This window comes from Staphylococcus taiwanensis (genome assembly GCA_020544305.1).
Taxonomy (GTDB): Bacteria; Bacillota; Bacilli; order Staphylococcales; family Staphylococcaceae; genus Staphylococcus; species Staphylococcus taiwanensis.
This window is the reverse complement of record CP058667.1, coordinates 2,435,172-2,492,842: the sequence shown is the minus strand read 5'-3', so window position 1 is coordinate 2,492,842 and position 57,671 is coordinate 2,435,172. Positions and strand designations below refer to the sequence as shown.

58 protein-coding genes, 3 pseudogenes, 1 riboswitch and 1 other annotated feature (1 of these 63 only partly in view) are annotated in these 57,671 nt (G+C 33.8%); of the genes and pseudogenes, 32 read left to right on the top strand and 29 right to left on the bottom strand.

The features are described from left to right. Positions 1-171 precede the first annotated feature (171 nt). Both HYI43_11965 and HYI43_11960 read right to left on the bottom strand, forming a co-directional pair. Complete coding sequence (locus HYI43_11965; GenBank protein ID UDI79214.1) at positions 172-1,653, bottom strand: amino acid permease; 1,482 nt, start codon at positions 1,651-1,653, stop codon at positions 172-174. A gap of 16 nt (positions 1,654-1,669) precedes the next feature. Beyond that, positions 1,670-2,602, bottom strand: a complete 933-nt coding sequence (locus HYI43_11960) for a histidine decarboxylase, pyruvoyl type (protein ID UDI79213.1) — start codon at positions 2,600-2,602, stop codon at positions 1,670-1,672. A gap of 507 nt (positions 2,603-3,109) precedes the next feature. On the opposite strand from HYI43_11960, the gene HYI43_11955 reads away from it, so the two are divergent. Then, a complete protein-coding gene (locus HYI43_11955) occupies positions 3,110-3,880 on the top strand; it encodes an inositol monophosphatase family protein (protein UDI79314.1) in 771 nt (256 codons plus the stop codon). 119 nt (positions 3,881-3,999) lie between these two features. Here the strand turns inward: HYI43_11955 and HYI43_11950 are convergent, their stop codons facing one another. The 5 genes from HYI43_11950 to HYI43_11930 form a co-directional block, all read right to left on the bottom strand. After that, positions 4,000-4,743, bottom strand: coding sequence for a cyclase family protein (locus HYI43_11950; protein UDI79212.1), 744 nt, complete (start codon positions 4,741-4,743; stop codon positions 4,000-4,002). A 375-nt stretch (positions 4,744-5,118) separates the two neighbouring features. Continuing rightward, complete coding sequence (gene metE, locus HYI43_11945) at positions 5,119-7,368, bottom strand: 5-methyltetrahydropteroyltriglutamate--homocysteine S-methyltransferase (GenBank protein ID UDI79211.1); 2,250 nt, start codon at positions 7,366-7,368, stop codon at positions 5,119-5,121. Beyond that, complete coding sequence (locus tag HYI43_11940) at positions 7,365-9,203, bottom strand: bifunctional homocysteine S-methyltransferase/methylenetetrahydrofolate reductase (GenBank protein ID UDI79210.1); 1,839 nt, start codon at positions 9,201-9,203, stop codon at positions 7,365-7,367. Before HYI43_11940 ends, metE begins: the two co-directional genes overlap by 4 nt. Then, on the bottom strand, positions 9,157-10,332 hold the full coding sequence (locus tag HYI43_11935) for a PLP-dependent transferase (GenBank protein ID UDI79209.1): 1,176 nt from the start codon (positions 10,330-10,332) through the stop codon (positions 9,157-9,159). The genes HYI43_11940 and HYI43_11935 overlap by 47 nt, the downstream gene beginning before the upstream one ends. After that, complete coding sequence (locus HYI43_11930) at positions 10,329-11,432, bottom strand: PLP-dependent transferase (GenBank protein UDI79208.1); 1,104 nt, start codon at positions 11,430-11,432, stop codon at positions 10,329-10,331. The genes HYI43_11935 and HYI43_11930 overlap by 4 nt, the downstream gene beginning before the upstream one ends. A gap of 74 nt (positions 11,433-11,506) precedes the next feature. Then, positions 11,507-11,917, bottom strand: a binding site (T-box leader). A gap of 286 nt (positions 11,918-12,203) precedes the next feature. On the opposite strand from HYI43_11930, the gene HYI43_11925 reads away from it, so the two are divergent. From HYI43_11925 to ychF, 4 genes are all read left to right on the top strand, one after another. Then, a complete protein-coding gene (locus tag HYI43_11925) occupies positions 12,204-13,025 on the top strand; it encodes a ParB/RepB/Spo0J family partition protein (protein ID UDI79207.1) in 822 nt (273 codons plus the stop codon). A gap of 203 nt (positions 13,026-13,228) precedes the next feature. Beyond that, complete coding sequence (locus HYI43_11920) at positions 13,229-14,110, top strand: mechanosensitive ion channel family protein (protein UDI79206.1); 882 nt, start codon at positions 13,229-13,231, stop codon at positions 14,108-14,110. Between the two features lie 21 nt (positions 14,111-14,131). After that, positions 14,132-14,335, top strand: coding sequence for a DUF951 domain-containing protein (locus HYI43_11915; protein UDI79205.1), 204 nt, complete (start codon positions 14,132-14,134; stop codon positions 14,333-14,335). A gap of 11 nt (positions 14,336-14,346) precedes the next feature. After that, on the top strand, positions 14,347-15,444 hold the full coding sequence (gene ychF, locus HYI43_11910) for a redox-regulated ATPase YchF (GenBank protein UDI79204.1): 1,098 nt from the start codon (positions 14,347-14,349) through the stop codon (positions 15,442-15,444). A 120-nt stretch (positions 15,445-15,564) separates the two neighbouring features. On the opposite strand, the gene HYI43_11905 is transcribed toward ychF, so the two are convergent. Both HYI43_11905 and HYI43_11900 read right to left on the bottom strand, forming a co-directional pair. Next, entirely contained in the window at positions 15,565-15,756 is a 192-nt protein-coding gene (locus HYI43_11905; GenBank protein UDI79203.1) for a hypothetical protein, read from the bottom strand. A 65-nt stretch (positions 15,757-15,821) separates the two neighbouring features. After that, positions 15,822-16,628 carry a lysozyme gene (locus tag HYI43_11900; GenBank protein ID UDI79202.1) on the bottom strand — a complete coding sequence of 269 codons (807 nt, stop codon included), beginning with the start codon at positions 16,626-16,628 and terminating at the stop codon, positions 15,822-15,824. Between the two features lie 294 nt (positions 16,629-16,922). On the opposite strand from HYI43_11900, the gene HYI43_11895 reads away from it, so the two are divergent. Genes HYI43_11895 through rpsR form a run of 3 tightly spaced genes read left to right on the top strand, consistent with a single transcriptional unit; the run spans position 16,923 to position 18,046 of the window. Next, entirely contained in the window at positions 16,923-17,219 is a 297-nt protein-coding gene (locus HYI43_11895) for a 30S ribosomal protein S6 (GenBank protein ID UDI79201.1), read from the top strand. A 21-nt stretch (positions 17,220-17,240) separates the two neighbouring features. Beyond that, positions 17,241-17,756 (top strand): single-stranded DNA-binding protein, encoded by a 516-nt coding sequence (gene ssb / locus HYI43_11890; protein UDI79200.1) that lies wholly within the window; start codon positions 17,241-17,243, stop codon positions 17,754-17,756. 47 nt (positions 17,757-17,803) lie between these two features. Continuing rightward, a complete protein-coding gene (rpsR, locus tag HYI43_11885) occupies positions 17,804-18,046 on the top strand; it encodes a 30S ribosomal protein S18 (protein UDI79199.1) in 243 nt (80 codons plus the stop codon). Positions 18,047-18,210: 164 nt separating this feature from the next. Here rpsR and HYI43_11880 read toward each other — a convergent pair whose 3' ends face one another. Together HYI43_11880 and HYI43_11875 are read right to left on the bottom strand one after the other, a co-directional pair. Beyond that, positions 18,211-18,864: an Ltp family lipoprotein gene (locus tag HYI43_11880; GenBank protein ID UDI79198.1), complete on the bottom strand. Its 654-nt coding sequence runs from the start codon at positions 18,862-18,864 to the stop codon at positions 18,211-18,213. A 215-nt stretch (positions 18,865-19,079) separates the two neighbouring features. Then, on the bottom strand, positions 19,080-19,337 hold the full coding sequence (locus tag HYI43_11875) for an XRE family transcriptional regulator (GenBank protein UDI79197.1): 258 nt from the start codon (positions 19,335-19,337) through the stop codon (positions 19,080-19,082). A gap of 217 nt (positions 19,338-19,554) precedes the next feature. On the opposite strand from HYI43_11875, the gene HYI43_11870 reads away from it, so the two are divergent. Beyond that, a complete protein-coding gene (locus HYI43_11870) occupies positions 19,555-20,304 on the top strand; it encodes an amidohydrolase family protein (protein ID UDI79196.1) in 750 nt (249 codons plus the stop codon). 183 nt (positions 20,305-20,487) lie between these two features. Continuing rightward, on the top strand, positions 20,488-20,736 hold the full coding sequence (locus HYI43_11865; protein ID UDI79195.1) for a GlsB/YeaQ/YmgE family stress response membrane protein: 249 nt from the start codon (positions 20,488-20,490) through the stop codon (positions 20,734-20,736). A 67-nt stretch (positions 20,737-20,803) separates the two neighbouring features. Here the strand turns inward: HYI43_11865 and HYI43_11860 are convergent, their stop codons facing one another. Continuing rightward, positions 20,804-21,037, bottom strand: coding sequence for a hypothetical protein (locus tag HYI43_11860; GenBank protein ID UDI79194.1), 234 nt, complete (start codon positions 21,035-21,037; stop codon positions 20,804-20,806). Positions 21,038-21,511: 474 nt separating this feature from the next. Here HYI43_11860 and HYI43_11855 point away from each other — a divergent pair, with 474 nt between their 5' ends. Together HYI43_11855 and HYI43_11850 are read left to right on the top strand one after the other, a co-directional pair. Next, complete coding sequence (locus HYI43_11855) at positions 21,512-22,144, top strand: LysE family translocator (protein ID UDI79193.1); 633 nt, start codon at positions 21,512-21,514, stop codon at positions 22,142-22,144. 28 nt (positions 22,145-22,172) lie between these two features. Continuing rightward, positions 22,173-22,751 (top strand): histidine phosphatase family protein, encoded by a 579-nt coding sequence (locus HYI43_11850; GenBank protein ID UDI79192.1) that lies wholly within the window; start codon positions 22,173-22,175, stop codon positions 22,749-22,751. Between the two features lie 44 nt (positions 22,752-22,795). Here the strand turns inward: HYI43_11850 and HYI43_11845 are convergent, their stop codons facing one another. The 4 genes from HYI43_11845 to HYI43_11830 form a co-directional block, all read right to left on the bottom strand. After that, positions 22,796-23,422 (bottom strand): NDxxF motif lipoprotein, encoded by a 627-nt coding sequence (locus tag HYI43_11845; GenBank protein UDI79191.1) that lies wholly within the window; start codon positions 23,420-23,422, stop codon positions 22,796-22,798. Positions 23,423-23,824: 402 nt separating this feature from the next. Beyond that, entirely contained in the window at positions 23,825-25,348 is a 1,524-nt protein-coding gene (gene ahpF / locus HYI43_11840; GenBank protein ID UDI79190.1) for an alkyl hydroperoxide reductase subunit F, read from the bottom strand. A 14-nt stretch (positions 25,349-25,362) separates the two neighbouring features. After that, the gene (ahpC, locus tag HYI43_11835; protein ID UDI79189.1) at positions 25,363-25,932 is read right to left on the bottom strand and encodes a peroxiredoxin; all 570 of its coding nucleotides are present in this window, start codon (positions 25,930-25,932) and stop codon (positions 25,363-25,365) included. Positions 25,933-26,367: 435 nt separating this feature from the next. Next, a complete protein-coding gene (locus tag HYI43_11830; protein UDI79188.1) occupies positions 26,368-27,147 on the bottom strand; it encodes a 2-keto-4-pentenoate hydratase in 780 nt (259 codons plus the stop codon). A 162-nt stretch (positions 27,148-27,309) separates the two neighbouring features. Between HYI43_11830 and nfsA the strand changes: the two genes are divergently transcribed. Next, positions 27,310-28,065: an oxygen-insensitive NADPH nitroreductase gene (nfsA, locus tag HYI43_11825; GenBank protein UDI79187.1), complete on the top strand. Its 756-nt coding sequence runs from the start codon at positions 27,310-27,312 to the stop codon at positions 28,063-28,065. 83 nt (positions 28,066-28,148) lie between these two features. On the opposite strand, the gene HYI43_11820 is transcribed toward nfsA, so the two are convergent. The 4 genes and pseudogenes from HYI43_11820 to HYI43_11805 all read right to left on the bottom strand — a co-directional run bounded on the left by HYI43_11820 (position 28,149) and on the right by HYI43_11805 (position 31,964). Next, positions 28,149-29,537: an L-cystine transporter gene (locus HYI43_11820; GenBank protein UDI79186.1), complete on the bottom strand. Its 1,389-nt coding sequence runs from the start codon at positions 29,535-29,537 to the stop codon at positions 28,149-28,151. 475 nt (positions 29,538-30,012) lie between these two features. Continuing rightward, positions 30,013-30,653: pseudogene (locus HYI43_11815) on the bottom strand (DNA-binding protein). An 85-nt stretch (positions 30,654-30,738) separates the two neighbouring features. Continuing rightward, complete coding sequence (locus tag HYI43_11810) at positions 30,739-31,407, bottom strand: hypothetical protein (GenBank protein UDI79185.1); 669 nt, start codon at positions 31,405-31,407, stop codon at positions 30,739-30,741. 149 nt (positions 31,408-31,556) lie between these two features. Then, positions 31,557-31,964, bottom strand: coding sequence for a general stress protein (locus tag HYI43_11805; GenBank protein ID UDI79184.1), 408 nt, complete (start codon positions 31,962-31,964; stop codon positions 31,557-31,559). Positions 31,965-32,180: 216 nt separating this feature from the next. Next, a riboswitch (purine riboswitch) is annotated at positions 32,181-32,283 on the top strand. A gap of 256 nt (positions 32,284-32,539) precedes the next feature. Here HYI43_11805 and xpt point away from each other — a divergent pair. The 5 genes and pseudogenes from xpt to HYI43_11780 all read left to right on the top strand — a co-directional run bounded on the left by xpt (position 32,540) and on the right by HYI43_11780 (position 38,116). Continuing rightward, the gene (gene xpt / locus HYI43_11800; protein ID UDI79183.1) at positions 32,540-33,121 is read left to right on the top strand and encodes a xanthine phosphoribosyltransferase; all 582 of its coding nucleotides are present in this window, start codon (positions 32,540-32,542) and stop codon (positions 33,119-33,121) included. Further along, positions 33,118-34,386: a purine permease gene (locus HYI43_11795; GenBank protein ID UDI79182.1), complete on the top strand. Its 1,269-nt coding sequence runs from the start codon at positions 33,118-33,120 to the stop codon at positions 34,384-34,386. Before xpt ends, HYI43_11795 begins: the two co-directional genes overlap by 4 nt. A 36-nt stretch (positions 34,387-34,422) precedes the next feature. Continuing rightward, positions 34,423-35,889, top strand: a complete 1,467-nt coding sequence (guaB, locus tag HYI43_11790; protein ID UDI79181.1) for an IMP dehydrogenase — start codon at positions 34,423-34,425, stop codon at positions 35,887-35,889. 175 nt (positions 35,890-36,064) lie between these two features. Then, positions 36,065-37,607, top strand: a pseudogene (gene guaA / locus HYI43_11785) (glutamine-hydrolyzing GMP synthase). Positions 37,608-37,684: 77 nt separating this feature from the next. Further along, positions 37,685-38,116 carry a GNAT family N-acetyltransferase gene (locus tag HYI43_11780; GenBank protein ID UDI79180.1) on the top strand — a complete coding sequence of 144 codons (432 nt, stop codon included), beginning with the start codon at positions 37,685-37,687 and terminating at the stop codon, positions 38,114-38,116. Positions 38,117-38,122: 6 nt separating this feature from the next. Here HYI43_11780 and HYI43_11775 read toward each other — a convergent pair whose 3' ends face one another. From HYI43_11775 to HYI43_11765, 3 genes and pseudogenes are all read right to left on the bottom strand, one after another. Continuing rightward, a complete protein-coding gene (locus HYI43_11775) occupies positions 38,123-38,551 on the bottom strand; it encodes a GNAT family N-acetyltransferase (GenBank protein ID UDI79179.1) in 429 nt (142 codons plus the stop codon). Positions 38,552-38,578: 27 nt separating this feature from the next. Next, a pseudogene (locus HYI43_11770) lies at positions 38,579-38,942 on the bottom strand (DUF1304 family protein). Positions 38,943-39,345: 403 nt separating this feature from the next. Then, a complete protein-coding gene (locus HYI43_11765) occupies positions 39,346-39,408 on the bottom strand; it encodes an alpha family phenol-soluble modulin (protein UDI79313.1) in 63 nt (20 codons plus the stop codon). A 522-nt stretch (positions 39,409-39,930) separates the two neighbouring features. Between HYI43_11765 and HYI43_11760 the strand changes: the two genes are divergently transcribed. From HYI43_11760 to HYI43_11725, 8 genes are all read left to right on the top strand, one after another. Then, positions 39,931-41,430 (top strand): NADH dehydrogenase subunit 5, encoded by a 1,500-nt coding sequence (locus HYI43_11760; protein ID UDI79178.1) that lies wholly within the window; start codon positions 39,931-39,933, stop codon positions 41,428-41,430. Between the two features lie 15 nt (positions 41,431-41,445). Then, positions 41,446-44,016 carry a DUF2309 family protein gene (locus tag HYI43_11755; GenBank protein ID UDI79177.1) on the top strand — a complete coding sequence of 857 codons (2,571 nt, stop codon included), beginning with the start codon at positions 41,446-41,448 and terminating at the stop codon, positions 44,014-44,016. Between the two features lie 69 nt (positions 44,017-44,085). Beyond that, complete coding sequence (locus HYI43_11750; protein ID UDI79176.1) at positions 44,086-44,454, top strand: DUF2294 domain-containing protein; 369 nt, start codon at positions 44,086-44,088, stop codon at positions 44,452-44,454. A gap of 169 nt (positions 44,455-44,623) precedes the next feature. After that, positions 44,624-45,319: a GNAT family N-acetyltransferase gene (locus HYI43_11745; GenBank protein ID UDI79175.1), complete on the top strand. Its 696-nt coding sequence runs from the start codon at positions 44,624-44,626 to the stop codon at positions 45,317-45,319. Positions 45,320-45,381: 62 nt separating this feature from the next. Next, positions 45,382-46,068 (top strand): phosphatase PAP2 family protein, encoded by a 687-nt coding sequence (locus HYI43_11740; protein ID UDI79312.1) that lies wholly within the window; start codon positions 45,382-45,384, stop codon positions 46,066-46,068. Between the two features lie 25 nt (positions 46,069-46,093). Further along, positions 46,094-46,957: a patatin-like phospholipase family protein gene (locus HYI43_11735; protein UDI79174.1), complete on the top strand. Its 864-nt coding sequence runs from the start codon at positions 46,094-46,096 to the stop codon at positions 46,955-46,957. A gap of 63 nt (positions 46,958-47,020) precedes the next feature. Beyond that, a complete protein-coding gene (locus tag HYI43_11730; protein UDI79173.1) occupies positions 47,021-47,752 on the top strand; it encodes an alpha/beta fold hydrolase in 732 nt (243 codons plus the stop codon). Between the two features lie 14 nt (positions 47,753-47,766). Next, positions 47,767-48,015, top strand: coding sequence for a hypothetical protein (locus HYI43_11725; GenBank protein UDI79172.1), 249 nt, complete (start codon positions 47,767-47,769; stop codon positions 48,013-48,015). 138 nt (positions 48,016-48,153) lie between these two features. On the opposite strand, the gene HYI43_11720 is transcribed toward HYI43_11725, so the two are convergent. Continuing rightward, positions 48,154-48,450 carry a hypothetical protein gene (locus HYI43_11720; protein ID UDI79171.1) on the bottom strand — a complete coding sequence of 99 codons (297 nt, stop codon included), beginning with the start codon at positions 48,448-48,450 and terminating at the stop codon, positions 48,154-48,156. Between the two features lie 151 nt (positions 48,451-48,601). On the opposite strand from HYI43_11720, the gene HYI43_11715 reads away from it, so the two are divergent. Continuing rightward, on the top strand, positions 48,602-49,930 hold the full coding sequence (locus HYI43_11715) for a sodium-dependent transporter (GenBank protein ID UDI79170.1): 1,329 nt from the start codon (positions 48,602-48,604) through the stop codon (positions 49,928-49,930). A 48-nt stretch (positions 49,931-49,978) separates the two neighbouring features. On the opposite strand, the gene HYI43_11710 is transcribed toward HYI43_11715, so the two are convergent. Together HYI43_11710 and HYI43_11705 are read right to left on the bottom strand one after the other, a co-directional pair. Beyond that, a complete protein-coding gene (locus HYI43_11710) occupies positions 49,979-50,518 on the bottom strand; it encodes a hypothetical protein (protein UDI79169.1) in 540 nt (179 codons plus the stop codon). Between the two features lie 152 nt (positions 50,519-50,670). Further along, complete coding sequence (locus HYI43_11705; GenBank protein UDI79168.1) at positions 50,671-51,201, bottom strand: pentapeptide repeat-containing protein; 531 nt, start codon at positions 51,199-51,201, stop codon at positions 50,671-50,673. 287 nt (positions 51,202-51,488) lie between these two features. On the opposite strand from HYI43_11705, the gene HYI43_11700 reads away from it, so the two are divergent. The 3 genes from HYI43_11700 to HYI43_11690 all read left to right on the top strand — a co-directional run bounded on the left by HYI43_11700 (position 51,489) and on the right by HYI43_11690 (position 54,884). Beyond that, positions 51,489-52,385, top strand: coding sequence for a cysteine synthase family protein (locus HYI43_11700; protein ID UDI79311.1), 897 nt, complete (start codon positions 51,489-51,491; stop codon positions 52,383-52,385). Between the two features lie 5 nt (positions 52,386-52,390). After that, entirely contained in the window at positions 52,391-53,536 is a 1,146-nt protein-coding gene (locus HYI43_11695; GenBank protein ID UDI79167.1) for a bifunctional cystathionine gamma-lyase/homocysteine desulfhydrase, read from the top strand. A 361-nt stretch (positions 53,537-53,897) separates the two neighbouring features. Beyond that, the gene (locus tag HYI43_11690) at positions 53,898-54,884 is read left to right on the top strand and encodes a LysM peptidoglycan-binding domain-containing protein (GenBank protein ID UDI79166.1); all 987 of its coding nucleotides are present in this window, start codon (positions 53,898-53,900) and stop codon (positions 54,882-54,884) included. Between the two features lie 115 nt (positions 54,885-54,999). On the opposite strand, the gene HYI43_11685 is transcribed toward HYI43_11690, so the two are convergent. Beyond that, positions 55,000-55,278 (bottom strand): hypothetical protein, encoded by a 279-nt coding sequence (locus tag HYI43_11685; protein UDI79165.1) that lies wholly within the window; start codon positions 55,276-55,278, stop codon positions 55,000-55,002. Between the two features lie 126 nt (positions 55,279-55,404). Between HYI43_11685 and HYI43_11680 the strand changes: the two genes are divergently transcribed. Both HYI43_11680 and HYI43_11675 read left to right on the top strand, forming a co-directional pair. Continuing rightward, complete coding sequence (locus HYI43_11680) at positions 55,405-55,794, top strand: NUDIX domain-containing protein (protein UDI79164.1); 390 nt, start codon at positions 55,405-55,407, stop codon at positions 55,792-55,794. An 8-nt stretch (positions 55,795-55,802) separates the two neighbouring features. Next, a complete protein-coding gene (locus HYI43_11675; GenBank protein ID UDI79310.1) occupies positions 55,803-56,267 on the top strand; it encodes a GNAT family N-acetyltransferase in 465 nt (154 codons plus the stop codon). 115 nt (positions 56,268-56,382) lie between these two features. Here the strand turns inward: HYI43_11675 and HYI43_11670 are convergent, their stop codons facing one another. Further along, the gene (locus tag HYI43_11670) at positions 56,383-57,189 is read right to left on the bottom strand and encodes a YibE/F family protein (GenBank protein UDI79163.1); all 807 of its coding nucleotides are present in this window, start codon (positions 57,187-57,189) and stop codon (positions 56,383-56,385) included. Beyond that, a protein-coding gene (locus HYI43_11665; GenBank protein ID UDI79162.1) for a YibE/F family protein crosses the window boundary here: on the bottom strand, positions 57,186-57,671 show its final stretch. 636 nt of this gene lie beyond the right edge of the window; 486 of the gene's 1,122 nt are visible here — the last part of the coding sequence; its start codon lies beyond the right edge, outside the window; the stop codon is at positions 57,186-57,188. The genes HYI43_11670 and HYI43_11665 overlap by 4 nt, the downstream gene beginning before the upstream one ends.

Here is a 57,671-nt window from a genome sequence, read left to right as displayed (position 1 = left end):
TTTAAAGAATTGACTATTGAAAGTTTACCCGTTAATAAAAGCACTTATTCAAGTTGCAGATTTAAGAATAGGATAAAGAATGCAATATCATAAACTAGTAGACACAAAAAAACGCTCTATAAATTAGATTGAAAAACTAACTTATAGGGCGTTATATATAGATGAATTTAATCATATTAAAATTATAAATACACCTACTATCGCTATTAATATAATGCCGGTTGCGAAAATTGCTTCAATTTTAGTGAATGTTTTTTCATTAGGTTCGAACTGATGTCTTGCGTAAATATAAAATGGAATTCCAATTGCATATATAATGAAAGAAATCACCGTATATTTAATACCAGCAGAAATTCCCATATATAAGATTCCAATCAACGCTATGATGCTAATGATAAGTGTGTTTTTACGTTTATAGTGATGGTGGCCTGGCCAGTTATTTTGCTTATAAGAACTTTTTACTAAAAACAATATTGATAACAAATATGGAGGAACAGTCATTGTTCCGACTATTGTTAACATTGTATTAAACGCTTGTGTAGAAAAATGGGTTAAAATAATTATCAGTTCCATTATTATTGATGATGTAATTAAAGAAACATAAGGAATATCATTTTTATTAGTTCTAGCAAATTGTTTTGGAAAATGTTTAGCTTTAGCTGCGGCATAAGGCATTTCTGATAACATTAAAGTCCAAGTTAACCAAGATGCTAAGATAGCTACAATAACTCCTACAGCTATAATAACCCTACCTGTTGGTCCAATAATTAAGCTGAGTAAAACACCAGATGAAGGGCTCTTCATAGCTGCAATTTCACCATAACTTTTTAGACCTAAAGGTAACAGTGAAGCTAAAGCATATAAAACCAAACAAATTATGAAACCTAAATGAGTTGCTGTTTTGACATCTTTTTGGGATTTGGCTTTTTCTGACAAAACAACAGCACCTTCAACACCGCCAAATACCCATAATGTTGTCATCATTGTTGCAGATATTTGATGTTGTAGTGATCCTAAATCTTTATCATTAAGATGTGGTATAGCGTGATTGGCAAACATATTTGTAGTAAAATTACCCCAATTAAATGAAATAGCCATTACTACTAGAAAGATTGCAGTTGTAATCAACATTCCAATTGTTCCAGCTATTTCAACAGAGGATGCTGCTTTTACGCCGTTCAAAATTAATAAGCTCATTAACCACAAAATGATACTACCACCAATGATGGACCAAATATTATTTCCACCGGTAAACTTGCCAGGGAAAAAGAAATCTAGTGTTGCCATAAGTAAAACTGAATAGGTTACATTTGCAAAACATTCACAAATCCAATAACCCCAACTTGTAAAGAAGCCTGCATAACCACCAAATCCTTTTTCTACATACTGATAAAGTCCAGTTTTATATTCAGGGTATATATCGGTTAAAATCATGAAGCTTTTTACTATGAACCACATAATGATACCCGTAATTATCCATGAAAAGATTTGTCCAATAGCACCAGCATTAACAGCCATATTTTGGGGGAGGTCATATATACCTCCGCCCACCATCGCAGATAAAACAACAGCAGTTAATGCCATAACTCCTAATTTCTTAGAGTTAGTATCTTCTTTTTTATTAGTTTTAATTTTTTCATAATTTTGTGACATGAGCTATCACTCCGAATCAATATTTAATTCCATTTTTAGTAAGAGATCCGTAGTTCATTTTCTCAAGCCATTCATTTAAATTCATATCTTGTAAGCTATAAAAACTTTCTTCAGGTTTATTTATATCTCCATCTGGAATAGCAGTAATAGGGAAAGTAAAATAAGGGCCGACTGTAATTGCATTACCAATTTCACCTGGTTCCATCATAGTATATGCAAAACCTATCCATGAAGATTTGTATCTTACATGGTTATCTTCACCACACTCAGCTATAGAGTTGGCAATAGCATGGCGTTTTTCATTTAAATATTCAATTAATTTTTCTTCACTAGGTTCTTTCCATATACCTGCATCTTCAACGAACATATCAGAGCCAGTAGTATTATCTTCAGCAAAAGAAATGGCTATTGCTGACCATACACCATATCCTTCATCTTCTTTTAAATCGCGATTTTCATCAGGTCTAGAAGCTACTACACCTTTATTAGCACAAATTGACATAGCTCCAGGTGTTAATGGATGTCGTCTTTCTTGTTCTGTGCCAAAGTATTCCACTAAAGCATCTTGTAGAGGTTTAGAATCATATATAGGTAACTCACTGCCATCCCATTGTTTAACTGAGAATAATGGATTAGCCTCATCAACTTCTGGATTACGTAAAATGTCATAACCTAATGTAGAACCTTGTAAACCAGTGAAAGAAGAAGCTGTAATCATGTTAATTTGTCCCATATAAGCATTTTTAGCTTCTGCACGATCATATGACACAATATTATCTAATATATTGTCATCGGTTTTTTTACGTGTTCCAGCATCTACTTTTAACCCTGCTACATAACCTTCACCAATATTCCCATCTTCCATAAAACCTTTGGAATATTTGCTTCCTTTGTTCAAAGCAACTCGATTAATACCAACTTTGTTTAAAATTTTGTCTTCTTGTTTCATTTTAAACCCTTCTTTTTTTAAAATTGATATCGTTATTGGCTAGTTGTTAATTTACACTTAAAGAATAACACTTTGTTTATATAGTTCAATTGCAAATATATATAAAAACAATAATTTAATAATATCGTCACTTTATTATTGGAATTTTGTCATTTTTTATTTTATTTTTTTTAAAATATTTTTATTCGTATTTTTATAACTTTTAAAATAATCATGATTATTTTAATCATAATAGTAATACTTATAATGGGATATCACTTATAAATTGAAATACCTTTGAACCAATGGATTAATTAAAATGCATAAAAAAATTTCTTATTTCATGAGTATTTTAAGATATCGTTAAGATAAGTATTGTAATATATTTAATGAAAGTGCATATATATGGTTTATAAAAGAGATGTAGTAGTTGAATTAACTTATACGTCGAGTGGAATATAGAATTTAATAATAAAATAAACTTATTATTTAAAGGGATGAATATTTTAAGAAGTGAGTGATAAAAAAATGTATGCAATTCAAGAGATTGATTGTCGTATTGAAGCATGGATAGCACATATTGCACGTAAGGTTGATATGATGTTGAATGATGTGGCGGTTGAAACAAAAAAACATGATTTAGATTTAGTGACGAATATCGATAAAGAAGTTCAAGCTGATTTCACTAAGTTTATCGAAGAAAATTATCCAGAACATCAGATTATGGGTGAAGAAAAAAGTAATCATGAGGTTGATATGTACCGTGGCTATGCTTGGGCGATAGATCCAATTGATGGTACAACGAATCTTGTGAAACAACATAAAGATTATTGTTTAATAGTAAGTTTATTTTATGACGGTGAGCCTTTATTAGCTTATACATATGAATTTTATCAACAGAAGTTATATAAAGCGGTTCAAGGTCAAGGTGTGACGATTAATGGCGTGCCACTACATGTAGAAACGTATCATCACCTTAAAGATGCGTTGGTATCTATTGATCCGAAACGTGTACGTTCCGAGTTATTAAAGGCATTGATTTCAAAATCACACGGCTTTCGATTTATTGGTGCTGGTGGCATTGGTGCATTGCGTACGATTACAGGGGATTTCGGAGCAAGTATCGATATGGGCGCAAATCTTTGGGACATGAGTGCGCAATTATTATATGCGAAAGAGTTAGGTTTAATTGTCACTGATATTCAAGGGAACGCTATCGATTTAAATCACGTTAAGGGTGCAATTATTGCGCATCCAGATATTCACGAAGACATTATCAATATCATAAAAACGTATTAATAAAATAATCCTGCCACATACTGGTACTTACGCGTGATGGTTGATGTGACAGGATTTTTATAATATTAGGAAAGTTTTGGCTTTGATTGCTCAATATCAAGCCTAAAAAGTGTCATTGATTAAGGTTTAATCGCAAATGCACGTACTGGGAAACCAGGTGCATCTTTGGGTTTCGGACTAATTGCGTAAATGACCGCACCACGTGTTGGTAATTGGTCTAAATTCGTTAACAATTCAAGTTGGAATGTGTCTTGTCCAAGAATATAACGTTCTCCAACAATATCTCCATTTCTTGCTGTATCCACTGACGCATCTGTGTCGAATGTTTCATGTCCGATTGATTTCACACCACGTTCTTCGATTAAGAACTTCAAGGCATCTAAACCCCAACCTGGTAAATGTTGATTACCTTCAGCATCTTTATTTTCAAATTGTTCGATATCTGGCCAACGTTTTGACCAATCTGTACGTAATGCTGCAAACGTGCCTTCCTCAATACGCCCATGTTTCGTTTCCCATGCCTCTAAATGGTCACGTGTGACGATGAAGTCAGCATTTTCTGCAGCTTCTTTTGAAAAGTCTAAGACAATAAGGGGCAATACTAATTCTTTTAAATCTAAATCTTCTAAGTAACGTTTATTCTCAACAAAGTGAATAGGGGCATCAATGTGTGTGCCATATTGTGTGACAATATTCCAACGTTGCACGTAAAACCCATGTTCTTTAACGGTAAAGAGTGTCGAAACTTCTCCTTTTTCAAATTCACTAAAGCGAGGTATTTCCGGGTCAAAGGTATGTGTTAAATCGACCCATTTAGCTTCTTTTAACTGGTTTAATTGAACCCATAATGGATAGTTTGGCATGTACAACACCTCCAATAGTCATTGTTATTTATATGTTCATTTTTGGCAGTGGCTGACTGAACGGACTCATCGCTTTAGGAAAAGCTCGATTCAGTTCTAGTCAGCTGTGCCGTAACCGACTAAACATTCAAAGTCTTAATAGTTCAATAAAATTCGGCAGTGGCTGACTGAACGGACTCGTCGCTTTAGGAAAAGCTCGATTCAGTTCTAGTCAGCTGTGCCGTTCTCGACTAAACATTCCAAGTCTTAATGGTTCAATAAAAATTGGCAGTGGCTGACTGAACTGACCCATCGCTTTAGAAAAGCTCGCTTCAGTTCTAGTCAGCTGTGCCGGGGCTGTACGACGAAATCACAAGTGATTTCTGTACAGCTCCCCTACGCGGGTTTGTTTTGGTTATTTGATTCACGTTTTTTACGAACGGTATTTACAAGTACGGTTAAAGCGTCTTTGACTTCATCTTCTTTACGTGTTTTCAAGCCGCAGTCAGGGTTAACCCAGAATAAAGAACGGTCAATTTGTTGTAAAGAACGATCAATTGCTGTAGCAATTTCATCTTCGGTAGGGATACGCGGACTGTGAATATCATAAACGCCTAATCCAATACCTAAATCGTAATTAATATCTTCGAAGTCTTTGATTAAATCACCGTGGCTACGTGATGTTTCAATAGAGATAACATCAGCATCTAATTCATGGATAGCATGGATGATTTGACCAAATTGAGAATAGCACATATGCGTATGAATTTGTGTTTCATCTTGGACTGATGATGTTGCAAGTTTGAATGAATTTACAGCGTCAGCAAGATATTGTTCATGATATTCAGAACGTAATGGTAAACCTTCACGTAGTGCGGGTTCATCTACTTGGATTACTTTAATACCCGCTTCTTCCAATGCTAATACTTCTTCATCAATGGCTAAAGCGATTTGATCTTGAACGACTTTACGCGGTACGTCTACACGTTCGAATGACCAGTTTAAGATGGTTACTGGGCCTGTTAGCATACCTTTCACTGGTTTGTCAGTTAAGCTTTGCGCATAAACAGTTTCTTTAACTGTTAATGGCTCAGTCCATTTAACATCTCCGTAAATCACTGGTGGTTTAACGGCACGTGAACCATATGATTGTACCCAGCCGAACTTAGTGACTAAGAAACCTTGTAGTTTTTCACCGAAGAATTCAACCATGTCATTACGTTCGAATTCGCCATGTACTAATACATCTAGACCGATGTCTTCTTGAATTTTGATCCAACGTGCAATTTCGCTTTCTAAGAAGTTATTATACGCTTCGTCAGAGATGCGATTATTTTTCCAATCGGCACGATATTTACGTACTTCTTGTGTTTGAGGGAAAGAACCGATTGTTGTTGTTGGTAAGTCTGGTAAGTTTAAACGTGCATCTTGAACTTTTTTACGTTCTGGGAAAGGTGATTTACGACTTGTTGGTACACTGTCGAAATCATATGCTAAGTTTTTGAATGACTGGCTTTGGAAACGTTCATAGCGTGCTTTTAAGTCGTCATATTTTTTACTATCGTTATCATTGAATAGACGGCGAAGAGCATCTAATTCGTCTAACTTTTCAGTAGCGAAACTTAAGCCTTCTTCAATAGATTCATCTAATGTTTCATCATCTAATGATACTGGAACGTGTAGTAACGAAGATGATGGTTGGATAACGATATGTTTCGCATACCCTTGTAATGTTTCAATCAGTTGTTTCTTAGCTTCAATATCAGCTGCCCAAACGTTACGGCCATCAATAATACCAGCGTATAGTGTTTTAGATGAATCGAAGTCACCGGCTTCAATTTGTTTTAAGTTATAGCCATTATCATGTACGAAGTCTAAACCTAAGCCACCAATGGGTAATGAACTTAAGAATTTAACATGCGCACGTTCGAAGTACGTTTGGATGACTAATTGATCGGCTAAACCAGCTTCAGCTAAGTAATCATAAGCTTCTTTTGTGATATCTTCATACGTTTCACTTTCATCAGTCACTAATACTGGCTCGTCGACTTGAATATAATCTGCACCAGCATCGACTAATGATTGAAGTACGTCTTTATATAAAGGGAGTAAAGTTTGCACTTTCTCTTCAAATGATTGATGGCCACCTTTAGATAATTTCACAAACGTAATTGGTCCAACAATCACAGGATGTGCGTTAACATTTAATGATTTCGCATAATTAAAACGTTCTAATAAAACATTGCGATTTACTTTTGGTTCAGCATGGTCCCATTCTGGAACGATATAGTGATAATTGGTATTGAACCATTTGATTAAGGCACTTGCCACGTGTTCTTTATTACCACGAGCGATATCGAATAATAAGTCATCATCGACTTCGCGACCTTGGAAACGTTCAGGGATGATGTTGAATAACAATGATGTATCAAGAATGTGGTCATATAATGAGAAATCACCTACAGGAACGCTATCTAAATGATAATGTTTTTGGAGTAATAAATTTTCTCTGTGTAAGTTGCTTAACTTTTCATCTAATTCTGCTTTATCAATTTTTTTAGCCCAATAGCTTTCAATTGCCTTTTTCCATTCTCTTTTTCTACCTAATCTTGGGAATCCTAAATTTGAAGTTTTAATTGTTGTCATGATATTGCCTCCTTGTTTTGGGTAATTGTTTTAGAATACGCTGCAAGTTCTAAGGAATAATCGATACGTTGGAAGGGGGTGATAATGTATAATCCGTTGAAATATTCATGTACCGTATCAATCAATTCTTTCGAAAGTTTCAAACTTAATGCTTTTGTTTTCTCTTTATCATCTTTTACTGCTTTAAATTGGCTTAATATGTCTTCAGACATTTTTATACCAGGCACTTCGTTATGTAGGAAAAGTGCGTTGTTGTAGCTCACGATTGGCATGATGCCTATAAATAGCGGTGTATTAAGATGTTTAGTTGCTTCATAAACTTCTATAATTTTCTCCTTACTATAAACAGGTTGTGTTATAAAGTAACTCATGCCAGCGGCTATTTTTTTCTCGAGTCGTTTTACCGCACCGTCGAGTTTTCGAACGTTAGGGTCAAACGCACCAGCGATGTTGAAGTTTGTATGTTTCTTCAGCGCATCACCGTCAGTATTAATACCTTGATTAAAACGTAATGCCAGCTCAGTTAAACCTTTAGAATTCACATCATAGACATTAGATGCTCCGGGCAGATGGCCTACTTTTGAAGGGTCGCCAGTAATTGCCAGTATTTCATTAACGCCTATAAGTGATAATCCGAGTAAATGTGACTGTAGGCCGATGAGATTACGATCTCGACATGTGATATGAACAAGTGGTTCGATATCATAGCGTTGTCGAATCAGACTTGCAGCTGCAATATTACTTACGCGCACAGTGGCAAGTGAATTGTCAGCGAGTGTAACCACGTCGATGTTGGCTTCGTCTAATTTTCCAATATTTTCAAAGAATAAATCCGTATCTAAATGTTTCGGTGTATCGAGTTCTACGATGACGGCCGGACCATTTTTTACTTTCGTTGTTAAATTGTGTTTATACGTATGTGTGACTGTGTGATTCGTCTTCCGACTAATTGGAACAACTTTCTTATCTTTAATAGGTTTCAAGTCTTGTACTGACGACTTAATGTAAGAGATGTGTTCTGGCGTTGTACCACAACATCCGCCAATAAGTCTCACGCCTTCATTAATGAGGTCCTGTGCTACCTCTCCAAAATATTGGGCATTATCACTGTATCTAATCTCACTATTTTCAATATCAAGTAGACTAGCATTTGGGTAACAGGACAGGTATGCATGTTCTGGTAATTCGATATGAGAGAATGAACGTTGCATATGGTGTGGTCCATGATGGCAATTTAAACCAACGACGTTAGCGCCACATGTCACTAATTGTTTTAAAGCAGTATTAATTTCGGTACCATCGACAAGATAATTAGTATTTGAAGCGGTTAACTGAGCGATAATTGGAATATCGTATTTGCGACGTGTGATGGTCACAATATTGGTTAGTTCCTCTAAATCGTAATAGGTTTCGAATAGTAAACCGTCAACGCCTTCTTCCACTAATGTGTCGATTTGGTTCTCGGCGTGATATTGGATGGTTGATAAAGGTAATTCATCTTGTTGTAAACTCCTGAAACCACCGACTGTGCCTAATATGAAAGTATTAGGATTGGCTGCTTTTTTTGCGATTTGTACTGCTGCTTTATGGATATCTTTTACTTTATGCTCTAAGCCAAAGCGTTTTAGCTTTTCGAAATTAGCACCGTACGTATTGGTTTGAATAATATCGGCACCAGCTTCGATATATGAACGATGAATACGTTCTATTTTATCGGGGTGACTGAGGTTATAAGCTTCAGGGTATGTGTCGAGTCCCTCTGAGTAGAGGATTGTTCCCATTGCACCGTCAGCTACTAAAACGTTGTTCTGTAATTGGTTTAATAAACGACTCATTGAAGGCCTCCTTTAATGCGTAGTTGATATCTGCAATCAACTCTTCAGGTTGTTCAAGACCTACGCTTAATCGGAATAAGCCGAATGTAATGCCACGTTCGTTACGAACATCTTCTGGAACCGCTGCGTGTGACATCGTGGCTGGATGGGATAGAATGGTTTCTACGCCACCAAGACTTACTGAAACAAGGGGTAATGTTAAAGCATCCACAAAGTCTTGCGCTTTCGATTCATCTTTCAAACGGAATCCAATCACTGCACCACCACTACTTGCTTGTGATCGATGTAACGGACTGTTTCCCGGATAATATACTTCGGCAATTTCCTCTCTATTGCTTAAAAAGTTAACAAGTTTCTCAGCATTTGATGTTGATTGCTTAAATCTGACTGGTAAGGTTTTTAAATGTTTCGCTAACGTCCAACTATCATGTGCTGATAGTGCTGTACCTGTACCGTTTTGCAATAGGTATAAGGCGTCAGCGACATCTTTGCGATTTGTAATAGCAGCACCAGCGATAAGATCACTATGCCCACCTAAAAATTTAGTTGCTGAGTGAACAACAATATCTGCACCTAGGGCAAGGGGAGATTGTCCTAATGGTGTCATAAACGTGTTATCCACTGCGAGTAGTAGGTGATGTCGTTTAGCGATGTTAGCTACTGCACGAATGTCTGTAATTTTGAAACATGGATTAGATGGTGTTTCGACGTAAATTAATTTCGTATTCGGCTGTATGGCCTTTTCAATCTCTTCTGGATGAGTTGCATTCACTGTTGTAAATTTGATATTAAAACGATTCAGTATCTGTTCCGTTAATCTAAACGTGCCACCGTAGACATCATCGGGGAGAATGACGTGGTCGTCTGATTTTAATGTCAGTAATACAGCTGAAATAGCTGCGATTCCGGAGGCATAGGCAAATGCATATTGCCCGCCTTCAAGTTTCGCTAATTTCTCTTCAAGGAGTTGACGATTGGGATTACCACTTCTGGCATAATCGAATTTCGCATTGCCACCCAGTACTTTTTGGTGAAACGTTGAAGAATCGTAAAGTGGTGGGTTAGCTGAATCGTAATCAACGCCTCTATGTTCATCGAAAATAACCTCTGTTTCTTTAGATAAACTCATGAAATCACTCCTACTTTAGAATGCTCTAGTGCTTGGATAATGTCAGCTTCAATATCGTGATAATCTTCAATTCCTACAGATAATCGAATTAAATGTTCATCGATACCTCTTTTATCTTTCTCGTCGTCTAGCATGTCTACATGTGTTTGAGTGTATGGGAAAGTAATAAACGTTTCGGTACCACCAAGACTCTCGGCAAAGATACAAATTTCTAAATTTTCCAAAAGTTTAGCGACGCTAAAAGCTTTATTCAGACGTAAACTCAACATGCCAGTCTTTCCGCTGTATAGTACTTCGTCAATAGCATCTGATGATTTACAACGCTCAGCTAATTGCTTGGCATTTGATTCTGATCGTTCAATACGTAAATGTAATGTCTTAAGACCACGTTGTAGTAAGTAACTATCTAATGGTGATAAAGTTGCACCAATCATATTGTGGAATTGACCGAGCTGTTCAGCTAAACTTTCGTCTTTAACTGTTACGACACCGGCGAGTACGTCGTTATGACCACCAATATATTTCGTTGCTGAATGAAGTACGATATCTGCACCTTCTTCAAGTGGTGTCGATAAATACGGTGTTAAGAAGGTATTATCTATAATCGTTAATAAATGATGTTTTTTACTTAATACGTAATAAGGCTCAACATCGATTTCAATCATTTGTGGATTAGAAATGGGTTCTATGAAAAGGGCTTTCGTATTTGATGTGATGTTGTTTATAACCTCTTCATAATTTAGAAAATCAACGTATTTGAATTGAATGCCATATTGCTTTTCATAAAAATCAAATAATCTAAACGTGCCGCCATATAAATCAAAAGCGACTAGTATCTCATCACCTGGCTTAAATAAATTACAAATGAGTTGAATGGCTGCCATGCCACTTGATGTAGCAAATGAAGCACAACCGCCTTCTAATTTGGCAAAGGATGCTTCAAATGCTGAACGTGTTGGATTCTTGGTTCTTGTGTAATCATATCCTGTTGACTGACCTAGGTGAGGATGTTGATATGCAGTAGATAAATAGATGGGATTGGCTATGGCGCCAGTTGCATCTTGCGTTAATGAAATCTGTGCTAATTGCGTATCTTTCATGTCAAATCCTCCTATCATTTCATTTATTATCACTAAAAAAAGCTTCCGTCCTTTAAACCCGATATGTATCGGATGTAAAGGACGAAAGCTTGTTTCGCGGTACCACCTTTATTTATTACTTTATTGCTAAAGTAACCTCAAACAGTACGCCAAGTTTGTTAGATAGCGTAACTGAATAGGGTACACGCTTATATCGTTAGTGAACATAAGGATTATTTTTATATCCTATGTGCAATAAAAAACTCATTTAACTTATTGTAAAGTAAATGAGTATTAACGATAAATGCGTGACGTAGTTAATTCCAGTACGCCATTAAACAATAAATGTTAATACTGTATCGCTATAACGGGCGAACCCGTTGACACCTCATATTGGCATCAACACTCAAAGGCCATTTTCAAACTTTCTTTCAATGTCTCTTCTCAGCTAAGGAGACTCTCTGTATTAGCAGTGTAAGTTCTACTTTCCTTATTTCAGTGTGTAATTTGTGTTTTTTTAAGTTAATTCATAGCTTACAGATAGCAAATACTTTTGTCAATAACTTTTCTGAAAATTATGATTATAAAGTTAATTCAGAAAGCGGTTCACGTATTGATATTATTGTATTCTCTAAGCAATAAAAAATTTATTGTGTTGATTGTTTAACTACTTGTGGAAATACATCTATCTTTTTTAAAATAAATAGGTGTATATCAATTAATAGTGTATTTTATACTAGAATAAAAAAGTGTGTGATAAATGCATTTTATGAAGGAAAGGAGTGACAGAAAGTGAATTATGAACAAGATGAACGATTGGTAATAGAACAACATGAGCAAGTGCAAAAAATAGCTATATCAGAAATCAAGCCCAATCCATACCAACCACGTAAAACATTCGATGATCATAGATTAAATGATTTAGCAGATTCAATTAAAGTTCACGGGATTTTGCAGCCTATTGTCTTACGCAATACGGTTCAAGGATACTATATTGTAGTTGGAGAGAGACGTTATAGAGCGTCTCAATTAGCAGGTTTAACAGAAGTTCCGGCAATTATTAAAGAATTGACAGATTCAGACATGATGGAATTAGCAATTATTGAAAACTTGCAACGTGAAGATCTTAATGCAATTGAAGAAGCAGATAGTTATAGACGGTTAATGAATGATTTAGGAATTACGCAGCAAAAAGTGGCGGAAAGATTAGGGAAGTCGCGTCCTTATATTGCTAATATGTTAAGATTGCTCAATTTACCTAAAGAAGTTGCAAAATTAGTACAAGATGGCAAATTATCTGGTGCTCATGGACGTACATTGTTAGGAATAAAAGATGATAAAAAGATGAAAGCAATCAGTAAGCAAGCTGTACGTGAAAACTGGAGTGTTAGATATCTTGAAAACGTGGTTAACGCGTTACAAGACGGTAGGCAGTCTAAAAATGATAAGAAACAGCCAATAAAGCCTAAATTTATTCAGAAGCAAGAACGTCGATTAAAAGAACATTTTGGTACAAACGTTCAAATATCGACTAGTAAAGGTACAGGTAAAATAACCTTTGAATTCACATCAGAAGAAGAATTTAAACGTCTTATTAATAAATTGAGTGAATAACAAGATGCAATAGCTTAGTAACTTAGCGAACAAATAAAAGTTTTTGGGTATGAAATGCTCTTATGTTAATTTTAATAGTTCGAAGTGCAATTTAAGGACAAACTTAAGGGTGAATTTAAAGCTTAAGACGGATACATTGTCGTCAGAAAAGCGTATAATTATTTAATTATGACAATATTAATAAAAAAGGAGGTCATTTTTGAATGAACCAAGTCAAAAATGTATTATCTTCGTTATTCCAACCTTTGACTAAGGTGGAAACTTATGAGAATTTAGCGATTAAAATAGCTTTAATTATTATTTATATTATAGTAGCGCTAATTGTTATTGCGATTTTAAATAAAGTAATTGAACAAGCATTCAAAATTCAAAATCGTAGCAGTAAAGGTAATAAAAAACGTTCTCGTACGTTAATATCACTAGTTCAAAATGTAATGAGCTATATCGTATGGTTCATTGTGATCACAACTATTTTAAGTAAATTTGGAATTAGTGTTGAAGGTATTATTGCCAGTGCGGGTGTAGTAGGTTTAGCTGTTGGTTTCGGTGCGCAAACCATTGTTAAAGATATTATTACAGGGTTCTTTATTATATTTGAGAATCAATTCGACGTCGGAGACTATGTTAAAATCAATAGCGGTGGTACAACAGTTGCCGAAGGTACAGTGAAGTCAATAGGTTTAAGATCTACACGTATTAATACAATTACTGGAGAGTTAACAATTTTACCTAATGGTAGTATGGGTGAAATCACAAACTTCTCAATTACAAATGGATTCTCTATTGTAGAGATTCCTGTCTCAGTTGAAGAGAATTTAGATAAAGTAGAAAAACGATTAAACAAATTATTTACAGCAATGCGTAGTAAATATTATTTATTTATTACTGACCCGGTGGTTGAAGGTATTGACTCATTAGATGAAACCAAAGTGACTTTCAGAATATCAGCAGAAACGATACCTGGTGAAGGTGCTTCTGGTTCAAGAATCTTGCGTAAGGAGATTCAAAGAGTATTTGTTCAAGAAGGTATTAAATTACCACAACCTATTTATATTAAAAATAGTAGCCAACAAAGCAAATCCTAATTATTATTGAGGGGTAATTTCATGACGTCAAATTATGGAATAAATGATATAGTAGAGATGAAAAAACAACATGCATGTGGAACAAATCGCTTTAAAATTATTCGTATGGGTGCAGATATTCGCATCAAATGTGAAAATTGCCAAAGAAGTATTATGATTCCACGTCAAACGTTTAATAAAAAATTAAAGAAAATATTAGTATCACATCAAGATACTGAAAGTTAGGAGAATGATGAATGGCTTTAACAGCTGGAATTGTAGGATTACCAAACGTAGGTAAGTCTACACTATTTAATGCAATTACAAAAGCGGGTGCTTTAGCGGCAAACTATCCGTTCGCAACGATTGACCCAAACGTAGGTATCGTTGAAGTACCTGATGCACGTTTAAATAAATTAACTGAAATGGTGGAACCTAAAAAAACAATTCCTACGACTTTTGAGTTCACTGATATTGCAGGTATTGTTAAAGGTGCGTCTAAAGGTGAAGGTCTAGGAAATAAATTCTTATCCCATATTCGTGAAGTAGATGCGATTTGCCAAGTTGTGCGCGCATTTGATGATGAAAATGTTACACACGTATCAGGACGAGTAAATCCGTTAGATGATATTGAAGTTATTAATATGGAATTAGTATTAGCTGATTTAGAATCAGTTGAAAAACGTTTGCCAAGAATTGAAAAAATGGCTCGTCAAAAAGATAAAACAGCTGAAATGGAAATGCGTATTTTATCTAGAATTAAAGAAGCACTTGAAAATGGTAACCCAGTACGTAGTTTAGACTTTAACGATGAAGATCAAAAATATGTGAATCAAGCTCAACTATTAACATCTAAAAAAATGTTATACATTGCCAATGTTGGAGAAGATGAAATTGGTGATGAGGATAATGATAAAGTAAAAGCAATTAGAGAATATGCAGCTAAAGAAGATTCAGAAGTTATTGTTATCAGTGCTAAAATCGAAGAAGAAATTGCAACTTTAGACGACGAAGATAGAGAAATGTTCCTTGAAGACTTAGGTATTGAAGAACCTGGTTTAGACGTTCTTATTAAAACAACATATGAGTTACTAGGATTATCAACATACTTTACTGCTGGTGTTCAAGAAGTACGTGCATGGACATTTAGACAAGGTATGACAGCACCACAATGTGCAGGTATTATTCATACTGATTTTGAACGTGGCTTTATTCGTGCAGAAGTAACGAGCTATGATGATTACGTTGCCAATGGTGGCGAACAAGGCGCTAAAGAAGCGGGTAGACAACGTTTAGAAGGTAAAGAGTACATTATGCAAGATGGCGATATTGTACACTTTAGATTTAATGTTTAAAATAACACATTTGATGAATTATAAATTTGATATTTTATAAAATAAAAGCAGTGTAAGTTTCGCTTGGCTTAAGTGACGAGGGACTTACATTGCTTTTTATATAGGCTGTTGCATTATATCTTAAAAGAACGGTATAACCTTACTTGCTTCAATAATATCTTTGGTGCTAAAAAATTGTTTACCTTCTCCAGTATAAGCAGGTTCTAATATCATATTCGCTTTCGCTGAATATAACCACTCTGGATTGATACCGCAATTTAAGACTTCTTGAAATTCTTGAAAATCTTTATTCCAATCTAAATCTAATTGCATATTTTACACCTCACCAATATTATAGAACAAGTGTTCGTAAAAATAAAGTGTTATATGTAAATTTTTTAAGAAGTAAACCAGTTTGAAGTGACATTTGAATCAATATAGTTTGCATCAACATTTTGGTTGAGTTCAGGAGAATAGTAATTATCTGTATATTGCCATAATACTTTCTCTCTATTAGGTTCCTGTGCTTGATATGAAGCTAACCAATAACCATCATAAGCACTCACTGCGTTAGGCACATTATTAATCATAAAGTTCTCGTAAGAATAGAATAATACTTTTTTATTTCCAGCGAGTTGTTTCATTTCATCAACCCACGCTTTAGTTGCAGTATCAGCATCGCCAGAAGTGATTGAATTTTGTTCAAAATCATTCACATAAAATGACGCTTTAGGTGCACGATTATATAATGTTTTTGCTTCATAACGTGCGTCATCAGCATTTTCATACATACTATATGAATATACCCCGAATTTCATATTATTTTTATCTAGTAACGCTGAATTATTTTCTAAACATTGGTCGACATATTCAGAGCCATATTGACCTCTAATGATGATAAAGTCATAATCTTTTTTTAATTGTTTGACTTGGGCATCCGTTAAATTTCCTTGCCACTCTGAAATGTCTAACACACGTTCACCACTGTTTGTTGTTATTGCTTTAGATTTTGCTGAAAAGGTTGAACGATTACTTGTTGCATTGCTTTCTGTATTTGGATGTTTTGCAAGATACTTCTGATATCCATACCCCATTGTACCTTTCTCACTACCCTCACTTGATTCAGAAGCATTTGCATTTAATGCTCCAATAGAAGTTGCCATAATCGTTAAACACGCAATTGATGATGTTGCTTTTTTAATCATTTGAGCTCTCCTTTATATATATTAATTATAAAAATTTAAAAACAATAATATGTAAAATGCATTTGTGATGTTAGTATAAATAAAAATGATTCGCAACTTTATAAATGACGCGATAAATATGTATGAAAATAAAGTTATAAGCAATATAAAATAATGGACGTTAAGAAGTTGAATATTTATTGTAAAAAGTAATACTCTATGCTATAATTCTTGATTGTGAGTAATGAAAATTATTCCTTGCTTATCGTTAGTATTCGATAGGCCGCATAGACCACAAGGAGGTGCAAGTATAAAATGAGAACATATGAAATTATGTATGTCGTACGACCTAACATTGAAGAGGATGCTAAAAAAGCTGTTGTTGAACGCTTTAACGGTATCTTAGCTTCAGAAGGATCAGAAGTTTTAGAAGAAAAAGACTGGGGTAAACGCCGTCTTGCTTATGAAATTGAAGATTTCAAAGAAGGTTACTATAACATCGTACGCATTAAAACTGATAACAACAGAGCTACAGACGAATTCCAACGTTTAGCTAAAATCAGTGACGATATCATCCGTTATATCGTTATCCGCGAAGACCAAGATAAGTAATAAATTAATGGGGGCGTTTTAATGATAAACAGAGTTGTATTAGTAGGTCGTTTAACTAAAGATCCAGAATACAGAACCACTCCCTCAGGCGTAAGTGTAGCGACATTTACTCTAGCAGTTAATCGTACTTTCACGAATGCTCAAGGGGAACGCGAAGCTGACTTTATCAATGTTGTTGTATTTAGAAGACAAGCTGAGAACGTGAATAATTATTTATTCAAAGGTAGTCTAGCTGGCGTTGATGGTCGCATACAATCACGCAGTTATGAAAATCAAGAAGGTCGTCGTATCTTTGTTACTGAAGTTGTAGCTGATAGTGTTCAATTCCTTGAACCTAAAAATGCACAAGGTGGCCAACGTAATCAAGGTAATAATAACAATGATTTCCAAGACTACGGTCAAGGATTTGGTGGCCAACAATCAGGACAAAATACGTCATACAATAATAATAACTCATCAAACAATAAACAATCAGATAACCCATTTGCGAATGCAAACGGACCGATTGATATTAGTGATGATGACTTACCATTCTAATAACAAAATGAACTTATAAAATATCTTTCAGAAGGAGGTAATTAACCATGGCAGGTGGACCAAGAAGAGGCGGACGTCGTCGTAAAAAAGTATGCTATTTCACAGCAAATGGTATTACACACATTGACTATAAAGACACTGAATTATTAAAACGTTTTATCTCAGAACGCGGTAAAATCTTACCACGTCGTGTAACAGGTACTTCAGCTAAATATCAACGTATGTTGACAACAGCTATTAAACGTTCTCGTCATATGGCATTATTACCATACGTTAAAGACGAAAACTAATATATAATTAGTGTTTAAACCCCGTAGGCTTAAGGCTTACGGGGTTATTTTTATGCTTTGAAAATTGTGGGAAGGGCAGAACAAGGGCATCTTTAAAAGGTTCTATAATAAATTGGACTGATGACTAAAAATCATCAGTCCAATTTGACGTAGAGCCAAAATTTTTATTTTAAATGATCAACTGCGTATTGTGCTTCTTCTTCGGTGAATTTATAGCCATCTTTAGAAGAAAGCATGTCTTTGATGTCTTCTTTAGATGAATCGCCATCTTTATCTAAGTCTTTAGCTTTTTCTAAAGCATTCTCTTTAAAGTTAACGTCGATGTTATCTACCGCATATTGTGCTTCATCTTTAGTAAAGCCATCATAATCGACTAAATTTTTATATAATTCGCTTTTCGAATCATTTGAATCTTCCATATAACGTTCTGCATCTTTTAAAGCGTTCTTTTTGAAATCAGTTTTTAAGTGTTTGAGGGCATAGTCGCCTTCTTCTTTTGTGAATTGTTGTCCTTCATCTGAAGTGAGTTCTTCTTTCAGTTTTGATTTAGATGGATAAGAACGATCACTTGTTTTTTGGGCAGTTTTTAAAGCATTTTCTTTATAATCGATTTTGACATGTTTCATTGCATAATCAGCTTGGCTTTTAGTGAATTGACCACTATTATGATCATTTAATAAATAATCGTATAACTTAGATTTAGAAAAATGAAGATTATCATTTGTGTCTTCAGCAGTTCGTAAAGCATTTTTATTATAATCAATATCCTTCAGATGATTAACAGCATATTTTGATGTATCATAATAGCCATTTAACAATTCCTCCTTAAATTAGTAAGTACTTATTCTAATCATACATAAAATAAAAAAAGTACAATGGTTCATATATTTTTTTTACAAATAATTATTCAGAGGAATAGATTTTCTTTTACATAATTTTATAGGAAATTGAAATAATAGAGGAAGGCGATCTAAAAAATAAAAAAACATGCTTGTTATCTTCTAAATAGATAGCGTAACAAGCATGTGCGTTATTATAAGCGAATATCAATGTCATCAATTTGTTGTTGATATTCTTTGTATTTACTTTCAATTAACATTTGATATGGTGTATTGAAGAAATCTGCAAGAATCATTGCATCTTTAAATTTAGGCTCATGTTGATGATTTTCCCATTCCCATAATTGGTGGGGTTCATAATGTGTGCCGTATTTTTGATTTAATAATTCAGTTAATTCGTTAATTTCAAGATTTCTTTTAGTTCTTAAATTAAAAAGTGTATGTGAACTCATGAAACATAACCTCCCAAAATATCAACTTGTCGTTAAATTAATATTACTTACTTTCCTGTTCATTAATTAGTTCAACAAGTTTTATTAGTCTTTTATAGACAACCCAATTTATTTAACTATACTAGTCCTCTTTACAATAATTATCAAGTCTTTTAGTTTATATTTTTTAAATATGTTATCTTTAATTCTATAAATAAAAACAAAGGGGAATTTAATCATGAAAATATTTGATGCACATTTTCATATTATCGATTTTGATTTTCCAATTCATGAAAATAATGGCTATATGCCACCTTCTTATACAGTAGAAGACTATTTAGAGCGTACAAAGGATTTAAATATTATAGGGGGAACGATTGTATCTGGTTCATTTCAAGGGTTTGATCAAGATTATTTAACGACGGCATTAAATAAATTACAGGGTAAATTTGTTGGAACGACACAATTGCCTATATCGACATCAGACGAAGAAATCTATAGATTAAATGCAAAAGGTGTAAGAGGGATTAGATTTAACGTAAAACGCGGTGGTTCAGAAGATATTTCAAATATTAAAGCATTGGCTCAAAGAGTGTATGATTTAGTAGGTTGGCATACTGAAATTTACATCGAATCGAGCAAATTGAAAGAATATAAGACATTAATTAGCGAATTACCTCAAGTATCAATCGATCATCTTGGTTTGACGAAAGAAGGATTTGAAGATTTAAAAGCATTAGTCAATCAAGGTGTTTACGTTAAAGCTACTGGATTTGGACGCATTGAGGTTGACCCAGTAGAAACGATTAAAGCATTGATTGAAATAAACACAGATGCAGTGATGTTTGGTACAGACTTACCTTCTACGCGCGCAAACCGACCATTTAATGAACAAGATATTAAATTGATTCAAGATAATTTTGATAATGAAACTCAAGAAAAGATTTTTTATCGCAATGCATTAAAGTTTTATAGACTTTCAAAGTAATGTGATTCGTATTAATAGTGGCAGTGCAATAACGAGATATGGAGTAGTTGTTTTTTAATTTTTTATATAATTTAAGCTGTTTTTAGAAAAAAATTAAATAAATTTTTTATCAAAATGTTTATTTAACCTTATAGGTGGTATAAATAACGAGTATACAAAATAGAATATAAGGAGAATTCAATTATGGGCTTTATAGTTATGTTAATTGTCGGCGGATTAATCGGCTGGGTTGCCGGTATGATCATGGGTAAAGATATCCCAGGTGGTATCATCGGTAACATCATTGCAGGTTTAATCGGTTCTGCAGTAGGTAGTAAATTATTAGGTACATGGGGTCCTGTATGGGGCGGCGTACCAATTATCCCAGCATTAATCGGTGCAATTATTGTTATTTTCGTAGTTTCTTTAATTTTAAAAGCTATCAAAAAATAACAATAGATATGAAAAAAGAGCAAGTAGCAATCACTGTTATAAAAGTGATTACTACTTAGCTCTTTTTTTAGTTAATAAGTACTTGGTTATCGTGTATATCGTCATAATCGTAGTTTTTGATAATTTCACAACCTAACGGATGTCTACCATTGTCAACGTGATTATTAATATCTTCTAGTACTTTTAGAATTTCATATTCAGGTGTTTCGACATTAAAAGAATATCTAAATACATGCCCATGATCCGATTTAACTGTTGCAATAAGTTCTTCATTTCTCATTTTATAGCCTAGTAATTCCATTATTGATCCCCCCAATAAGTTTGATTACTTACCTATAATGTAGCACTTCAATACGCCTAATGACAGGGATTTTACTTAAATGTTAATGATTATCATTTCACTTTTATCTTATGATAGGAATCTAAATGGAATGAAAGCAGAGGCTTAAAAAAGGACATAAAAAGAGGGTGACGTCGGGTTAAGGCGTCACCCAGGAGTATTATGTTCATGAATATAAAAGACTTTGTAGTTATTATTAACTACACATTAATAGTATCATGTTACTAGCTATTATGATAATAATAAACATACAAAAATAACGAAAAATTTTTATTAATATTAAAAGTGTAAAAACGATTGATTGAAGTACACATTTTAAAGAAATTAATATTTAGAAATGCAATCAAAAAATAGATACTTTAGACTTACCGAAGCCTTACATTAATAGGAAATATATGCCATAATTTATATAATTAATTTGTTGAGGTGTAGCATATGGAAGGTATCTTAACGTTTATAACAATCACGCTACTTATCATAATTGTTCCGGGTCCGGACTTTTTGATCGTTATGAAAAATACGATTAACTCTGGAAAAATGAATGGTGCTATGGCAGCATTTGGCATTACTTCTGCACATATTATATATTCAACTTTAGCAGTTTTTGGGATTATATATATTTTAACGAGCTTATACTTCGTCTTTCTAATTATTAAAGTTTTAGGAGCATGTTATTTAATTTATTTAGGCATTCAAAGTATACGTCATGCACGACAATCTATGAACTTTAATACTGATAGTATGGTAGAAACTAGTGGTATGAAGTATTTCACATCTTATAGACAAGGGTTTTTAAGTACGATTTTAAATCCTAAAGCCTTGCTTTATTATGTGAGCATTTTGCCTCAGTTTTTATCAACCGGTGGTATAGCGATGAAATCACAAGTAGCAATTTTATCACTTATCGTGATTTTTGTTATTTTAATTTGGTTTTTGTTTTGTGTCTTTGTATTTCAATATATTAAATTATTATTTAGTAATCCTAAAGTTAAATCGATTTTTGATTATGCGGTAGGTACGATTTTAATTGGACTATCAATTAATCTATTGTTTAGTAAGAGTAGTTAATCTTCCGGAAAATGAGGGACAATACATAATGAAAATTTATTTAGTGAGACATGGTGAATCGCAATCTAACTATGATAATAAACATAATCGTGCGTATTTCTGTGGTCAATTAGATGTACCATTGACCAAGAAAGGTATAGAAGGTGCACAAGCTTTAGAAAGCTACTTTATAGACAAGGATATTGATCATGTTTATGTTTCAGATTTAACACGTACGCAAGAAACATATAATAATATCTTTCCTTATGATATACCAACGACGATAACATCAATATTACGTGAGCGTTCTTTAGGCGTGTTTGAGGGCGAATATAAAGACAAATTAATGCAAGATGAACAATATCATCGCTACTTTAATCATCCTGATTACAAAGATTTTAGACATAGTTTTACGCAGAAAGCCCCTAAAGGTGAAAGTTATAGAGATGTATTTAATAGAGTTAAATCTTTCTTTGAAAATAAAATCGACAAGAAAGATGACGTTATTGTGGTAATCGCGCATCAAGTGGTCATCAGATGTATCCTAGTATACTTTAATATCATTACAGAAGATGAAGCTTTGGAGCAAAATATTGAGAACTGTAAACCATATCCTATCGATATATAGTCAAATTCCCAACTTGAGCTAAGTTGGGAATTTTTATATGGCTTCTATTTATCTAAAACATCAGATTTAATGTGTTTTTCATCTAAGAATTTTTGGATTTTCTTTTGTTGTTTACCATTAACATCACCAGCATAATGCGTAGGTACATCTACGACGTTGATTGTATTTTGAGGTTCATAATTCAATTCTTCAATACTTTTATCTACGTCAGCAATCGTACTGTTTAATGCGTGGAAATAATTGATGATACGGTCAACATTGTCTTTATAACCACTAGGAAGTGTATTATTTTCAACAAATTTTTTGAAATGCAAATCATTTTTAACAGCTATATTTGATAAATTACTAAGTTTCTTAGCTTGTTTATTAGTAATTCGTGTTTGACCTGTACTTTGACTGTCAATTTTACTCTGCATGACATATTTATTATCTAAGATATCGCTATTAACATCTAAGTATTTCTTAATAGCTTTATTCATCTCATCTTCACTAAGTTTTTGACCTTTTTTATTAGATGTGAAAATATCTTTATTAGTTAAATCTTTAGCGCTTTTAGGTGCATTGACGCCGTTGCTGTGATGATCTTCAGCATCGTCATCTTTTTGTGGGGCACATGCACTTAAAGTGAGTAATAATGATAACAACACACCTAGAATTATACTCTTCTTCATAGATTCCAATAATCTCCTTTGTAAGTAAAACATCTACATTTAAACATAACAATAGAGTATCACTTCTAGAAAAAGAATTGAATGTTTAATGCTTAAATTAATGAACAATCTTTGAACAATTTGTGGCAATGATTCACTTACATGTTTTGAATTTCTTCAATTGCATTGCTTTTGGAAAATATAAAATTGTTCTTTTATATATAAGGATAGAGATGCTAACAAGACAAAGACTTCCAATTTTTAATCTACAAATGAAGATTAGTATAGATAAGGTGAAATTAACACAAAAGCAGAGGCCCTTATATGAGCCTCTGCTAAGTATGAAGATATTTGATAGGTTAAGTGTTTGTATAGGATAAGAGAGAAGTTGATAAAAACTTCTAATATATCCTCAAAAAATTATTAATTTCTAATGATATAATCAAAGGCGTTTAATCCAGCATTAGCACCGGCACCCATAGAAATAATAATTTGTTTATTTTTTTGGTCGGTAACATCGCCAGCAGCAAAAATACCTGGAACATTTGTATTATTATTGCGATCAATAACAATTTCGCCACGGTTATTTAATTCTACTGCGTCACCGATCCAACTTGTATTTGGCACTAAGCCAATTTGTACAAAGATACCATCTAAGCTTAATTCTTTCATTTCGCCAGATTGTAAATCTTCATAACTAATACCTGTTACATGATCATCACCTAAAACTTCTGCAGTTCTTGCGTTTGTTTCGATGTCTACGTTTGATAGAGAACGTAAACGATCTTGTAATACATTATCTGCTTTTAGTTCAGATGAATATTCGAATAATGTAACGTGTTTAACAATACCTGCTAAATCAATCGCTGCTTCAACACCTGAGTTACCGCCACCAATAACTGCAACGTTTTTATTTTCAAATAAAGGACCGTCACAGTGAGGACAGAAGGCTACACCTTTGTTGATTAAGCGATCTTCGCCAGGAATGTTTAGCTTACGCCAACTTGCACCTGTTGAAATAATTGCAGTTTTCGTTTCTAATACTGCATTATTTTCAAGTGTTACACGAATTGCTTGGTCTGTTTTCTCAATGTTAGTAGCACGGATGCCTGTCATTGTATCAATGTCATAGTCATCGATATGTGCTGCTAAATTTGCAGAGAATTGAGAACCAGTTGTTTCTTTAACAGTAATAAAGTTCTCGATACCAGCTGTGTCATTAACTTGACCACCGATACGATCAGCGACAATACCTGTGCGCAACCCTTTACGAGCAGTATAAATTGCAGCACTACCACTAGCTGGTCCACCACCAATGATTAAAACATCATATGGTTCTTTATTTTCATATTCAGAAGCATCCTGTGTACTTCCTAATTGACTTAAAATATCTGAGATAGTCATACGACCATTACCGAATTCTTCACCATCTAGGAATACTGCCGGCACAGCCATGATATCTTCTGATTCATCACGAAAGACTGAACCATCAATCATTGTATGTGTGATATTTGGGTTAATCACACTCATTAAGTTTAATGCTTGAACAACGTCTGGGCATTTTTGACAAGTTAAACTTACATACGTTTCGAAGTTGTAGTTACCTTCTAAACCTTTAATTTGATCAATGATTGATTGTTTTTCTTTAGGTGCACGACCACTTACTTGTAAAATTGCTAATACAAGTGAATTGAATTCGTGACCTAATGGAATACCAGCAAACGTAATGCCTGTATCTTCTTCAGGTTTACTTACTGAGAAGCTTGGCGTACGTTTTAATTCTTGTTCTACAATCGTAATATGGTCAGACATTTCAGCGATTTCATCTAAAAGTTCTTTTAATTCTTTAGATTTGTCATCAGAACCAATACTAGCTCTGAATTCGACATCGCCTTCCATAAGTCCTAAAAGTTGTTGTAATTGTTGTTTTAAATCAGCATTAAGCATTATTTAATGCCTCCTTAAATTTTACCTACTAAGTCTAATCCTGGTTGTAATGATTCAGAACCTTCTTCCCATTTAGCTGGGCATACTTCACCTGGATGTTGACGTACATATTGAGCGGCTTTGATTTTGTTTACTAATGTGCTAGCGTCACGACCAATACCATCAGCATTGATTTCAGCTGCTTGAACAACGCCGTCTGGGTCGATGATGAATGTACCACGTTGAGCTAAACCAGCTTCTTCATCTAATACATCGAAATTACGAGTGATTGTTTGAGAAGGGTCACCAATCATATTGTATTGAATTTTGCTGATTGCATCTGAATGATCGTGCCAAGCTTTGTGTACGAAATGAGTATCAGTTGATACTGAGAATACATTTACGCCTAAATCTTGCAATTTATCATATTGGTTTTGTAAGTCTTCTAATTCAGTTGGACATACGAATGAGAAGTCAGCAGGGTAGAAACATACTACACTCCAAGAACCTTTTAAATCATCTTGGCTTACTTCTTTGAATTCGTCTTTTTTAGGATCATAAGCTTGCGCTGTGAATGGTAGAATTTCTTTATTGATTAATGACATAACTTAAATTCCTCCTGAGTTTTCGTATAAATTAATTAGAACTACATAATAATCATTGCTTGATTATAATAATTCTAATTTCTTAAATATTATTATTGCATTTCATTTCTTATTCGTCAACTTAATACACTTGAGTGTACGTTTGGACTGATTTCTTGCGTTTGAATAGGTTTTATAAATAGTTTGTTAAGAAAGTAAAGAACGCTTTAAATTTCTGCTTTTTACTTTAATCATGTTTATTTCCAACGCCTCTGTCTATCAATTATCCTTTTTCATTCTCAACTAAACATAACTATTTGATAATAGAAAATAATTATTTTCTACATTTGGAACACTTTTAAGCATATAAATTTTAACGGTTATTATGAGAATAAATTATAAACAACAAAATGATAGACTGAAACATGAATTAAACGGTTTCAGTCTATCATTTTATTAATCAATTACTTTCACAGTAACGCTTCCCACTTTGTCATATTCAGCGGTATAAGTACCTTGTTCTAGATTTAAAGGAGAAATAAATGTTCCAGATGAAATAAATTGTCCTTTTTTCAAAGATTTGCCGTGTGAATGTAACTTTTTATTTAGCCATTTGACTGCCTCAACTGGGTTTCCTAGGACTTCGCTTGAATGACCAGTCTCGATTGGTTTATCATCTTTGAATAATTTTAAATTAATATCCGCAAAAGCTTCATAATCTAATGGTGCTACACGTTCGCCTACGACAATTAGACCTGTAGCGGTATTATCTGAAATCAAGTCTCCTAATGTAAAGTTAGGGAACCAGTCTTTATAACGTGCATCTGGAATTTCAATACCAGGTGCGATTTTTACGCTTTCTAATATTGTTTGGGTATCCGCATCTTCAGGTAAGTCAGCCGTTAACTCAAAAATAATTTCAGGTTCTAATAATGGGGCGAAAAGTGTTGATAAAGAAACACCGTGACCATTCTCAATGACTTGATGAGATAATATTGTCCCATAGGCTGGCTCATCGGTATTAGCAATGGCTTGTGTCGCAGCACTTGTCATACTGACTTTATAACCTTTAACAGGCACGTTCTTGTCATCTTGAATTTGTAGAATTAAATCGTCTTGTGTTTGATATGCTTCGGGTTCGCTAATATCAAACGTTTTACTTACAAATTCAATAGGTTCTTTAGAAATATAAGCTTGGAATAGGGCATTAGATACATCTTTGTTTGGCTTAGTCATGATATCTCTCCTTAAATATCTGAAAATTGTTACTATTATGATAACTATAAAAGCTTAATCATGCAAATTGTTTGTAGACTATAGTAGTTATGGTTCTTTTTAAAAGCAAAATAAAATACAAATTGTTACGATATAAGTAATAGATTAGAAAGGGTGAATGTAATGGCAGATTATGTTTATGATTTAATGAAAAGACATCATTCAGTAAGAAAGTTTAAAGATAAGCCACTTAATGATGAAACGATTAAGAAATTAGTAGAAGCAGGACAAAGTGCGTCTACTTCAAGTTATTTACAAACCTATTCAATCATTGGTGTTGACGATCCACAAATTAAGAAACAATTAAAAGAAGTATCAGGACAATCCTATGTTGTCGATAATGGTTATTTATTTGTATTTGTTTTAGATTATTATCGTCATAGTCTTATTAATGAAGTTGTGGAAACAAATATGGAAACATCATTTGAATCTGCAGAAGGATTGTTAGTTGGCGCCATTGATGTAGCTTTAGTTTCTGAAAATGTTGCACTAGCAGCCGAAGATATGGGTTATGGCATTGTATATCTAGGGTCATTACGAAATGATGTTGGACGAGTTCGAGAAATTCTAGATTTACCTGAATATGCTTTCCCATTATTTGGTATGGCAGTAGGTGAGCCAGCAGATGATGAAAATGGCGCACCAAAACCGCGTTTGCCTTTTGAACACGTATTCCATAAAAATGTATATAACAGTAATGCAAAAGATCAAAAAGATGATTTAGAAAAATATGATGAAAAAATTAGTAATTATTATAAAGAACGAACTAATGGAGAACGAAGTGAAACATGGTCGCAACAAGTTTCAACGTTTTTAAGTGGTAAAACACGTTTAGACATGCTTGAACAATTAAACAAAGCAGGATTAATGAAGCGATAAAATAATATATTAAAAGCGTAGCCAACCATTACGATTTTTAAGGAACCGTAACGTTTTGGCTACGCTATTTATAGTTTCATATTTTAATTAGTTGATAAATCTCCATATTCAGTTGAATTGAATTTATCTTTATCTAAGTTACCAGTAAGTCTAGCGGTACCTGTACCTGCTAACATTGAGTCATTTACATTTAATGCCGTTCTACCCATATCAATAATTGGTTCAATTGAAATGAGTACACCAGCGAGTGCTACTGGTAAATTTAATGTTGATAAAACTAGGATAGAGGCAAATGTAGCACCGCCACCAACACCAGCAACACCGAATGAACTAATTACTACAACACCAATTAAAGTTAAGATAAATGGTAAGTCAACGTCTACTTTAGCAACGGGTGCAACCATAATCGCTAGCATAGCTGGATAAATACCGGCACATCCGTTTTGGCCGATTGATAGACCAAATGAAGCAGAGAAGTTGGCGATGCCATCAGGTACGCCTAAACGTTGTGTTTGTGTTTGAATATTTAAAGGTAATGCACCTGCACTTGAACGAGAAGTAAAGGCAAATATTAGTACTTCAAGCGTCTTTTTAGCGTAACGTACAGGATTGATACCCATTATAGATAGTAAGATTAAATGAATAATATACATTGTGATTAATGCAGCATAAGATGCCACCATGAATTTACCTAATGTCCAAATGGCACCAAAATCACTTGTAGCAATCGTAGATGCCATAATAGCAATGATACCGTATGGTGTAAGTCTTAATACAAAAGTAACGATAGACATAACTAGCGCGTAAATAGCATCAATACCACGTTTTAATAAGCTTCCACTTTCAGGTTGTTTACGTGCAACACGAACATAAGCAAAGCCAACGAATATTGCAAATATAACTACTGCAATAGTAGAAGTAGTTCTTTGTCCTGTGAAATCTAGGAATGGATTGCTAGGTAATAATTCCAAGATTTGTTGTGGTAACGTATTGGCAGTTAAATCTTTAGCTTGATGGCTAATTTCACTTCCGCGTGAATGTTCAGCACTTCCTAAATCAATACTTGATGCATCTAAATGAAATACAAGTGCGTAAAAAATGCCTACAATAGCTGCTATAGCTACTGTTCCGATTAAGAACATAAAAATATAAGTACCAATTTTAGCGAATTTATCACCAATTTGTATTTTACTAAATGCAGAAACGATTGATATGAAGATTAATGGCATGACAATCATTTGAAGTAATGCAACATAGCCATCACCGACGATACTAAACCAATCGGTAGTTGTTTTTAGTACTTTTGAGTCAACACCATAAATGAGGTGTAGTGCGATACCAAAGACGATGCCAATTCCTAAAGCTGTAAATACTCTTTTAGGAAATGAAACATGCTTTTTGGCCATTATAAGTAAGCCAATAAGGAATAAAATCATTATTATAATATTAATAACTGTAAAAAGTGTCCCCATAAATGAATCTCCTTTATAAAATTAATCCCGACTTTCTTAATAAGGATAATACTATTTAAAATGTATTTCAATGCTTCATAATAAAAAGTATAATTTATAAATTTTTGAAAAATTCAAAATATTTATGGTATTAAATTTTTTGGAGTTTTAATTTTAATTAAATATAAAGTAATCAATAAATAAATTTGTGATTTCTGATTTAGGGCTTAAGGAAGTTGAGTGGAATAAGTAAATGGTTATAGCGATATCAGAATAGCTGACTTAAAAAAATAGAATACAAAAAAGCGGGACGAGGACAGAATGCTTTTGAATTCGTAGGTCCAGTCCCGTAAATATAACGAGAGCTGAGTAAGGCTTAATTTAAAGCACCTTCTCAGCTCAGTTAGCTACTGCGAATTTGCAATGTAGCTTTTTTATATAAATTTGTTTTAAATTCGTCCGATTTAAATATGCTTAGTATTTCAATAATAAGCAATTATAAATTAAATAATCTCGCGAAAAATCCTTTTTGTGAAGAAGATTGAGATTGTTGTGAAGTAATATCTTCTTTTAATGTATCTATAGATTGTTGATTATTGTCATTAATTTCTTTTACTAATTTATTTTGTGTATATTCCGATTGCTCTTTTTGAGCAGTTTGAATAGCCTCTTGAGAATTTTGGATAGCTAGTAATGATTGATTATTAGCATCTAACTTTTCAGTAATTTGGCTTTGAAGTTCTTTTAATTCATTTTGTTGTTGATGTACTTGGCTAATCATTTGGCCAAGCATTTGACGTTCTTCACGCATTTTTTGAATTTCAGTACGCAATTCATCTACTAATTGCGTTGCGCTTTGGTCCGTAGGTAATTGTTCATTATCTTCTTTAACGATTACTTGTAAGAAGTCTTTTCTTTTTCAAGCTCTTCAAAAGCTAAATCGTAACTATTGGTTTGTTTGACTTTTTCTGCAATATCTTGGAAAAGTTCTACATCTTCTTCTTTAAAATCAGTAGCTTCACGACCACGGTATTCCGTCTTACTTAGTTGATAGCCACGTTCTTCTAAATGTTGGACAATTTTACGGACTTGTTTTTCACTTAGTTCAACACGTTGAGCGAATTCTTTTGTTAACATAGCTGAGAGTCCTTTCATATCTTTAATTTATGTACACTGACGTCTGTCTTCGGTCAACCCTTTGTATCGCTCTTTTCAAGTGTTCTTATGAGGGTAAGCGTAAATTCATTTGTTCTAAAAGAGGATAAATAATTTCTCTTGATATCCCATTGGCAAATACATATTTAAGGATATAGTTAGATTTTACGCTTGCAGGATAGATGTCTTTAGTAAGTTCAATATTAGATTTAATGAACAAATCAACTTCAAAAGGCAACTCAGTTTTCGTATAGTTTGGATGGACGTAGTCAAGTTCTGTTTGTCTTTCAAAACCATTTTCAAATAACAATAATTGGCGATGGGTAAGGTCTTTTTTATTCATTGTTTCATCTAGACTATTATCTTTTGGAACTTCTATCATCATAAAGTTGATGTCACGAGAGTGGACTTTGTTAGACAATTTATTAAGTTGTTTCTCGATTTCATCTAATGTTTCAGCTATAAATGCATCATGATTTTCATTATTTGTTGCTAATAAGTGAATTAGAAATGCTGAATTTGTTGTTGCTTCATAGTGTGCAGTTGCCATGCTAGCAATTTGATCATTTTCTATACCAACAATAATAGCGTAATCGTTTTCAGTTTTATTATTTTGTAATGACTTTTTGATGATAGTGCTATCTTCGTAAAAATCTACATCAACTTGCTGATTATAAAATTCTAAAGCTTTATCGAAATAGTCATCATTTAGTGATTGAATTGCATGAAACTTCATCATGTCACCCCCACGATATTTTGTTTTAGTATAGCACAATTCAAAACTATGTCGTCATTAATAGAAAAAAGGATGACTAATAAAAATACCGCAAAACAAACTTATAATGAGTTCATTTTACGGTATTGTATTTCAAAATTAAGTGATAATTATGATTTAGGACCTTTTGATTCGTTTGCATAATGCGTGATATCAATTTCTTCATAAGCAGCATTGTGTTCTTCTACTTCTTTGTGTGAAGAATTATCTTTGTTAGCGATGACTAAGTATTTATCATTTAAGATTTCTTTTTTATATTTTTCAAATTGATCTTCAGATAAATCGTAACGAGATAAAACAGCTGCTTCGCCATCTTCACCTGTTAATAATTTAGACATACGGTCACTAAATGAACCACTTGTAGCAATAAGTGTGACTTGAGAATCATGTAAATCATCTAAATGTAATTTACTTTTACTTACAACTGTTAATTCATTTTCTGAATAACCTTCAGCTTTTTTCTTATCAATAGCATTATAAATTTCATCTTGATTATCTAATACAGTAATATCTGACATGTTAATCGCCCTCCATCTTTCGTCCTACTTATTAGTAAAAATATACCCTTAAGAATATTTGTAAAACGCATCTACAATTATTATATAATTAAATAAGATAGGTTTACAAATAGAGTTAGGAACAATTTTGTGAAACGTTTTCATATATAAAATCGACAATAGAGGGGCTAAACGCTATATAAGGATATTGAAAATAAGGCGAAAATTTGCTATTATCATTAAATAATTTATATCGCTCATATAATCTAAAGGATATGGCTTTAGGAGTTTCTACCATGTTGCCACAAACGACATGACTATGAGTTCAGCATCAATACATAATAGAAGATAATGCTTATTTAAATGCCATTTAAAAATACTGACGTAGAAGTTGTTTAGCTTTGGAGCTTGTACTTTTCAAATAAACTCTATGAGAATGAACAAATTTTAAAATTGTACAGTGTTTATAGAATGACACATTTAAATGAATACTTCTTGAAACTGCAAAAGTAATGTATTGCCTGTTCACTCATGGATCCTGAGACTTTTAACGAAGTTTGAGGATTTTTTTGTATACAATTTTAGGAGGTTTTGACGTGGAATCGCTTAGACAGAAAGTCAAAGAAGATGGCGTAGTTATTGATGAAAAGATTTTAAAAGTAGATGGTTTTCTTAACCACCAAATCGATGCAAAGTTAATGCATGATGTAGGCAAAACATTTTATGAACAGTTTAAAGATAAAGGTGTAACTAAGGTTTTAACAATCGAAGCATCTGGTATTGCTCCGGCTATCATGGCGTCATTACATTTTGATGTGCCATGCTTATTTGCTAAAAAGGCTAAACCTAGCACGTTAAAAGATGGTTTTTATAGTACGGATATACACTCTTTTACGAAAAACAAAACAAGCACTGTTATCGTGTCAGAAGAGTTTTTAGATGAAAATGACACAGTATTAATTATTGATGATTTTTTAGCAAATGGAGATGCATCTTTAGGATTATATGATATTGCACAACAGGCTAAAGCTAAAACAGTAGGCATTGGTATTGTTGTCGAAAAAAGTTTCCAAGATGGTAGACAGAGATTAGAAGAAGCAGGATTAAACGTTTCTTCATTATGTAAAGTAGCCTCTTTAAAAGGAAATGAAGTTACTTTATTAGGTGAAGATGAATGAAAAATTTCATTTTAAGTCTTCAACACTTATTGGCCATGTATGCAGGGGCGATTTTAGTACCCATTATTGTAGGTACAAGTCTTAAATTTACACCTGAACAAATTGCGTACCTAGTAACTGTTGATATTTTTATGTGTGGTGTTGCTACATTTTTACAAGCAAATAAAGTGACAGGTACAGGATTACCAATTGTATTGGGATGTACATTTACAGCCGTAGCGCCAATGATTTTAATCGGTCAAACGAAAGGTTTAGACGTGTTATACGGGTCACTATTCGTATCAGGGATTTTGGTTGTAATTATAGCGCCATTCTTCTCATATTTAGTTAAGTTCTTTCCACCAGTGGTGACAGGAAGTGTAGTAACGATTATTGGGATTAATTTAATGCCAGTAGCGATGAACTACTTAGCCGGTGGGGAAGGCGCTAAAGATTATGGGAATCCAAAGAATTTAATTTTAGGTGGCGTGACGTTAGTTATTATTCTTATCTTACAACGCTTTACTACTGGATTCCTAAAGTCAATCGCAATTTTAATTGGACTTATCGCCGGAACAATTTTAGCAAGTGTGATGGGAGTAGTCGATGTTAAACAAGTCGGAGATGCACACTGGATAGGAATTCCACAACCGTTTCGTTTCTCAGGATTCGGATTCGATATCGGTGCTATCCTTGTATTTACGATTGTAGCGATTGTGAGCTTAATAGAATCGACAGGTGTATACCATGCGTTAAGTGAAATAACAGGAAGAAAGCTTGAACGTAAAGATTTCCGCAAAGGTTACACTGCGGAAGGTCTTGCAATCATACTAGGATCTATCTTTAACTCATTTCCATACACTGCGTATTCACAAAACGTAGGACTAGTATCTCTGTCAGGTGCAAAGAAAAATAAAATTATATATGGCATGGTTGTCTTGCTTTTAATATGTGGATGCATCCCTAAGTTAGGTGCTTTAGCCAATATCATTCCTCTACCAGTTTTAGGTGGAGCGATGATTGCAATGTTTGGCATGGTAATGGCTTATGGTGTTAGTATTTTAGGACATATTAATTTTAAAAATCAAAATAATTTATTGATTATTGCTGTCTCTGTTGGTTTAGGAACAGGTATTAGCGCAGTGCCACAAGCATTTAAAGCTTTAGGAGAACAGTTTGCATGGTTAACACAAAATGGCATTGTATTAGGTGCTATTTCAGCAATTATTCTTAATTTCTTTTTTAATGGTCTAAAGTATAAACAAAGTGAAGAAAATGTGAAATAATAGGACTAACTATATTAAATGGAGGCTGTATTATAAATGTGGGAAAATAAGTTTGCTAAAGAATCTTTAACTTTTGACGATGTTTTGTTAATTCCGGCTGAATCAGACGTTTTACCAAGTGACGTAGATTTAAGCGTTGAATTATCAGATAGAATTAAATTAAATATTCCAGTTATCTCAGCTGGTATGGATACAGTAACAGAATCTAAAATGGCGATTGCGATGGCGCGTCAAGGTGGTTTAGGTGTTATCCATAAAAATATGGGTATTGAAGAGCAAGCTGAAGAAGTACAAAAAGTTAAACGCTCAGAAAATGGTGTTATTACTAACCCATTCTTCTTAACTCCAGATGAAAGTGTATATGAAGCAGAAGCTTTAATGGGTAAATACCGTATTTCAGGTGTGCCTATCGTGCGTGATCACAGTTCTAGAGAATTAGTAGGTATTATCACTAATCGTGACTTACGTTTTATTGAAGACTTCTCAATCAAAATTTCTGACGTAATGACAAAAGAAGATTTAATTACAGCTCCAGTTGGTACAACTCTAGAGGAAGCGGAAACGATTCTTCAAGAACACAAAATCGAAAAATTACCTTTAGTTGAAAATGGCCGTTTAGAAGGTTTAATTACAATTAAAGATATTGAAAAAGTTCTTGAATTCCCTTATGCAGCAAAAGATGCGCATGGTCGTTTATTAGCAGCAGCAGCTATTGGTACATCTAAAGATACTGAAATTCGTGCTCAAAAATTAGTCGAAGCTGGTGTAGATGCATTAATTATTGATACAGCACATGGTCACTCTAGTGGTGTAATTAAACAAGTTAAGAAAATGAAAGAAACATACCCTGAAATCACAATTGTTGCAGGTAACGTTGCGACAGCTGAAGCAACACGTGCATTGTTTGAAGCAGGTGCTGATGTTGTTAAAGTGGGTATTGGACCTGGTTCAATTTGTACAACTCGTGTCGTTGCAGGTGTGGGTGTACCTCAAATTACTGCAGTTTACGATTGTGCAACAGAAGCACGTAAACACGGTAAAGCTATTATTGCTGATGGTGGTATTAAATTCTCAGGCGATATTATTAAAGCATTAGCAGCTGGTGGACATGCTGTAATGTTAGGTAGTTTATTAGCTGGTACTGAAGAAAGCCCTGGCGCAACTGAAGTATTCCAAGGTAGACAATACAAAGTTTATCGCGGTATGGGTTCTTTAGGTGCTATGGAAAAAGGTTCAAACGACCGTTACTTCCAAGAAGACAAATCACCTCGTAAATTCGTACCAGAAGGTATTGAAGGACGTACAGCATATAAAGGTCCATTACAAGATACAGTATATCAATTAATGGGTGGCGTTAGAGCTGGTATGGGTTATACTGGTTCACCTGACTTGAAAACATTACGTGAAGAAGCGCAATTCACTCGTATGGGTCCTGCTGGTTTAGCAGAAAGTCATCCACATAACGTACAAATTACTAAAGAATCACCTAACTACTCATTTTAATTGAACATGATGTCGTTAGAGTAAATATTGTTATATAAACATAGGGGACGCTTTTCAATTTAAATATTGCTATTATAAGTGGTTGTGCATTTTCAGAAAGACTTTAATAACAATATGTTAGGGAAGGCGTTTCTCTATAATTTACATAAATTAAATCCAAAGGAGATTCACAATTATGGAAATGGCTAAAGAACAAGAGTTGATTCTTGTCTTAGACTTCGGTAGTCAATATAATCAACTGATTACACGTCGTATTCGTGAAATGGGCGTATACAGTGAATTACATGACCATGAAATTTCTATCGAAGAAGATTAAGCGTATGAATCCTAAAGGTATTATCCTTTCAGGTGGCCCTAATTCAGTGTATGAGGAAGGTTCATTCACAATTGATCCTGAAATTTACAACTTAGGCATCCCGGTATTAGGTATTTGTTACGGTATGCAATTGACGACGAAACTTTTAGGCGGAAAAGTAGAACGCGCTAATGAACGTGAATATGGTAAAGCAATTATTAACGCAAAATCAGACGATTTATTCTTCGGTTTACCTTCAGAACAAACAGTATGGATGAGCCACTCTGATAAAGTAATTGAAATTCCAGAAGGGTTCGAAGTGATTGCGGATAGCCCAAGTACAAATTATGCCGCAATTGAAGATAAAGAACGTCGTATTTACGGTGTACAATTCCATCCTGAAGTACGTCATACAGAATTTGGTAATGATTTATTAAGAAACTTCGTACGTCGTGTATGTGATTGTACAGGCGAATGGACAATGGAAAACTTCATTGAAATTGAAATTGAAAAAATTCGTGAACGTGTGGGCAATCGCAAAGTCTTATGTGCAATGAGCGGTGGCGTCGATTCATCTGTAGTAGCCGTCTTATTACATAAAGCAATTGGTGACCAATTGACATGTATCTTTGTAGATCACGGTTTACTTCGTAAAGGCGAAGGCGACATGGTAATGGAACAATTTGGTGAAGGATTCGACATGAATATTATTCGTGTCAATGCACAAGAACGTTTCATGAATAAACTTAAAGGTGTATCTGACCCTGAACAAAAACGTAAAATTATCGGAAATGAATTTGTGTATGTGTTCGACGATGAAGCGGCTAAATTAACAGATGTTGATTTCCTAGCACAAGGTACATTGTATACTGACGTGATTGAGTCAGGTACTAAAACTGCACAAACGATCAAATCTCACCATAACGTAGGCGGATTACCTGAAGACATGGAATTTGAGCTAATCGAGCCAATTAACACGTTATTTAAAGATGAAGTGCGTGCATTAGGTATTGAATTAGGTATTCCTGAACATTTAGTATGGAGACAGCCTTTCCCAGGTCCAGGTTTAGGAATCCGTGTATTAGGTGAAATTACTGAGGATAAATTAGAAATCGTACGTGAATCAGATGCGATTTTACGTGAAGTTGTACGTGAAGAAGGTCTTGAAAGAGACATTTGGCAATACTTCACAGTATTACCAGGTATCCAATCTGTAGGTGTTATGGGAGATTATCGTACGTATGATCATACAGTAGGAATCCGTGCAGTAACATCTATCGACGGTATGACAAGTGACTTCGCCCGCATTGATTGGGAAGTCTTACAAAAGATTTCAAGTCGTATCGTAAACGAAGTAGACCACGTTAACCGCGTAGTCTATGACATTACTTCTAAGCCACCAAGCACTATAGAATGGGAGTAAGAGTCAACAAATAAGTATAGGCTAGAAACACCTTTATAATAGGGTTTCTAGCCTTTTTTAATATGAGAGGTTAAAAAATGAGATTAAGTAAAATTGAACTACACGAAAAGGATTATCCCAGAGCAGTAGATATTTGGGAGCGTTCAGTTATAGCTACACATGATTTTTTAAAAGAGAGCGATAGAATACAACTTAAAAAGGAAATACCAACATACTTCCCATATGTAGAAGCATATTTATGGTTTGCCGGGAATGACATCATTGGCTTTTCCGGAACTCATGATTTAAATTTAGAAATGTTATTTTTAGATCCTAAATACTTTAAACAAGGTTATGGAACTGAAATACTGCAAACTTTAATTCAAGAATATAAGGTTCAATATGTGGATGTAAACAAAGATAACCCCAATGCCTTGGCGTTTTATCTCAGAAATGGATTCAAAAAATATGATGAATCTTCAAAGGATGGACAAGGCAGGGATTATCCTATAGTACATCTTAAATTGTAAGTCACTTTATTTCTTCCATTCCATGAGTAGCTTTTTATGATTCGTTTTATCGATGTTTGAATCAATTGTTTCAAATCCTAATTGCGTATAAAAATGTACTGCTCTGTTGTTTAATGCGAATACTTTTAACGTTAAATGACTATATTCACTTTGCAAATGTCTAATCAGTGCATGACCAATACCTTTATCACGGTAGGCTTCTTTGACAAATAATCCGGCTATGTAATCATCGTTTAAACCGCAAAATGCAACGATGTCTTTACCATCTTTATAAACGTAAACATCAGCATCTTTCAATGAATTAAGAACATTGCTGTAATTATCTATCCAATAGAAGGTATCTATAAAAGTATGCGTGTCTATATTGGCATTAAGCCAAATATTACCCAATATCTTCAACGTTTTTCTCTTTTTCTTTTTTAAATGTTCTATCATTGATTCCACCTGCTTCACTGATTTTGTTTAACTAATAAATAAAGATAATAGGGCTAAGAGAGGCAGTGTACCTTGCTTGAAGAAAATACTGATATGGCTAGTGATTCCACCATATATTGCTACGATAATTGTATAAATTAAGATTGGGATACAGGTTTGATAGGGAACGCTACTGAAAAAAAAGACCATAAATTAATAATAAACCGATTAACCCGTTATAAATGCCTTGATTTTTAAGAAGCGTATTAACGTTTTTGTCTTTGAGTGTATGCATTGAAATGCCAAACACTTTACTTGTTCTATTAGAGGTAGTGGCGAAAGTTTCCAAATACATAATAAATAAAAATTCAAGTGATACTAAAACAATGAGTATTGTAGATAAAATATTAATAAGTACTGTTCCTTTCTGTTGACTTTGAAATAAATGTGTAAATGAAATGAGCTATTATAGATAAACAATGCTCTAACATATGCTTTCACTTCATTTACCCTAATTTATTTACGATAGATATAAATATTAAAATTTTAAAAGATTATTCACAAAATATCGACTAAATGTATAAATTCGTAAAATTTTATCAAAAAATTTTAAGCGTTTTCACAATTTTGTTACATGCAAGCGCTTAAAAATATGTTATTTTATAATTAAACTAAATAAATTCATTTTATCCACATGCGTTCAACCTTTAGAAATATAGGGGTTGAACGTTTTGTTAATTCAACGCAAAAAAAGAGTGAAATCGAAAGTGATTTCACTCTTTTTAAATGGAATGTTTATGTACGGCGTGCTAGACTTATTTTTTAGTTAAGTCGATAATGAATTTAACAAGTTCAATAATACCAGAAATGATTCCCATTTTGAGTACCTCCTTATTAAATGTTAAATAAAGTATATCGTGGATTACTAAATATTTGGGCGTTAGTTCCTAACTTGATGAAAGCGCTTCGCAAATGTGATTTTTTAACTAATTTGATACGATAATTCATGCCTAATTGAAATGTTACTGATAAATTAAACCTTCTTGTATGAAGCGTTAGTATACTCATTTTAAAGTTTGACATTTTCTTAATATTTTCTTATATTGTAGTTATTACGCGAATTTTTTTACATAGGTCGTTATCAGGCAGTTGTGCAAGGTTAAATTAGCCATTGTTCAATTGAAGGGTAAGACACATGTAGTTAAATCATACATATATGGTAGCTGATAAAAGCATTTAAATTATAAATTAAATGAGTTCTAAAAGAAGCCTACAATAGTTAGTTAAACCTATTTTTCACAGGAATGAAACTAGACTAATGTAGGCCTTTTCTTATATTGTTATCAGTGTAAGAAGGTTAAATAAAAATATATAAAAGAGTTAAACATGGAGGAGCGGCAATGTTAAGTTCAGTTTTATTACTAACATTATTTTTCGTAACGCTTGTCATTGCAGTGTTAAGTGGATTGATTTTTTTAATTCCATCGGTTCCTGTAAAATACATACGTTTACATTTAGCTATACTTCTATTACCTGTCATTGTAGGAGTAATTGGATTAATAACATTAAATGGCAGAGAGGTTGTAGGTATCTTCGCATTAGATAAACTAGCTTGGTTAGTAGGTGCCTTTGTACTTGCTTTAGGTTTTATCATTCAAAAATTTTCTGCGCGATACTTATTAGGAGATCGTAATTATCGTAAATACTTCCCGCTATACACATTTACAACGGTATTTGCGTCTGTTGGCTGGTTAAGTAACGACTTACGTTTAATGGTTATTTGTTGGGGATTAACATTATTTTGTTTGACACAACTTATTCGATTAAATCGTTCATGGAAAGTACCAGCTGAAGCGGCTAAAGTATCAGCCCGTTCATTTATTATTGGTTGGGTAGCATTACTTTTAGCGGTAGTTGTATTTTACATAGGTACAGGCGACTGGACGATTAATCCTTCACAAGATTATGATCATGCGATGGGTTATGGTTTGAAATTAGTCGTAGATTTACTACTAGTAGTGGCTGTTATTATCCCGGCAGCACAATATCCATTTCAAAGTTGGCTAATTGAGTCTGTAGTTGCACCTACACCGGTATCAGCAATTATGCATGCGGGTATCGTTAATGCGGGGGGCATTATTTTAACGCGTTTTTCACCAGTATTTGATAACAACATTGCCTTAACGGTACTATTAATTATTTCTAGTATTTCAGTATTGATCGGTTCAGGCATAAGCTTAGTGCATGTTGACTATAAACGACAACTGGTAGGTTCAACTATGAGCCAAATGGGTTTTATGCTTGTGCAATGTGCATTAGGCGTTTACTCAGCAGCGATTATTCACTTGATATTACATGGTGTATTTAAAGCAACGCTATTTTTACAATCAGGATCTATTGTTAAACACTTTAATATTCCGACACCGCCAAACGTGAAGCGTTCTTACGCTTGGACAGTATTAGGCAGAACGCTTGCTATAATGATTGCGGTAATCTTTTTCTTAACAAGTAATCACAGTCCATATACATTAATAAGTGCGTTTATCTTAGCATGGTCACTATCTGTCTCTTGGAATCAAATGGTCGCTCTAAACAGAGGCGTAATGGGACGCGTTATTGGTATTGCTATGCTTGTCATCGTAGCGCTTGTTTACATTGTGACACATCAAGTGTTCATGAGTATCTTAAATAATGTGTACATGGTTACATCACATCCACCATTAATCAGTGTCATGATCTGTATTGCAATTCTGGTATTAGGCAGTATCTTTAGTATTTGGGTAGCACGTCGTCGTTCATCAACAGCTTTCGCCAAAGTGTATTTATGGCTTGTTAAGATTGGTGAAGCGAAATTTAAATCTGTTGAAAGCCATCCAAATTATTTGAAGAAATATTTATAAGAGGTGAAATCTGACATGACTATAACTAAACATAATATAGATGAAACTGTTCATTCAGCACGTCGTGTAATCACGCCACTTTCACCTATTTCTATCTTTGCAGCACGCAACCCTTGGGAAGAAATGGAACATCAAACCTTTGACCAAGTTGCACAATGGTTTAAACATGTTCGTGATATCGATTTATATCCTAGCAATGCTTCAGTAATGACTGCTTTGGAAAATGGGGAAATAGATAGAACACTTGTTGAAGAAGAAGTGCAACAAGCAATTGAAGATTACAAAACGACAGTACCACAAAGTCATATCGATATTTATTGTAAAAATGCAATGACTATTCAAGATGTGCCAACGAACCTAATCACTAAAGAAGCATATTTAAAGATAGAAGTGTCAAAACTTAAAAGTGTCTTTGAAAATGAACCATTCAAATACGCGCGTTCAAAAAGTGCTAATGCATTTAATGATAAAGGTGAATCCTTAATGGATGAATTGAACACGCATATCATTAAGTGGTCAAAACTTTATCTTGATAATTTCCAATCAAGTTGGACGATGCCAAAACGAGAAGAAGGATTTTATGTTGCTTGGCTACATTTAGCACAACATGATCCCATGTTAAGCAAAACACAACGCAAAATGATTAAAACGTTGCCTAATGATTATAGAGAAGCATTAATTATGGCATTAAATCATCTAGATATTGCAGAAGATGAACGTGAATCATACTTAACAGGCCATTTGTTATCATTACCGGGTTGGGCTGGCATGATGTATTATCGTGCAGAACAAAATGAACATGAAACAGACTTATTAACTCAATATCTTGCGATTCGATTAACAATGGAGTGTATTTTATTAGATACTGAAAAAATGAGCCGTCCGGCAGTCTTAAATGTGGAAAGACGTATCAAAGAACTTGTTAGTAAATGGTTGTATTATGGTGAAATGACGATTGATGAGTGGGCAGCAATGTCTATTGATGATCAACTCGAACACTTAAGGTTTGCACATGACTTTAACCCACTTTATTTTAAAAAATTATGGCTTGAAGCATGGGAAGAAACACATGAACGTGAATTAGTCGATATGATTTACGACAAAAAAGAAGAAACGAACCCTCAAGAAACGCAAGTTCAATTGGCATTCTGTATTGATGTGCGTTCAGAACCTTTCCGTCGTCATTTAGAAAGTGAAGGACCTTTCGAAACGATTGGTATTGCAGGTTTCTTCGGTCTTCCTATTAGAAAAGAAGTGCTAGATGAGCAATTTAGTCACAACTCATTACCAGTGATGGTACCACCTGCCTACACAATTAAAGAATACGCAGATCGTCACTCGCTTAATATGTATAATCAACAACAACATTCTGTTACTTCAATGTTTTATACATTTAAGCTAATGAAACATAATGTGTTACCTAGTTTGCTATTACCTGAGTTAAGTGGACCGTTCTTAAGTTTAAACACCATTGCAAGTACGTTAATACCTAAAAAGACTGGTAACTTTGTTCGTAAATTTACGAAAAATTGGCTGAAAAAACCAGAAGCAAAATTAACAATTAATCGTGAGCATGATATTTATAGTGATTTACCAATTGGTTTTACTGAAGAAGAACAAGTTGCATTCACCAAACAAGCTTTACAGCTTATGGATTTAACAACCGATTTCGCACCGTTAGTTGTCCTTGGAGGACATGGTAGCCAATCCAACAATAACCCTTACCATGCTTCATTAGAGTGTGGTGCTTGCGGAGGTGCTTCAAGCGGGTTTAATGCTAAGTTATTGGCAATGATGGGGAATCTGCCACATGTACGACAAGGCTTGAAAGCAGAAGGTATAACAATCCCTGATGAAACAGTCTTCGTTGCGGCAGAACATAAAACATCAGTAGACGAATTAGAATTTATTTATATGCCGGAGTTAACACAGTCAGCACAACGCGCGCTTGATATGCTCGAAGAGGCAATGCCTCGTATAAGTTATAAAGCGAATTTAGAACGCTTAGCTAACTTGCCAGGCTTAGATCAAGGAGAAGTAAAAGATCCAGTAGCTGAAGCACATCGATATGCGAATGACTGGAGTGAGATTCGGCCAGAATGGGGCTTAGCGCGTAATGCTGAGTTTATTATCGGGCAACGTCATATTACTGAAGGTACGAACTTAGAAGGACGTGCGTTCTTACATAACTATGATTGGAATAAAGACCCAGATGGTCAAATACTTAATACAATCATTGCTGGACCTGCGTTAGTAGCCCAATGGATTAATTTACAATACTATGCTTCAACGGTTGCACCACATTTTTACGGAAGTGGGAATAAAACAACGCAATCAGTTACTTCTGGCGTAGGGGTAATGCAAGGGAATTCAAGTGACTTATTAGCAGGTTTACCTTGGCAATCTGTGATGGCAGCAGATAATAAGATTTATCATTCGCCTATTCGTCTATTGGTAGTTATTCAAGCACCAGATCGTTATATTGAAGCATTACTTGATAATAATATTAAATTTAAACAGAAAGTAGATAATCACTGGGTACGTTTAGCAAGTATCGATGAAAATGGTAGTTGGAAAGATTGGTAGAGAGTTCGGTTTTTCCGAAAAAAGTGATAAAATAGGGTTAATCAATCTATAGGAGACGTATGATTAATCATGGCTAAATCTAAAGGTGCTTATGAAGCAGAAATTAGTACGGCAATTACCCAATGGGAGAAAGACTTTCTTGGACGTGGTTCATTATCTGTGAAAACAGATATTCTGCGCGACATGATTATTGTTAATTTACAAGGTGTTTTAACACCGGCAGAATATCGTGTATGTGAAACGCAAGAAGGTTTACTCAATATTAAACATACGCGCTCAGAACTTGTTGAGTCTGGGCAAGATGATTTAATGCAATTAATATTAGATATTACAGGCGTTAGCGTGAATAGCTTTCACAGTGATTTAAGTACGATTACAGGAGAGCGTGTGATTGTATTCAAGTTAGATGATAATTTAGAAAGATCACTTCAAAACTGAATGATGATGATGCAAAACGATAAAAAACGCACGACGCGTTTTTTATCGTTTTTTGTATAAATCCAAATGATGGGTAATAAAATCATCGCTATTTTACCAAACCTATCATGAGCTTATTTTATAGCTTTAGTGTACAATTTACACAAAGGCAGTGTAGGAGTTGAAAACGATGCGTATGAACGAATACAAACAACCAATTGGAGATGCATTAGATAACTATGTAACACCGCCATTTCCTAATGCACAGAATTTAGAAGGGCGTTATGGCACTTTAACAAAGTTGAATGCAAATCATATCAATGCGTTATACGATGTGTTATGTAATAGTGAAGCAAACCGTAATTGGACATATCTTTATGAGGGTCCTTTTAATAACAAGCGTGAATTCGAAGCGTATATTAACGAGTTGATAAGTAGTGAGGATAAATACTTCTTTACTATTATAGATAATATACACAAACAGCCTTTGGGTATTCTGGCATTAATGCGTATCAATCCAGGCCAAGGGTCAATTGAAGTTGGGAATATTATCTATTCCAACCAATTAAAGAAAACACGTGTAGGAACAGAAATACAATATCTATTAGCTAGATATGTCTTTGAAACACTAGGATATAGACGATATGAATGGAAATGCGATAATTTAAATGCACCGTCTAAACATGCCGCACAGCGATTTGGATTTACATTTGAAGGTATATTCAGACATGCGAATATTTGTAAAGGACGTAACAGAGATACCGCTTGGTTTGCGATGTTGGATGAGGAATGGCCAGATGTAAAAGTAAGATTTGAACAATGGCTTGACCCAGATAACTTTGATGAACAAGGACGCCAAGTGAAACATCTTAATGATTTTTCTTGAGGCAATAGGCATGTTTTAATAGATGAAAGAAATTTATGGAATTAGGGACTGATAAAAGAAGTATGAAACAAAAAATAGAAATCACACCTTGGATAACGGTACCTATGTTCATGATTGGGTTAATTATTTTTATAATTGTAGGCATAAGTGTGAAAACGAATACGTTATTCATTCAAAGTGTCGATTTAGGTTCACTACATTGGCTTACGCAACATATCGGAGAACCAGAACGACATTTTGGAAGTCACTTTTGGCAAAATGTAATGACATTGTGTGCTGAAATTGGTGAAGTTAAATCTGTTATATATATTACAGTAGTTTTAGCACTCATTTTATTATTTAAGCATTATCGATTATCTTTATGGATTATTTTTACAATAGGAACAGGAACATTATTAAATTATTTGATTAAACAAATGATAGAAAGACCACGTCCCTATAATCATCTATTGAGAGATCATGGCTATTCATTTCCAAGTGGCCATTCTAATGCGAGCACGTTACTCGCTTTAATACTGCTTATCGTTGTGATACCTATGATAAAGATTAAAGCGATACAAATCATTGCGAATATAGTAACGACAATGGTGTGGATAGGTATATTATGTTGTCGCTTATATTTTCATGCACACTATATTACAGATGTTGTAGGGGGCGTATCGCTAGGTATGCTATGGGTTGCATTATATCTGATGATATTACCACTGTTTTACTTTAATTTTCCGAAAAAGACTGCAAAGCATATATAGTTCAAAGTCGTTTAAAAGAGGAGAGATGACAATGACAAAGGGTCGTACATTAGTATTAGGTGGAGGCGGCATTACTGGTATTGCTTGGGAATCTGGTGTGTTAGCAGGCCTATTAGACAACGGTGTGACAGTAGATCAAGCTGATAAAATAATAGGAACGTCAGCAGGTTCATTCGTGGGAGCAGTACTGGCTAATGGATATGATATGCGAGATTATTATTATGAATTAGATGAAAGACGTGACGCAAACGATCGCGCCACAATGTCTTCGGATATTTATCGCCTATGGCAAAATGCTTTTGTAGTTGGACGTGATGATGCGAAAAAAGTAGGACAAATGATGGGAGATATTGTATATACAAGACCTTCTCATGTCGATTTAAATGAACGTAAACAAGCAATTAGACAACGATTAGGTGATGTCGTTTGGCAAGATAATTTAGAAATTACCGCCATTAATGCCAAAACCGGTGCAACAGGAATGTTTAATTCAAAAAGTGGTGTCACACTTGAAGATGCTGTGACAGCGAGTGGTGCAGTTCCAGGTATTTGGCCACATATTCGTTTAAATAATAGTGATTGGATTGACGGTGGTATGATTTCACCAACGAATGCGATGTTAGCAGAGGGTGCTGATACAATTATTATTATCGCACCGTTAGCTGATGGCTTAGGTATGATGCCGGGCGCATATGATGATGCTGAAAAGCTAAGTCAACATAGCCATGTTTTAGTTATTCGTCCAGATAGTAAAAGCCAAGCAGAAATTGGAGATAATATATACAACCCCACTAACATTTTAAAAATTGGTAATGCAGGTTATTTACAAGGTCAAGCACTCGCTCAACATATACATAAGGACTATAGTGAGTGGGTTACACAGAAATAAAGATTTTAGACTGCTAGCAGACTAAAATTTTGTTGATTTTCAAAAGTAAGGGAGAGATAGAACATGAAAGTGAAATCACCAAGACCAATCCATCTTAAAGGTACACGAAATGAAGCAGTGCTTTTATTACATTCATTTACAGGTACAATTCGCGATGTTAAATCATTAGCGACTGTACTAAATAATGAAGGTTATACATGCTATGCGCCCAATTATAGTGGCCATGGTCTTCCACTTGATCAATTTACGCAATTTACAGTTTATGATTGGTGGAATGATGTGCTAGCGGGCTATCAATTTTTAAAAGAAGAAGGTTATGAAACGATTTATGCGACTGGCGTATCATTGGGTGGTTTATTTACATTGAAATTAGCAGAAACAGTCGATGTCGCTAAAATTGCGGTCATGTCTGCACCAAGTGAAAAAGAAGAAGCGGGTATTGCCTGGCGTTTAGAACGTTATGGTAAACGCATGAATGAATTGCTAAATCTTGATGAAACAACAGCCCAAGCACAATTACAACAAATTGAAGCTTATCGTCCTAATATTAAAGTGTTTAAAGATTTCATTTCAAACATCACTGCACACTTAGGAGATATCCAAACACCAGCTAGAATTCTTTATGGTGAAAAAGACGAACAATCATATCAAGATAGTGCACATTATATTTTTGAACATATCAACAGCCGAGAGAAAGACCTAACGAATCACTCATTATGTAAACATCTTATGACGCATGGTGACGGTAGTGAGGATGTTGAAAAAGAGATTGCTGAATTTTTCATGTCTAATTAATTAGGAGAGATACAATGAAACGAACATTTTTACTAACCTATACGACTACGTCTGGGCAGACATACAACGAATTTAAAACATTTCAGAATGGTCCGGACTATGATACATGTGTGCAACGTTTGATTGATGAATTTGACGAACTTGCCTATCTTTTCCTGAAAAGTGGACAACAAGTACATTATATTAACGTTGATCATATTGAAAGCTTAAGTATTGAAGAAGTTAATGAAGATCAAGATATAGTGTATAGTTTTAATGGTTAAAGAATAACAATTTAGTATTATAAAAGAAGACATTGTGCATGTGATGTTGATTGATTTGCATTTCAAAAATTGGACTTAAAATCTAACTTTATGGGATGTAAATCAATGATGGAATCGTGCTTAGTGTCTTCTTTTATCTTATTGATTAGATTTCATCTCATTAAGAAAATGTACAACGTTTTTCTTTTGATAAACCACTAACTTATGTTCATTATTATTTTTATCCATTACTTTGACGCCATTTGGTACGATTCCTAAACTTCTATAAGGTTTTACTTCTTTAATAATGTTATAAGGCACAAATACTGAATCAGTTTGAATATTTAACGCATGTGCTGTAAATCTAAAGCCACTATCTTCAAATAAGATATGTCCTCCAACAGCCTCTTTACCTTTCCAATAATTCGCTTTTACTTTTTCGTGCATTAAAGACATGTTAGTACCTCCTTTATAGATTCTTTTTAATTCAATATTACAATATAATTTAATAAATAAAAAATATATGTATATTGCACTCTTCAAGCAGACATGATAAAGTAGTACTTAAGTGCATAAACGCTTTAACGCGTTAAAGGGAGTGAATTGAATGAGCAGCCAATCACAATGGAAAACGTCAACTGGATTCATCTTAGCAAGTGCTGGTTCAGCAATTGGACTAGGCGCAATGTGGAAATTTCCATATATGGCAGGGATATATGGTGGCGGTGCGTTCTTACTATTGTTCTTATTATTTACAATATTTGTAGGACTACCACTATTAATTATGGAATTTACTGTAGGTAAAATGGGACGAACTTACACTACAAAAATATATAGTAAATTAACTGGTAAAAAATGGCTGAATATTATTGGATGGAATGGTAATTTAGCAGTATTTATATTATTTGGCTTCTATAGTGTTATCGGCGGTTGGATTATTATTTATATCGGTAATGTGATCTTACAAATGCTATCGATTGAGAAAACATCACTTACAAGTATTAATTTTGAAGCAATTATTAGTAACCCTTGGTTAACTGTATTAGGACAGGGGATTTTTATCTTTTTAACCATGATTATTGTGATGTTAGGTGTTGAACAAGGACTCGAAAAAGCGTCTAAAGTGATGATGCCTCTATTATTTATTTTCTTAATCATTGTAGTTGTTAAATCGTTAACTTTAGACGGTGCGATAGACGGCGTGCGTTATATTTTACAACCAAGATTAGAAGATATATCTATGAAAGGTGTACTATTTGCGTTAGGTCAATCTTTCTTTACATTATCATTGGGAACAACAGGGATGATTACGTATGCGAGTTACGCCCCTAAAGAAATGACAATTAAATCATCTGCTATTTCAATAGTGGTTATGAATATTCTCGTATCGGTATTAGCTGGTTTAGCCATTTTCCCCGCTTTAAAAACGTTTGGCTATCAACCCCAAGAAGGACCAGGTTTATTATTTAAAGTCTTACCGTTAGTCTTTAGTCAAATGGGCTTTGGCATAGTATTTTACTTTATCTTTTTAATACTATTCTTATTTGCAGCGTTAACATCATCTATTTCATTATTAGAACTTAACGTTTCCAACTTTACGAAGAATGATAATACAAAACGTAAATCCGTTGCGTTTATCGCAAGTATTTTAGTATTAATCATCAGTATTCCGGCAACATTATCATTTAGTAGTTTAAGTGGTTTGAAATTTGGGGCAGGTACAATTTTTGATAATATGGATTTTGTTGTTTCTAATATATTAATGCCTTTAGGTGCACTTGGAACAACGCTTGTGGTAGGTCAATTATTAGATAAAGAAGCATTAAAAGAAAGCTTCGGACGCGATAAGTTTAAGTTCTTTGCACCTTGGTATTTTTTAATTAAATTTATTATGCCGGCAGTTATTATATTAGTTTTTATAGTGCAATTATTTTAGAACATGAAATAAAAATAGAGATTGAGGTAGCGCCCTCAATCTCTATTTTTATTGAAAACGTGTATTGATATAATCACGTTCAATTTCTAATAATGTTACATAGTCATCCGACATAATTTCTTTGCTAATTTCAATGTTTTTAGAGATTATAAAATCAGCAAGTTTGTGATTCTCTTCTTCAGAATTGAAGAATGTCAAAGATTTATTAATTGTTTCTTTTTCTGAATATAGAATCAACGTACGTCCATATACTAAATCTTCTTTACTTCTTTGATATGACGCTTCTAAAAATGCATATACTTTTTCACCATCGTTGTATTCAAATGCTGAATCGATATCTCCTTGAACTTTATCAGCAATGTTAGAAAGTCTAGACTTTTCAGCTGAGTCTTCCGGTCTATATTGATCACGTAGATATTCTTTCCATTTGGCTAATTCAGAGGAAATCTGTTGTTGTAAATCAGTATTCCCATTATTATTTTTAAATTGGGCTATTTGTTCTTTCAATTCATCAAATTTTATTAAATCGTCTTTCGTTAATCCACTTGGTTCAAATTCATTATAATGTTCATCAGCATGTGCAGGCATCGTTGCGTCCTCCTTTATGATACTTAGTTCTATATTCCTTGAAATGTTCTGGTCAAAACATTTCCAATTAAATCAATTTTATTTAAATAACAAGTATACTTACGCAATAAAAGTCGACGGCTAATGTTATAAACCATCGACTTTAATAATCATTACATATTCTCAAATTTTACATCCTGTTTGCGTAACACTTTTAATAATTTTTCAGGAATTGCAGAGTTATTAATAGATACATTTTTAAATGTACAATCTTTAAGTTTTACATTTTCAAAATGACACAAATCCAATGCGACATTTTCAAAATATACTTTTTTAAATACGACATCTTTGAAAGTAACATTTCGTAAACTACAATCTTTAAAATAAGTTGTTTCAATAGATAACGCATTGAATTGACTATCGTCAAAAGTAGTTACGCTATAATCGATATTTTTCATTAATGTCTTGAAGAAATTAATATTCACGAAAATACTGCTATTAAAATCACAGTTAATAAGTTTAGAGTTTGAAACGGTATGAACATTTTTAAATATGCCTTCAGAAAAATTGCAGTTTTTAAAGCGACTTTTATTAATTTCCAAATCATCATACATGGCATTTCTGAAGGTGCTATTTGTGTATGATACATTTTTATAATGTTCGTTGGTAAATACGGATAAAGATAAATCTGCCTTTGATGTCATTTAGTAGTCTCCTTTATAACATTTTTTGAAAAACAATTGCCCATCGTTTATCTGTTTATCTTAATTATCGTAACACGATTGCTTAGCTAAACGATAGTTATTGAGATGCCTCTTATTTATTAGAATTTTTACAAAAGATGTACAGTTCAGTATTTTGCAATAATACAAAGGATAATGTATAATTCATAGCGATTGAGTAAGGATTTAAAATGCTTTTGGGATGAATGAATATTATTTATAGAAAGTAGGTTATATCAAAGTGTATAAAGGCACTTTGAATAATGAATATGATTGCATATGACTTAATAGGACAAACGCCACTTGTATTGTTGGAAAGTTTTAGTGATGATAATGTACAAATTTATGCAAAGCTAGAACAATTTAATCCAGGTGGTAGTATCAAAGACCGCTTAGGCAAATACTTAGTTGAAAAAGCCATTGAGGAAGGTCGTGTTTCCAAAGGTGATACGATTGTTGAAGCAACTGCTGGCAATACAGGTATAGGATTAGCCATCGCTGCTAACCGCTACCAATTGAAATGTGTCATTTTTGCGCCTGAAGGCTTTTCAGAAGAGAAGATATCCATTATGCGTGCGCTTGGTGCCGACATAAAACGTACGCGTCGCGATAAAGGTATGATAGGTGCCCAGCAAGAGGCGCGTGCATATGCGGATGCGAATGGTGCGGTTTATATGAATCAGTTTGAAACGGAGCATAACCCAGCAGCTTATACGCATACATTAGGCAAGCAATTAACTGATGCGTTGCCACACATTGATTATTTTGTTGCAGGTGCAGGCTCTGGTGGCACGTTTACGGGTGTCGCTCAACATTTACAGCATTACAATGTAAAGAATGTGATTGTTGAACCCGAAGGCTCAGTATTAAATGGTGGAGAAGCTCATGCTCATGATATCGAAGGAATTGGTTCTGAGAAATGGCCTATCTTTTTAGAACGTGCTTTAGTAGATGACATTATCACGGTGAGTGATAAAGATGGCTTTGAAAATGTAAAACGTTTAGCCCAACAAGAAGGGTTACTTGTAGGTAGTTCGTCAGGGGCAGCACTACAAGGTGCTTTAGAAATTAAAAAACACATCGACAAGGGCGTTATCGTAACGATTTTTCCAGATGGAAGCGACCGTTATATGTCGAAAAAAATATTTGAATATAAAGGAGAATAATTATAATGAAGAAAAAAACACAAATGATTCATGGTGGACATACGACAGATGATTTCACAGGTGCAGTAACAACACCTATTTATCAAACAAGCACGTATTTACAAGATGATATTGGTGATTTAAGACAGGGTTATGAATATTCTCGTACAGCTAATCCAACGCGTACTTCTGTTGAAAGTGTTATTGCTAATTTAGAGAATGGTAAACATGGCTTTGCATTTGGATCAGGTATGGCTGCAATTAGTGCAGTAATTATGTTATTAGATAAAGGTGATCACCTTATTTTAAATTCTGACGTATATGGTGGTACTTATCGTGCATTAACAAAAGTCTTCACGCGTTATGGTATCGATGTTGATTTCGTTGATACAACACATATCGAAAATGTAAAAGACTACATTAAACCTGAAACTAAAATGTTATATGTAGAAACACCTTCAAATCCATTATTACGTGTAACGGATATTAAGCGTACGGCTGAAATTGCGAAAGCGCATAACTTAATTTCAGTAGTAGATAACACATTTATGACACCTTATTATCAAAATCCATTAGATTTTGGTATTGATATTGTGTTACATTCTGCAACTAAATATTTAGGCGGACATAGTGATGTTGTTGCAGGTTTAGTAGCTACAGCAGATGATAAACTAGGTGAACGTTTAGCCTTTATTTCAAATTCAACTGGTGGTGTACTTGGACCACAAGACAGCTACTTATTAGTGCGTGGTATTAAAACACTAGGTTTACGTATGGAACAAATTAATCGTAACGTAGAAGGTATTGTTGAGATGTTACAAAATCATCCTGCAGTACAACAAGTATTCCATCCAAGTATTAAAGATCACTTGAATCATGATATACATGTTGCTCAAGCTAGCGGTCATACGGGTGTCATTGCCTTTGAAGTAAAAGATACAGAAGCAGCTAAACAACTTATTCGTGAAACAAACTACTTCACATTAGCTGAGAGCCTTGGTGCAGTAGAAAGCTTAATTTCGGTACCAGCATTGATGACACATGCATCAATCCCAGCAGACGTACGTGCTAAAGAAGGTATCACTGATGGCTTAGTACGTTTATCAATTGGTATTGAAGACACTGATGATTTAGTTGAAGATTTAAAACAAGCCATTGATTCATTAAACTAATTAATTAAACCATATAAAATTTTGGGTAGGACATTGTGTTTATATTTGTAAACATGATGTTCTATTTTTTTTTAATAAAGGCCTTATAGAATTTTGAAAATGTGTTATACACTAGCGAAATCGAAATTATATTTTAATATATAATTTTTTAATTTTATAACAAGTGTACAAAAATTTCATAAATATGTAATCAAAATGAAATGGAATATCATACGAGTTTGTATTAATTTAATATAAGTACACTACTTGAACGGATGAAAGAAGTAAGTAATAAAGGTTTAATACAGATAAGTGTCTAGTACAACTAGAATAAGTGGTGAGTTAACCAAAGGACAAGCATAAGATCAAGGAGGCGCTTTGTATGAATAAAAAAATTCTAGCAACAGCAGTAATAGGGACAGGAGCACTAAGTACATTATTTGCTCATCAAGCTGAAGCATCAACAACGCACACAGTTCGAAGTGGTGAATCATTATGGTCAATTTCAAATCATTATGGCATCACAGTATCTAAATTAAAATCATTAAATGGCTTATCATCAAATCTTATATTTCCAAATCAAGTATTAAAAGTATCAGGCTCTTCTAGTTATTCAAACCGTTCATATTATGGTAATTCAGGTAGTACATATACAGTGAAATATGGAGATAATTTATCTTCAATTGCTAGTCGATATGGAACAACATATCGTCACATTATGGATTTGAATGGTTTAAATAGTTTCATTATTTATCCAGGTCAAAAATTAAAAGTGTCTGGAACAGCTAGCTCAAATTCACATGCATATCATAACTCAAGTGCTAATCAATCAAGTAGTACATATACTGTTCAATATGGTGATTCATTATCGCTCATTGCATCGAAATATAATACGACTTATCAACACATTATGCGTTTGAATGGTTTAAGTAATTTCTTTATTTATCCAGGTCAAAAGTTAAGAGTTAGCGGTTCAGCACCAGCTAATTCATATGGAACACGCTCTGTACAATCAAATTATTATTCACCAGTATTCAATCATAGAAACCTATATGATTGGGGGCAATGTACATGGCATGTATTTAATCGTCGTGCGGCAATTGGTAAAGGTATTAGTACATATTGGTGGAATGCAAACAACTGGGCTAACGCAGCAGCTAGAGATGGTTATAGAATAGACTATAATCCAACTGTAGGGTCTATTGCTCAATCAAGTGCTGGTTACTATGGTCATGTTGCTTTTGTAGAAAGAGTGAACAGTAACGGTAGTATTTTAGTTTCAGAAATGAACTTTAGTGCGAGTCCAGGAATTTTAACATATCGTACAATTCCTGCTTATCAAGTACGTAGTTATAAATTTATTCATTAATACGTTAAAAAAAGCTAATCATTAAGAAAAAAATGTACTTCCAATAAGTTAAACGAAACTCTAACTTATTGGAATGCACATCTAAATGACGTTCTTATGATTAGCTTTTCTAATTTTATTGGAAATTATAATCTTCTTTAGCTTTTCTAAAGCTTGAAGCTAAACGTGTAACGTTAATGATAAATGATCCGAATGCTGTTACTTTACGGAATTTGTAAGGTGATTTCATTGATACGATGAAATCAAGAAGCGTACCTACTGCGCTTAAACCTAAAGATAAATACACTAAGTTTTTATTTTTAGCATCAAATTTAATGCCATTATAACCATCAACAATAAATCCGGCAGTACTTACTAAGCTTGAAACTCGTGTTAATTTTGATTTTTTTGCCATGAATAATATCCTCCCACAATGCTAAATGTAATTAAAATAGCATTTAGTTTACTAATATATGTTAACATCATACTAAATTAAGCTATGTTTTTGAAGTACAAAGGTTAAACTAAGGAGTTATATAGCATGATAAAGTGTGTCTGCCTAGTAGAAGAAACAAAAGACCAAATTTTATTAGTACAAGTACGTCATAGAGAAAAGTATTATTTCCCGGGTGGTAAAATTGATGAAGGTGAATCGCAACTAGAAGCTATACAACGAGAAGTAAAAGAAGAGTTGCGATTAGACTTTACTCAAGATGACTTTACCTATATTGGTACAGTAGTTGGAGAGGCATATCCTCAACAAGATACGTTGACTGAGCTAAACGGTTTTAAAGTAAATCGTCAGATTGATTGGTCAAATGTGGAAATTGACAATGAAATTACAGATATTAAGTGGTTTGATAAATCTGATACAACATACATTGCACCAGCTGTTATCAAATGGATTGAAACATTTTCAGAGAGAAAGTAGTGATTCAATTGAATATACGACCATATACCACTGAAGATCAACCCTTCATAGATAAATTTGAAAATTTAATAGAAGATCGAAAGTTTACAAGAACGCCGGGTCACAATATAGCGCTGGCAAAAGACGATGTAGAACGACATCCAACATTAGTATTTGAAGATGGCGAGTGTGTGGGCTATTTTACATTACACGAAGGTAAAGGTGTTGAACCGTATAGTGAAAACGAACAGGCTATATTTTTTCGCTCATTTAGTATAGATGTGAAATATCGTGGTAGAGGGGTCGGTAAACAAGTCATTGAAATATTGCCACAATATATTAAAAAATCATTTCCACATATTAATGAAATTGTATTAACAGTCAATACGGATAATAAAAAGGCAATCCAATTGTACAAACAAGCACAATATACCTATATAGGCGATACAGTATTAGAAGGCCGACCTGTACATATTATGAGTTACCAAATATAAAATTAAAACACACCCCATAAAGTTAAGCTAAAAAAGTCTAACTTTGTGGGGTGTATCTTATGCTCAAATTGTTAAGTTTTACGGTTTTTTTGATGTGCTTTACAGACTTACATATTTATACTTCATTTTCAGAAATAGTGTTTGGAATATCATCTTGAGACTTCTGATTGAACTTAGGGTGTTTAATTAGAAATGCTGTAATCCAAGCAGTAATAGGAATGCTGATGGCTACGGCGATTCCTCCAAGTAAAATCGAAATAAACTCTTGAGCGAAAATCTTTGAATTAATGATATGTCCAAAAGAGTAATGCAATTGGAAGAACCAAAAGAACAATGTTAATTGGCCACCGAAATAAGCTAAATAAATGGTATTCGCAGATGTCGCTAATATTTCTCTTCCTACACGCATACCAGATTGGAATAGTGCTGTGCGTGACAAATTAGGATTAGTTGCGTTCAGTTCATACATTGGTGAGCTAATTGTAATCGTTAAGTCAATTACCACAGCAATGACTGCTAAAATAATCGTGAAAACAGAAAATTGCACCATATCAATACCTATATTCATTGAAAAGATATATGTTTCATCTTGTTGTTCAGTCGCAAAACCTTGTAGGTGACCTAAGTTCACAGATAGATATATGCCAATAATTAATAGAATCGTAGTTGTGATCGTTCCGATAAAAGCAGCTTTTGTCTTCGTATTATAACTATTTAAGATAAATAGGTTACAAGCTGCAATGACAATGCAGAAAATAAAGGATACGAGATAAATTGGCATGCCAAATATAATGAATATGATGCTAATAATTAAAATAATAAAGTTCAAAAATAATGTTAAGTAGGAAACAAGCCCTTTTTTACCACCAAAAATAATCATCAACGCAAATAGAATAAGTGCTAATAAAAATATTGCGTTCATCGTGTAACACCTCTCCATTTAAGCCATAACACCATTAAACCAATTGTCACTGGAATCGTTAAGACAATACCAATACCACCTGTTAAGGCACGGGCAATTTCTAATGACCAATTCATCGAAATGGTGTACGTAATGGTGTTAGCATTTTTCAAATAAATTAAGAACATAGCTAAACTACCTGATAAATATGAGAACAACAATATATTTGTCATTGTACCCATTATATCCTGTCCAATGTTACGTCCGGCTAATGCCCAACGTGATAGTGAGATATCAGGCGTACGTTGCAAGATTTCATACATACCGCTAGATATTGTAATCGCGACGTCCATTACTGCGCCCAATGATCCAATAAGTACTGAGGCTAAGAAGACGTCTTTAGGAGGTAATGTTAAGAAACTCATCGTTTCATATTTAATACCGTTACCATCAGTAAGTTGAATAATTAATTGCGTTATACCAATGCTCAAAAAAGTGCCTAT

What these genes read in the sequence shown, in the direction of transcription:
- rpsR (UDI79199.1), top strand. Translation starts at nt 17,804, where the DNA reads ATGGCAGGTGGACCAAGAAGAGGCGGACGTCGTCGTAAAAAAGTATGC.
- metE (UDI79211.1), bottom strand. Translation starts at nt 7,368, where the DNA reads ATGACAACAATTAAAACTTCAAATTTAGGATTCCCAAGATTAGGTAGA.
- HYI43_11760 (UDI79178.1), top strand. Translation starts at nt 39,931, where the DNA reads ATGTTAAGTTCAGTTTTATTACTAACATTATTTTTCGTAACGCTTGTC.
- nfsA (UDI79187.1), top strand. Translation starts at nt 27,310, where the DNA reads ATGGCAGATTATGTTTATGATTTAATGAAAAGACATCATTCAGTAAGA.
- ychF (UDI79204.1), top strand. Translation starts at nt 14,347, where the DNA reads ATGGCTTTAACAGCTGGAATTGTAGGATTACCAAACGTAGGTAAGTCT.
- HYI43_11755 (UDI79177.1), top strand. Translation starts at nt 41,446, where the DNA reads ATGACTATAACTAAACATAATATAGATGAAACTGTTCATTCAGCACGT.
- HYI43_11865 (UDI79195.1), top strand. Translation starts at nt 20,488, where the DNA reads ATGGGCTTTATAGTTATGTTAATTGTCGGCGGATTAATCGGCTGGGTT.
- HYI43_11850 (UDI79192.1), top strand. Translation starts at nt 22,173, where the DNA reads ATGAAAATTTATTTAGTGAGACATGGTGAATCGCAATCTAACTATGAT.
- HYI43_11870 (UDI79196.1), top strand. Translation starts at nt 19,555, where the DNA reads ATGAAAATATTTGATGCACATTTTCATATTATCGATTTTGATTTTCCA.
- HYI43_11690 (UDI79166.1), top strand. Translation starts at nt 53,898, where the DNA reads ATGAATAAAAAAATTCTAGCAACAGCAGTAATAGGGACAGGAGCACTA.
- HYI43_11720 (UDI79171.1), bottom strand. Translation starts at nt 48,450, where the DNA reads ATGTCTTTAATGCACGAAAAAGTAAAAGCGAATTATTGGAAAGGTAAA.
- HYI43_11750 (UDI79176.1), top strand. Translation starts at nt 44,086, where the DNA reads ATGGCTAAATCTAAAGGTGCTTATGAAGCAGAAATTAGTACGGCAATT.
- HYI43_11795 (UDI79182.1), top strand. Translation starts at nt 33,118, where the DNA reads ATGAAAAATTTCATTTTAAGTCTTCAACACTTATTGGCCATGTATGCA.
- HYI43_11845 (UDI79191.1), bottom strand. Translation starts at nt 23,422, where the DNA reads ATGAAGAAGAGTATAATTCTAGGTGTGTTGTTATCATTATTACTCACT.
- HYI43_11895 (UDI79201.1), top strand. Translation starts at nt 16,923, where the DNA reads ATGAGAACATATGAAATTATGTATGTCGTACGACCTAACATTGAAGAG.
- HYI43_11775 (UDI79179.1), bottom strand. Translation starts at nt 38,551, where the DNA reads ATGATAGAACATTTAAAAAAGAAAAAGAGAAAAACGTTGAAGATATTG.
- HYI43_11685 (UDI79165.1), bottom strand. Translation starts at nt 55,278, where the DNA reads ATGGCAAAAAAATCAAAATTAACACGAGTTTCAAGCTTAGTAAGTACT.
- HYI43_11930 (UDI79208.1), bottom strand. Translation starts at nt 11,432, where the DNA reads ATGAAAGATACGCAATTAGCACAGATTTCATTAACGCAAGATGCAACT.
- HYI43_11725 (UDI79172.1), top strand. Translation starts at nt 47,767, where the DNA reads ATGAAACGAACATTTTTACTAACCTATACGACTACGTCTGGGCAGACA.
- HYI43_11700 (UDI79311.1), top strand. Translation starts at nt 51,489, where the DNA reads ATGATTGCATATGACTTAATAGGACAAACGCCACTTGTATTGTTGGAA.
- HYI43_11705 (UDI79168.1), bottom strand. Translation starts at nt 51,201, where the DNA reads ATGACATCAAAGGCAGATTTATCTTTATCCGTATTTACCAACGAACAT.
- HYI43_11830 (UDI79188.1), bottom strand. Translation starts at nt 27,147, where the DNA reads ATGACTAAGCCAAACAAAGATGTATCTAATGCCCTATTCCAAGCTTAT.
- HYI43_11860 (UDI79194.1), bottom strand. Translation starts at nt 21,037, where the DNA reads ATGGAATTACTAGGCTATAAAATGAGAAATGAAGAACTTATTGCAACA.
- guaB (UDI79181.1), top strand. Translation starts at nt 34,423, where the DNA reads ATGTGGGAAAATAAGTTTGCTAAAGAATCTTTAACTTTTGACGATGTT.
- HYI43_11710 (UDI79169.1), bottom strand. Translation starts at nt 50,518, where the DNA reads ATGCCTGCACATGCTGATGAACATTATAATGAATTTGAACCAAGTGGA.
- HYI43_11740 (UDI79312.1), top strand. Translation starts at nt 45,382, where the DNA reads ATGAAACAAAAAATAGAAATCACACCTTGGATAACGGTACCTATGTTC.
- HYI43_11715 (UDI79170.1), top strand. Translation starts at nt 48,602, where the DNA reads ATGAGCAGCCAATCACAATGGAAAACGTCAACTGGATTCATCTTAGCA.
- HYI43_11735 (UDI79174.1), top strand. Translation starts at nt 46,094, where the DNA reads ATGACAATGACAAAGGGTCGTACATTAGTATTAGGTGGAGGCGGCATT.
- HYI43_11780 (UDI79180.1), top strand. Translation starts at nt 37,685, where the DNA reads ATGAGATTAAGTAAAATTGAACTACACGAAAAGGATTATCCCAGAGCA.
- HYI43_11810 (UDI79185.1), bottom strand. Translation starts at nt 31,407, where the DNA reads ATGAAGTTTCATGCAATTCAATCACTAAATGATGACTATTTCGATAAA.
- HYI43_11950 (UDI79212.1), bottom strand. Translation starts at nt 4,743, where the DNA reads ATGCCAAACTATCCATTATGGGTTCAATTAAACCAGTTAAAAGAAGCT.
- HYI43_11915 (UDI79205.1), top strand. Translation starts at nt 14,132, where the DNA reads ATGACGTCAAATTATGGAATAAATGATATAGTAGAGATGAAAAAACAA.
- HYI43_11820 (UDI79186.1), bottom strand. Translation starts at nt 29,537, where the DNA reads ATGGGGACACTTTTTACAGTTATTAATATTATAATAATGATTTTATTC.
- HYI43_11920 (UDI79206.1), top strand. Translation starts at nt 13,229, where the DNA reads ATGAACCAAGTCAAAAATGTATTATCTTCGTTATTCCAACCTTTGACT.
- HYI43_11905 (UDI79203.1), bottom strand. Translation starts at nt 15,756, where the DNA reads ATGCAATTAGATTTAGATTGGAATAAAGATTTTCAAGAATTTCAAGAA.
- ssb (UDI79200.1), top strand. Translation starts at nt 17,241, where the DNA reads ATGATAAACAGAGTTGTATTAGTAGGTCGTTTAACTAAAGATCCAGAA.
- HYI43_11935 (UDI79209.1), bottom strand. Translation starts at nt 10,332, where the DNA reads ATGAGTTTATCTAAAGAAACAGAGGTTATTTTCGATGAACATAGAGGC.
- HYI43_11745 (UDI79175.1), top strand. Translation starts at nt 44,624, where the DNA reads ATGCGTATGAACGAATACAAACAACCAATTGGAGATGCATTAGATAAC.
- ahpF (UDI79190.1), bottom strand. Translation starts at nt 25,348, where the DNA reads ATGCTTAATGCTGATTTAAAACAACAATTACAACAACTTTTAGGACTT.
- HYI43_11855 (UDI79193.1), top strand. Translation starts at nt 21,512, where the DNA reads ATGGAAGGTATCTTAACGTTTATAACAATCACGCTACTTATCATAATT.
- HYI43_11805 (UDI79184.1), bottom strand. Translation starts at nt 31,964, where the DNA reads ATGTCAGATATTACTGTATTAGATAATCAAGATGAAATTTATAATGCT.
- HYI43_11960 (UDI79213.1), bottom strand. Translation starts at nt 2,602, where the DNA reads ATGAAACAAGAAGACAAAATTTTAAACAAAGTTGGTATTAATCGAGTT.
- HYI43_11695 (UDI79167.1), top strand. Translation starts at nt 52,391, where the DNA reads ATGAAGAAAAAAACACAAATGATTCATGGTGGACATACGACAGATGAT.
- HYI43_11940 (UDI79210.1), bottom strand. Translation starts at nt 9,203, where the DNA reads ATGAGTCGTTTATTAAACCAATTACAGAACAACGTTTTAGTAGCTGAC.
- ahpC (UDI79189.1), bottom strand. Translation starts at nt 25,932, where the DNA reads ATGTCATTAATCAATAAAGAAATTCTACCATTCACAGCGCAAGCTTAT.
- HYI43_11670 (UDI79163.1), bottom strand. Translation starts at nt 57,189, where the DNA reads ATGAACGCAATATTTTTATTAGCACTTATTCTATTTGCGTTGATGATT.
- HYI43_11955 (UDI79314.1), top strand. Translation starts at nt 3,110, where the DNA reads ATGTATGCAATTCAAGAGATTGATTGTCGTATTGAAGCATGGATAGCA.
- HYI43_11680 (UDI79164.1), top strand. Translation starts at nt 55,405, where the DNA reads ATGATAAAGTGTGTCTGCCTAGTAGAAGAAACAAAAGACCAAATTTTA.
- HYI43_11965 (UDI79214.1), bottom strand. Translation starts at nt 1,653, where the DNA reads ATGTCACAAAATTATGAAAAAATTAAAACTAATAAAAAAGAAGATACT.
- HYI43_11900 (UDI79202.1), bottom strand. Translation starts at nt 16,628, where the DNA reads ATGATTAAAAAAGCAACATCATCAATTGCGTGTTTAACGATTATGGCA.
- HYI43_11875 (UDI79197.1), bottom strand. Translation starts at nt 19,337, where the DNA reads ATGAGTTCACATACACTTTTTAATTTAAGAACTAAAAGAAATCTTGAA.
- HYI43_11730 (UDI79173.1), top strand. Translation starts at nt 47,021, where the DNA reads ATGAAAGTGAAATCACCAAGACCAATCCATCTTAAAGGTACACGAAAT.